This window comes from Streptomyces sp. NPDC007084 (assembly GCF_040703595.1).
In the GTDB taxonomy this organism is placed as follows: Bacteria; Actinomycetota; Actinomycetes; order Streptomycetales; family Streptomycetaceae; genus Streptomyces.
The window spans coordinates 1-50,471 of the sequence record NZ_JBEYFY010000047.1; the positions used below are offsets into that span (position 1 = coordinate 1).

44 protein-coding genes and 1 pseudogene are annotated in these 50,471 nt (G+C 73.5%); 30 read left to right on the forward strand and 15 right to left on the reverse strand.

The genetic code is table 11. The annotated features are described in order from the left end of the window. Positions 1 to 633 precede the first annotated feature (633 nt). Together AB0912_RS27680 and AB0912_RS27685 are read right to left on the reverse strand one after the other, a co-directional pair. Positions 634 to 2,145, reverse strand: a complete 1,512-nt coding sequence (locus tag AB0912_RS27680; RefSeq protein ID WP_366704511.1) for an MFS transporter — start codon at positions 2,143 to 2,145, stop codon at positions 634 to 636. A 473-nt stretch (positions 2,146 to 2,618) separates the two neighbouring features. Beyond that, entirely contained in the window at positions 2,619 to 2,792 is a 174-nt protein-coding gene (locus AB0912_RS27685; RefSeq protein WP_366704433.1) for a CsbD family protein, read from the reverse strand. Between the two features lie 216 nt (positions 2,793 to 3,008). Between AB0912_RS27685 and AB0912_RS27690 the strand changes: the two genes are divergently transcribed. After that, positions 3,009 to 3,572, forward strand: coding sequence for a DUF5709 domain-containing protein (locus AB0912_RS27690; protein WP_366704435.1), 564 nt, complete (start codon positions 3,009 to 3,011; stop codon positions 3,570 to 3,572). 535 nt (positions 3,573 to 4,107) lie between these two features. Then, entirely contained in the window at positions 4,108 to 5,265 is a 1,158-nt protein-coding gene (locus AB0912_RS27695) for a hypothetical protein (protein ID WP_366704437.1), read from the forward strand. Positions 5,266 to 5,437: 172 nt separating this feature from the next. On the opposite strand, the gene AB0912_RS27700 is transcribed toward AB0912_RS27695, so the two are convergent. The 5 genes from AB0912_RS27700 to AB0912_RS27720 form a co-directional block, all read right to left on the reverse strand. Next, positions 5,438 to 6,040 carry a GPP34 family phosphoprotein gene (locus AB0912_RS27700; protein ID WP_366704439.1) on the reverse strand — a complete coding sequence of 201 codons (603 nt, stop codon included), beginning with the start codon at positions 6,038 to 6,040 and terminating at the stop codon, positions 5,438 to 5,440. 305 nt (positions 6,041 to 6,345) lie between these two features. Then, on the reverse strand, positions 6,346 to 6,468 hold the full coding sequence (ykgO, locus tag AB0912_RS27705) for a type B 50S ribosomal protein L36 (protein ID WP_081220789.1): 123 nt from the start codon (positions 6,466 to 6,468) through the stop codon (positions 6,346 to 6,348). Positions 6,469 to 6,509: 41 nt separating this feature from the next. Beyond that, on the reverse strand, positions 6,510 to 6,770 hold the full coding sequence (locus AB0912_RS27710) for a type B 50S ribosomal protein L31 (protein ID WP_366704441.1): 261 nt from the start codon (positions 6,768 to 6,770) through the stop codon (positions 6,510 to 6,512). 118 nt (positions 6,771 to 6,888) lie between these two features. Beyond that, positions 6,889 to 7,053: a 50S ribosomal protein L33 gene (gene rpmG / locus AB0912_RS27715; RefSeq protein WP_366704443.1), complete on the reverse strand. Its 165-nt coding sequence runs from the start codon at positions 7,051 to 7,053 to the stop codon at positions 6,889 to 6,891. Between the two features lie 166 nt (positions 7,054 to 7,219). Next, positions 7,220 to 7,627, reverse strand: coding sequence for a DUF4232 domain-containing protein (locus AB0912_RS27720; protein ID WP_366704445.1), 408 nt, complete (start codon positions 7,625 to 7,627; stop codon positions 7,220 to 7,222). Here AB0912_RS27720 and AB0912_RS27725 point away from each other — a divergent pair. Both AB0912_RS27725 and AB0912_RS27730 read left to right on the forward strand, forming a co-directional pair. After that, complete coding sequence (locus tag AB0912_RS27725; RefSeq protein WP_366704447.1) at positions 7,626 to 8,150, forward strand: hypothetical protein; 525 nt, start codon at positions 7,626 to 7,628, stop codon at positions 8,148 to 8,150. The genes AB0912_RS27720 and AB0912_RS27725 overlap by 2 nt on opposite strands. Before the next feature lie 380 nt (positions 8,151 to 8,530). Next, on the forward strand, positions 8,531 to 10,888 hold the full coding sequence (locus tag AB0912_RS27730; protein WP_366704449.1) for a SpoIIE family protein phosphatase: 2,358 nt from the start codon (positions 8,531 to 8,533) through the stop codon (positions 10,886 to 10,888). Between the two features lie 389 nt (positions 10,889 to 11,277). Here AB0912_RS27730 and AB0912_RS27735 read toward each other — a convergent pair whose 3' ends face one another. From AB0912_RS27735 to AB0912_RS27745, 3 genes are all read right to left on the reverse strand, one after another. Next, a complete protein-coding gene (locus AB0912_RS27735; protein ID WP_366704451.1) occupies positions 11,278 to 11,730 on the reverse strand; it encodes an ATP-binding protein in 453 nt (150 codons plus the stop codon). A gap of 78 nt (positions 11,731 to 11,808) precedes the next feature. Continuing rightward, positions 11,809 to 13,062 carry an NAD(P)/FAD-dependent oxidoreductase gene (locus AB0912_RS27740; protein ID WP_366704453.1) on the reverse strand — a complete coding sequence of 418 codons (1,254 nt, stop codon included), beginning with the start codon at positions 13,060 to 13,062 and terminating at the stop codon, positions 11,809 to 11,811. Positions 13,063 to 13,563: 501 nt separating this feature from the next. Next, positions 13,564 to 13,911 carry a PRC-barrel domain containing protein gene (locus AB0912_RS27745; protein WP_366704455.1) on the reverse strand — a complete coding sequence of 116 codons (348 nt, stop codon included), beginning with the start codon at positions 13,909 to 13,911 and terminating at the stop codon, positions 13,564 to 13,566. Positions 13,912 to 14,253: 342 nt separating this feature from the next. On the opposite strand from AB0912_RS27745, the gene AB0912_RS27750 reads away from it, so the two are divergent. The 10 genes from AB0912_RS27750 (at position 14,254) to AB0912_RS27795 (ending at position 27,013) form a co-directional block, all read left to right on the forward strand. Further along, positions 14,254 to 14,622: a hypothetical protein gene (locus tag AB0912_RS27750; protein ID WP_366704457.1), complete on the forward strand. Its 369-nt coding sequence runs from the start codon at positions 14,254 to 14,256 to the stop codon at positions 14,620 to 14,622. A gap of 682 nt (positions 14,623 to 15,304) precedes the next feature. Beyond that, positions 15,305 to 15,856, forward strand: coding sequence for a hypothetical protein (locus tag AB0912_RS27755; protein WP_366704459.1), 552 nt, complete (start codon positions 15,305 to 15,307; stop codon positions 15,854 to 15,856). Positions 15,857 to 16,320: 464 nt separating this feature from the next. Continuing rightward, positions 16,321 to 18,453, forward strand: coding sequence for a hypothetical protein (locus AB0912_RS27760; RefSeq protein WP_366704461.1), 2,133 nt, complete (start codon positions 16,321 to 16,323; stop codon positions 18,451 to 18,453). Between the two features lie 85 nt (positions 18,454 to 18,538). Beyond that, a complete protein-coding gene (gene pelF, locus AB0912_RS27765) occupies positions 18,539 to 20,086 on the forward strand; it encodes a GT4 family glycosyltransferase PelF (RefSeq protein ID WP_366704463.1) in 1,548 nt (515 codons plus the stop codon). After that, on the forward strand, positions 20,083 to 21,453 hold the full coding sequence (locus AB0912_RS27770; RefSeq protein ID WP_366704465.1) for a hypothetical protein: 1,371 nt from the start codon (positions 20,083 to 20,085) through the stop codon (positions 21,451 to 21,453). The genes pelF and AB0912_RS27770 overlap by 4 nt, the downstream gene beginning before the upstream one ends. A 103-nt stretch (positions 21,454 to 21,556) precedes the next feature. Then, the gene (locus tag AB0912_RS27775) at positions 21,557 to 22,558 is read left to right on the forward strand and encodes a GDP-mannose 4,6-dehydratase (protein WP_366704467.1); all 1,002 of its coding nucleotides are present in this window, start codon (positions 21,557 to 21,559) and stop codon (positions 22,556 to 22,558) included. A gap of 31 nt (positions 22,559 to 22,589) precedes the next feature. Further along, positions 22,590 to 23,303: a sugar phosphate nucleotidyltransferase gene (locus AB0912_RS27780; RefSeq protein WP_366704469.1), complete on the forward strand. Its 714-nt coding sequence runs from the start codon at positions 22,590 to 22,592 to the stop codon at positions 23,301 to 23,303. 7 nt (positions 23,304 to 23,310) lie between these two features. Beyond that, positions 23,311 to 24,240 carry an NAD(P)-dependent oxidoreductase gene (locus AB0912_RS27785; RefSeq protein WP_366704471.1) on the forward strand — a complete coding sequence of 310 codons (930 nt, stop codon included), beginning with the start codon at positions 23,311 to 23,313 and terminating at the stop codon, positions 24,238 to 24,240. Next, the gene (locus AB0912_RS27790; RefSeq protein ID WP_366704473.1) at positions 24,237 to 24,899 is read left to right on the forward strand and encodes a spherulation-specific family 4 protein; all 663 of its coding nucleotides are present in this window, start codon (positions 24,237 to 24,239) and stop codon (positions 24,897 to 24,899) included. The genes AB0912_RS27785 and AB0912_RS27790 overlap by 4 nt, the downstream gene beginning before the upstream one ends. A 251-nt stretch (positions 24,900 to 25,150) precedes the next feature. Beyond that, on the forward strand, positions 25,151 to 27,013 hold the full coding sequence (locus tag AB0912_RS27795) for a M1 family aminopeptidase (protein WP_366704475.1): 1,863 nt from the start codon (positions 25,151 to 25,153) through the stop codon (positions 27,011 to 27,013). Positions 27,014 to 27,137: 124 nt separating this feature from the next. On the opposite strand, the gene AB0912_RS27800 is transcribed toward AB0912_RS27795, so the two are convergent. Continuing rightward, complete coding sequence (locus AB0912_RS27800; RefSeq protein WP_366704513.1) at positions 27,138 to 27,590, reverse strand: MarR family transcriptional regulator; 453 nt, start codon at positions 27,588 to 27,590, stop codon at positions 27,138 to 27,140. Positions 27,591 to 27,763: 173 nt separating this feature from the next. On the opposite strand from AB0912_RS27800, the gene AB0912_RS27805 reads away from it, so the two are divergent. Then, positions 27,764 to 28,726, forward strand: coding sequence for a zinc-binding alcohol dehydrogenase family protein (locus AB0912_RS27805; protein ID WP_366704477.1), 963 nt, complete (start codon positions 27,764 to 27,766; stop codon positions 28,724 to 28,726). A 190-nt stretch (positions 28,727 to 28,916) separates the two neighbouring features. Further along, positions 28,917 to 29,888, forward strand: a complete 972-nt coding sequence (locus tag AB0912_RS27810) for an alpha/beta hydrolase (protein ID WP_366704479.1) — start codon at positions 28,917 to 28,919, stop codon at positions 29,886 to 29,888. Between the two features lie 91 nt (positions 29,889 to 29,979). Here AB0912_RS27810 and AB0912_RS27815 read toward each other — a convergent pair whose 3' ends face one another. Continuing rightward, complete coding sequence (locus AB0912_RS27815) at positions 29,980 to 31,350, reverse strand: VWA domain-containing protein (protein WP_366704481.1); 1,371 nt, start codon at positions 31,348 to 31,350, stop codon at positions 29,980 to 29,982. After that, positions 31,347 to 32,204: a MoxR family ATPase gene (locus AB0912_RS27820; protein ID WP_366704515.1), complete on the reverse strand. Its 858-nt coding sequence runs from the start codon at positions 32,202 to 32,204 to the stop codon at positions 31,347 to 31,349. The genes AB0912_RS27815 and AB0912_RS27820 overlap by 4 nt, the downstream gene beginning before the upstream one ends. A gap of 274 nt (positions 32,205 to 32,478) precedes the next feature. On the opposite strand from AB0912_RS27820, the gene AB0912_RS27825 reads away from it, so the two are divergent. From AB0912_RS27825 to AB0912_RS27835, 3 genes are all read left to right on the forward strand, one after another. After that, positions 32,479 to 32,682 carry a hypothetical protein gene (locus AB0912_RS27825; protein ID WP_366704483.1) on the forward strand — a complete coding sequence of 68 codons (204 nt, stop codon included), beginning with the start codon at positions 32,479 to 32,481 and terminating at the stop codon, positions 32,680 to 32,682. A 556-nt stretch (positions 32,683 to 33,238) separates the two neighbouring features. Continuing rightward, entirely contained in the window at positions 33,239 to 34,258 is a 1,020-nt protein-coding gene (locus AB0912_RS27830) for an LLM class flavin-dependent oxidoreductase (protein WP_366704485.1), read from the forward strand. 64 nt (positions 34,259 to 34,322) lie between these two features. Next, a complete protein-coding gene (locus tag AB0912_RS27835; protein WP_366704487.1) occupies positions 34,323 to 35,825 on the forward strand; it encodes a metallophosphoesterase in 1,503 nt (500 codons plus the stop codon). A gap of 94 nt (positions 35,826 to 35,919) precedes the next feature. Here AB0912_RS27835 and sthA read toward each other — a convergent pair whose 3' ends face one another. Beyond that, entirely contained in the window at positions 35,920 to 37,323 is a 1,404-nt protein-coding gene (gene sthA / locus AB0912_RS27840) for a Si-specific NAD(P)(+) transhydrogenase (RefSeq protein ID WP_366704489.1), read from the reverse strand. A 175-nt stretch (positions 37,324 to 37,498) separates the two neighbouring features. Between sthA and AB0912_RS27845 the strand changes: the two genes are divergently transcribed. Continuing rightward, on the forward strand, positions 37,499 to 39,400 hold the full coding sequence (locus AB0912_RS27845; RefSeq protein ID WP_366704491.1) for an AMP-dependent synthetase/ligase: 1,902 nt from the start codon (positions 37,499 to 37,501) through the stop codon (positions 39,398 to 39,400). A 409-nt stretch (positions 39,401 to 39,809) separates the two neighbouring features. Here AB0912_RS27845 and AB0912_RS27850 read toward each other — a convergent pair whose 3' ends face one another. Next, positions 39,810 to 40,460 (reverse strand): DUF6629 family protein, encoded by a 651-nt coding sequence (locus AB0912_RS27850; RefSeq protein ID WP_366704493.1) that lies wholly within the window; start codon positions 40,458 to 40,460, stop codon positions 39,810 to 39,812. A gap of 241 nt (positions 40,461 to 40,701) precedes the next feature. On the opposite strand from AB0912_RS27850, the gene AB0912_RS27855 reads away from it, so the two are divergent. From AB0912_RS27855 to AB0912_RS27900, 10 genes and pseudogenes are all read left to right on the forward strand, one after another. Next, positions 40,702 to 40,917 (forward strand): DUF4177 domain-containing protein, encoded by a 216-nt coding sequence (locus AB0912_RS27855; protein ID WP_366704495.1) that lies wholly within the window; start codon positions 40,702 to 40,704, stop codon positions 40,915 to 40,917. A 213-nt stretch (positions 40,918 to 41,130) separates the two neighbouring features. After that, positions 41,131 to 41,934, forward strand: a complete 804-nt coding sequence (locus AB0912_RS27860; protein ID WP_366704497.1) for a VOC family protein — start codon at positions 41,131 to 41,133, stop codon at positions 41,932 to 41,934. 198 nt (positions 41,935 to 42,132) lie between these two features. Continuing rightward, positions 42,133 to 42,585 (forward strand): cyclic nucleotide-binding domain-containing protein, encoded by a 453-nt coding sequence (locus tag AB0912_RS27865; RefSeq protein ID WP_366704499.1) that lies wholly within the window; start codon positions 42,133 to 42,135, stop codon positions 42,583 to 42,585. Positions 42,586 to 42,762: 177 nt separating this feature from the next. Continuing rightward, complete coding sequence (locus AB0912_RS27870) at positions 42,763 to 43,578, forward strand: N-formylglutamate amidohydrolase (protein WP_366704501.1); 816 nt, start codon at positions 42,763 to 42,765, stop codon at positions 43,576 to 43,578. 179 nt (positions 43,579 to 43,757) lie between these two features. Beyond that, the gene (locus tag AB0912_RS27875; protein ID WP_366704503.1) at positions 43,758 to 45,059 is read left to right on the forward strand and encodes a DUF4032 domain-containing protein; all 1,302 of its coding nucleotides are present in this window, start codon (positions 43,758 to 43,760) and stop codon (positions 45,057 to 45,059) included. Between the two features lie 94 nt (positions 45,060 to 45,153). Then, positions 45,154 to 46,830, forward strand: coding sequence for an FAD-dependent oxidoreductase (locus AB0912_RS27880; protein ID WP_366704505.1), 1,677 nt, complete (start codon positions 45,154 to 45,156; stop codon positions 46,828 to 46,830). Continuing rightward, positions 46,827 to 48,269 carry an ATP-binding protein gene (locus AB0912_RS27885; RefSeq protein ID WP_366704507.1) on the forward strand — a complete coding sequence of 481 codons (1,443 nt, stop codon included), beginning with the start codon at positions 46,827 to 46,829 and terminating at the stop codon, positions 48,267 to 48,269. The genes AB0912_RS27880 and AB0912_RS27885 overlap by 4 nt, the downstream gene beginning before the upstream one ends. Beyond that, a complete protein-coding gene (locus tag AB0912_RS27890) occupies positions 48,266 to 48,616 on the forward strand; it encodes a UBP-type zinc finger domain-containing protein (protein ID WP_366704509.1) in 351 nt (116 codons plus the stop codon). Before AB0912_RS27885 ends, AB0912_RS27890 begins: the two co-directional genes overlap by 4 nt. Before the next feature lie 46 nt (positions 48,617 to 48,662). Further along, entirely contained in the window at positions 48,663 to 48,878 is a 216-nt protein-coding gene (locus AB0912_RS27895; RefSeq protein ID WP_081220749.1) for a hypothetical protein, read from the forward strand. Between the two features lie 487 nt (positions 48,879 to 49,365). Further along, positions 49,366 to 50,471: pseudogene (locus tag AB0912_RS27900) on the forward strand (hypothetical protein); the annotation flags it as partial.

Sequence of the window (50,471 nt, forward strand, 5' to 3'; positions counted from 1 at the left end):
CGGTGATCCGGCTGGCGCCGGGGGCCGGGTCGGCGGGGGCCGCGGTCGCGGCGGCCGGCTGGAGGGCGAGGGCCAGCAGCGAGCCGGCGGCGGTCAGGGCGAGGGCGGCGGCGCGTCTGCGCCGACGCGCGGAACCGGGGACGCGGTTCAAGGTGGTCTCCTTCTGCGGGGGTTGCCCTGGGCCACCGGGCCGACGGCAGGGGCCGGTCCGGGGCAGGGCGGGAAGGAGCGCCGCTCGACGTACCGCGCACGAGGACACGCGCGGTTCGGGCGGCGCGTGGAGCGTGAGGGTGCGGGCGACAGGTGTGGGGTGAGGAGCGTGGGGGCGACAGGCGTGGGGCGCTAGGTGTGGGGCGCTAGGTGTGGGGGCGTGAACGAAGCGTGAATGTTCGTCAGCAGAGTGACATCGGTCCCGTCTTGTTGTCATGGCGGCGACAACACAACGGCTTGAATTGACCATGGCCTGCTGGGCGTTCGTCACGAGCGGCGAAGCTTTTCGGACGCTGTGGTTCCGCTGTGCACCCGCCGGGCGGGGAGCCGCGGCGGGCTACTGGGGGCCCGTTGAGGGTCCGGTGTCAGGGGCGGCGGTAGGGCTCATCCCCTTGGGGCCGGCGTCAGGGGCCGGCCGGCCCCTCAGGGCTGGCTGGCGTGGGTGTGGCCGTGGGACCACTCGGGCGGGCAGGGCGGCTGGCCGTCGTCGGGGGCGCGGTCGCGCCGCCAGTCGTACACGGCGAGGGCGAGCGCGCCGAGGATGGCCACCGTGCCGGCTCCGACGGCCAGTGCCACGGCGGAGCGGTAGTCGCGGTGTTCCGTGCCGAGCACCAGGTAGAAGAGACCCGGCAGCGCGGCCGTGCCGACGGCGCCGCCCAGCCGCTGGGCCGTCTGGAGGGCGCCGCCCGCCGCCCCCGCCATGCGTACGGGGACGTCCCGCAGGGTCATCGTGACGTTGGGCGAAATGACACAGCCGCCGCCCAGCCCGCCGACGAACAGGGCCGGAGCCGCCCACCAGACCGCGCTGTCGGCGGGGCCGAAACGCAGGATCAGCACGGCGCCGCCGAGTCCGAGGGCGACCGCGGTGAGGCCGCAGACGGTCAGCAGCCGCCCGAACCGGTCCACCAGCCGTCCGGCGATCACCGCGGCGGCGGCCGAACCGAGGGCGAACGGCGTCACCGCGAGCCCCGAGCGCAGCGGCGAGAAGCCCTCGCCGTTCTGGAAGTACAGGGCGAACACCAGCCAGACCCCGCTGAACCCCACGAAGTACAGGGCCGCGATCGTCGCACCGGCGGCGTAGCCCCGTGTACTGGTCACCAGGCGGGGGTCCAGGAGAGGCCGGCCGCCGCGTGCCGCGAGGCGCCGCTCCCAGCGGGCGAAGGCCCAGAGCAGGAGCAGCCCGACGAGGAAGAGCCACCACAGCTTTCGTACGCCGCCGGACTCGGCCATCACCAGGGGCAGCATCACCGCGAGCACCCCGCAGCCGAGCAGCAGTACGCCCGGGAGGTCGAGCCGTTCGCGGCGCCCGGGGGCGACCTTGGGGAGCATGCGCACGCCCAGCAGGAAGGCGACGGCGCCGACGGGCACGTTCACGTAGAAGATCCAGCGCCAGCCGTCGGGTCCGTCGGCGAGTTTCAGGATGAGCCCGCCGACGACGGGGCCGACGGCGCTGGAGATGCCGACGGTGGCGCCGAAGAGACCGAAGGCGCGTCCGCGCTCGGCTCCCCGGAACATCTGCTGGATGAGGGCGGAGTTCTGCGGGGCGAGACAGCCCGCGGCGACCCCCTGGGCCAGCCGGGCCACGATGAGCAGGGTGATGGTGGGCGCGGCACCGGCCGCCGCGCTGCACAGGACGAAGGCGGCGAGCGCCAGCAGGAAGATGCGCCGTCTGCCGATCGCGTCGCCGAGGCGTCCCGCCGTCACCAGGACCAGGGCGAAGGTGAGGGCGTAGCCGGAGACCACCCACTGGATGGAGGGCGCGGAGGCGTGCAGGTCCCGCTGCATGGAGGGCAGCGCGACGGCGACGATCGTGACGTCCAGCAGGCTCATGAACCCGGCGGCCAGCGTCACCCACAGGGCGTGCCACCGCCGCGGATCGGCTCCCTCGGCCGCCCCCTTCGAACTGTCTCCTCGTCCGCCTGCCTGCGTGTGCAGTGCTCCCACGCCGGGGGCTCCTCTCCGCCGCTCCCCACCATCTTCGGCCCGCGCGGGCGCACGGCAACAGGAGCGGTGCGTAAGGCCGGTCCCCTGGCGGGGCCCGCTACCGGGGGTTGTCGTTCGTGAACGCAGACCGGTGGGGTCCGTTCCGGGGAACGGACCCCACCTGGGTTCGGCATGACGGGCATGACGGGCGCTTCGACGCGCGCACGGCTTCGGCCGCCTGTACTGGTCAGCGTCGGTCCGCACGTGTCAGTACGTGGCGGTGCCGGCCGGCCCTCGTCCGCGTCGGGGCGGTGCTGCTCGGCACTCGTCCGCGATGCGGTGGCGGGGGTCGCGTTCGTCCGCGCGCTGGGCGGTGCGGTACGGCACGTGTCCGCGCACCGGGGGCGGTGCGGTTCGGCACGTGTCCGCGCGCCGGGCGGTGCTGTGGGCGCTCGGCCGCGCGGGCGGTGCCGGTCGGCGCGCCGTCAGTGCTTGAAGGCGTCCTTCGCCTTCTCCTTCGCCTGACGCGCGTCGCCCTTCGCCTGCTCGGCGCGGCCCTCGGCGGTCATCCGCTCGTTGCCCACGGCGCGCCCGGCGGCTTCCTTGGCCTTGCCCTTGGCCTCTTCCATCTTGCCCTTGGCCTTCTGGTCACCAGCCACAACTGCTCACTTCCCCATCAGGATCGACATCAGTTGCCGGAGCATCGGGTGACCGCCCAGGCGCGGGTCAAACGTGATGGCCCCGGATCAGCGCTCACCGGGCGGTCACCCTCCGTACCGGCCGGCGGCTCCGGCGTGCCGGAACGGGTGGGCTGGGCGAGCCTGGGTACGCGGGGCGATGACACACTTCGAACCATCCCGGAGGTCGCTGACGACATGGGCAGCCAGAGCGAGGACGACGTCATGGGCGACGAGGTCTACCAGCCGGAAGGCCTCGACGATCGCGAGGACGAGGGCATCCTCGACGCGGAGGACACCCTGGAGGACCGGGGCGCCGACCCCTACGACGAGGGGTGGTCGCCGCCCGAGCGCCCCCTCGGTGTGAACCACCAGGGCACCACGGAACGTGAGCAGCGCGAAGGGGAGACCCTGGACGAGCGGCTCGCCGAGGAGCGCCGGGACCCCGCCCTGGAGGAGCCGGACGCCGACGACGACGGTGTGGGCGATCTGGAGGGCGGGGACGGCGAGCCGCTGGACGACGAGGCGGGCTCGGACCGGGCCGGTCGCCTGGTGGCGTACGAGGACGACGCCCTGGAGGACGCCGAGAACGACATGCTCGCCGAGGACGTCGGCATCGACGGCGCCGCGGCCTCCGCGGAGGAGGCCGCCGTCCATCTCGTCCCGGACGACGTGCCGGAAGTGCCCGAGGAGGACGACCTGCGCCAGGCGCGGGAGGACGAGGTCCGGCGGCTGCGCTCCGAGACGGACACCGCTCCCTGAGCCGGCCCGGCCCGGCTTCCCTACGGCGTGAGGGCGCCGATCCCCTTCACGGGATCGGCGCCCTCACGTCGTACACGACGCCGTACAGGTACGGCGTCGGTCCTCATACACCTACGAGGGTCAGTCCTCGCCCCGCACTATGTTCCCCTCGGGAGCGGACCGGTCCTGGCGGGCCGTTTGGTCGGTGGTCGCAGGAACACAGGTCCGCGGACCACTCCCCCGACGGCGCGCCTCGGCCCACTCCGTCTCGGTCCGAATGATGGTCCTGCTGCTGGTGTCCGCGGTCACGACGCTTCATCTTCCTTCTGTGTCCGGCCCGTTCGGGACCTGCTTCCCTGCGGCACTGGGCTCTCTCCCCTACCGGGTCCCCGCGGTCGGCACCGGGAAACCCCGCCGCGCGCCGCCCATGATGACGAAACGCCCATAATCGCGCGAGGGCGGAGGTCCGTGATCTCCGAGGGGGCCACGTCTCCGGATCATGGCGCGAGGTGACCATACTGGGAGGGCACACCACACCCCACCAGCGAAGTGACTCATGTCGAAGTCCTCCACAGACCGTCCCACCGCGCCGGACACCGTCTGGCTGGCCGCCGGGCGCCACACCGGCCCCGCACCGCAGAACGCCGTCCGGGAGCACCTGCGGGAACTGAAGAACAGCGAACGGATCCAGGGCTTCCTGGAGACGGGGAACACCTCGGCACCCGACGGTCATGTCTTCGAGGCCCGCTGGTTCGTCGCCGACGGCGTCACGGTACGGGCGCGACTCGTCACCGACGGGCGGGAGGAGGTGGACGGCGACCGTCGGTGGACGCTGGCGGCGGAGGCGGAAGCGCCCTGGGACCTGGCGTGGCCCTCCCCCGCCGACGTGTTCTGGACGGCGGGTGGCGAACTCGACTGGGAGCGGGACGCGGCGACCGGACTGCGGCTGCGGGACATCAATCCGCTGCCCAAGGACGACGCCGTCCTGCGCCGGCTGATCAAGGACAGCGGACGGCAGAGCTGGAGCGTCCACGTCGTCGTCCACGAGGCCATGACGCCCGACAGCGACGGCCGGCTCCCCCTGGTCCGGCTGCTGCCGCCGGGGCTGCGGCACCGCGTGGTGGAGCACCGGGCCACGCCGGAGCAGTACCACGCGGTCAACTGGGCCCTCGGCGACCTCGACGTGTCCGTGCCGCGCGGCGGAGCCGTCATCCTCCCCGGCGCCCCGGCCCGGCTGGGCTACGACCAGGAGGAGTTCAGCGTACGGAGCGTCTTCCTCGACGGGTCCGAGCCGACCGAACTCCTGGACAAGATCCTGCGCTTCGCCGCCCTGCCCTGGCCGCTGCCGGACGACGCCGCCGCCGCGTTCACCGCGCTGCGCGAGGAGTGGCGGCTGCTGACGCTGGAGGAGGAACTGGCCAAGGCACGCGCGCAGGTCGCCTCCTACGCCGAGGCCCTCGACGCGATGACCAAGTCCCGCGACCTGTACCGGGAGGCCACCGAACTGGCCCACGCGGCGCTCGCCGAGATGGAGGAGTTCCGGGCCGCGGCGTCCGCCGTGCGGGCCGCGTCCGAGGGCCAGGAGAAGAACCCGCTGACGAAGACCCTGCAACGGGTCTCCGACACCCTGCGCGCCCGGCGGGCGCCCCGGGTGGAGGCACAACTCCAGGAGGCACGGGACAGCGTCCGTCGAGCGCGCGAGTCCTCCGGCTGAGCGGCCGGCCGTCTCGGGCGGAGGGGGCCGCCCGTCCCCGGCGGAGCCGGTTGCCCGTCCCCGGCGGAGCCTGTCGAGCCCGGCGCCCGGCCGCCCGCCCCCGTCGAGACGGCCGGCCGGCCCGGTCCTCAGGAGCGGCTCGTCCCGGTTCAGACGGCCAGCCCTGTCGTCGTCAGCCGCGCCAGATGTTGGCGAACGCCGCCTTCTCGATGGACCGGCGCTGGCGGACCGCCTCCAGTTCCATCACGGCGTCGTGCACGGCGACCAGGACGGTCGTGACTCCCTCGTCGGCCACGGCCGGCGTGTCCTCGGTCTGCTCGGCGGGGAGCCCGACGACCGCCGCGAGGGCGAGGAGTACGGGTTCGTCCGCCGCCCAGCGGTGCAGCGCGCGGGTGCGGGCCGGCGAGTCCGTCAGCTCCATGCGCTCGCCCTTGAACGACAGGCGGCCCCGCTTCTGCCGTACGAGCTGACCCGACCGTTCGAGGTCGCTCTGATAGGCCGCGGCCAGGTCGCGGCCCCTGCGCCAGAGCCAGTCCTCGACCCTCTCGTACGGCGCCCGCCGGTCGAGTTTCGTCGCCGCCTCGTCCAGCAGGCGGTCGTCCGTCGCCGAGTCCAGCCTCGGCACCATGCGGTCGCCGTCCAGGGTGAGGGCCTCGGTGGCGACGAGATCGATCACCTCCGCGCCCGCGAGGGCGAGCGAGAGGTCGCCCTGTCCCACCGGGCGGTCCGGCTCCCTGTCCATCGTGACGATGAACAGGTCCTTGGCCGTGGTCACGAACGGCTCCCTTCGGAGTTCTGCGACCGGCGCGACCCTCACGCGTCGGTTCGGTCCACCGGCGCACCGCCGTCCGCGGGCGATCCGGTCAGCCGCGGGAGAAGGCACGTCACATGCGTGATCGTAACTCCAGGCGGGCGCGGGCATCCGTGCGCCGCGGGTCCCGGCGGGCAGGTCGTGGAAGCGCGGTGGCCGCGCACGTACCCGGACCGGACGCCCCCCGCCGGCCCACCCCCCGGACACGCGTGCGGCCCGGCCCACGCGGGTGCGCGAGCCGGGCCGGACGGGTTCTTCCGCCTCCCGCGTCAGCCCTGGCGGGCCTTCAGGCGCGGGTTCTTCTTGTTCACGACGAAGACCACGCCGCGCCTGCGCACCACCTGGGCGCCGGGCTTGGACTTCAGCGAACGGAGCGAATTGCGTACCTTCATGGGCGTGCTCTCCTCCTGCCGGGCACGGCGTGTTCCGGGGCTCAGCTCCGGTGCGCCGCGGCGCGGCCGTAGCGGCGCTCGAAGCGCTCCACCCGGCCGGCGGTGTCCAGGACCCGTGAGGTCCCGGTGTAGAACGGGTGACTCGCCGACGAGATCTCGACGTCGACGACGGGGTAGACGGCGCCGTCCTCCCACTCGACCGTCTTGTCCGAGCGGGCGGTCGACCGCGTCAGGAACGCTACGTCGGCGGCACGGTCCCGGAAGACGACCGGACGGGACACGGGATGAATGTCGGTCCTCATGGGGTTCCCTCCTCGATTGCGGCGACTACGACGGCGGAGGCGTCGGCCACACCCGCCGGGCGCGACCGTCGGGCGCGGCCGGCGGGGGTCGGCCGGCCGGGGGTCGGCCGGCGTGGGATCAGCGCTCCTCGCGGAACGCGACGTGCCTGCCCGCCTGCGGGTCGTACTTGCGCAGCACGAGCCGGTCGGGGTCGTTGCCGCGGTTCTTGCGCGTCACGTATGTCGCGCCGGTTCCGGCCGTCGACTTCAGCGTGACGACGGGGCGCGCGGTACTGCGTGCCATGAGGCCTCCTTCGCCCACCATGCACGGGCCTTGACTCGCGCATGCCAATCAGTTACGTGAGCTGTAACAGCCCACCCCGCGTCCGCATTCCCGGGCGGCCCAGCCAAGAGACTTCGGCGCGAGGAGAGACCCCGGCCGGGGGGAGACCCCGGCACGAGGAGGGTGTTCAGGAGGGCTTCGTCGCCGTGACGGCGGTGGCGGTGACCGTGTTGTCGCACTCGGCCACCACTCCGTCGTCCAGCGCCACCTGGTGCGCGCCCGCGCCGGGCAGCCCCACCACGAGGGTCGGGAAGGAGGCCGGCTCGGCACCGGAGGCGCAGTAACCGTCGCCCTCCCCCTGGACCTGTACGAACGTCAGCTTGACCCAGGCCTTCCCGCCGGGTGCGAGGGCCACCTTCGCCGCGGTGCCCGTCGGGGTCACGGTGAGGGGGCGGTTCTTGTCCGGGGAGCCGTTGGCCGCGCCCGCCACGGTCGGATGACCCTGGAGCGAGCACGAGGCGGCGGAGGTGTTGGTGAACTCCACGACGGCCGCGCCGGTACCCGTGCCCTGCGGCCGGACGTCGGCCTGCCGCATGGAGGTCTTCAGCGACTCGCCCGCGCAGGCCGGGACCGCCGGAGCGGAGGACCCGTCTCCCGAGCCCGGCTCACCGGAGGAGGGCTTCGCCGACGGGCCGCCCGACGAGCCCGTACCTCCCGACGAGCCCGTACCTCCCGACGAGCCCGTACCTCCCGACGAGCCCGTACCTCCCGACGAGCCCGTACCTCCCGAGGAGTCAGTGCCGCCCGACGAGCCCGTGCCCGTACCGCCGGACGGCGCGCTCGGTGTGGCCGCGCCCGAGGAGGCGGCCGGCGGCGCGGAGGACGACGCCGGAGGGGAGTCGGCTCCTTCGTCGTCCGGCTGGCAGGCGGTCATGAGAAGTGCGGCGGCGGACACGCCCGCCATCGCCACGGCGGCCCTGCGGGCACCCGTTCCGTACCGCGTCCCGTTGCGCATGCTGTCCCCCGATGAGTCGGTCCCCTTGCCGGCGCTTCCCCGGCACTCGTCGCTACAGAGCGCGCACGGGCCGCCGGAGGTTCGCGCCCGGACGGGCCTGTGACGTGACGGTGACGGGCCGGATACGGGCCCCACCCCCACCGGTCCAGTCCGGTCCACTCCGGTCCGACCCGATCCATGTCGATCCCATGCGGACTCGTTCGATCGCCTCCGGCGGTTCAGGCCGTTCCGGCTGCTCCGGCCGGCGCCGCACCCGGGCCCTCTTCGCGTCCCGGCACCCCGGCGTCGCGGGGCGCGTCGGCCGCGGGCGCGTCGGCCGCCGACGCGCCCCGCCCAGGACGAGGTCCTACATTGGAGGAATCGTTGCTCGCCCGACCGAAGAGCACACGCTTCGCGACATGACCTCCTCCGGTGAGAATCAGCCGCCGAATCCCTCCCGTCACACGGAGGCGCGCAGCCGGACCCACAGCAGAGGTGATTCCGGTGACTGGTGAGGCCCCGCTGATGGTCGTGGACGGCGCCGGCGTCGTCGTCCGCTGGAGCCCCCGGGCGCGGGAACTGTGGCGGCTGCCGGATTCCGCCGCCCTGGGGCGGACGGCTCTGCACCTGCTCACGCGCGCCGGCGACGACCCCGCGGGCCCGGCGGAGCCGGGCAGCGGTCCGTCCGGCATCGAGGACCACGAGGGCAACCCCGTCGACCTGCGCGTCCGGCCGGTCCCGCTCCCCGGCGGCGGGACGGCCTGGGGCGTCTTCGAGGCGACGGGCGACACTTCCGTGACCGGACCTCAGGACGAGGCGGCCGACACCAGGAACGCCGTGCTCGACGCACTGCGGGCGAACACCCGGGACGCGTACTTCGTCGTCGACGCGGAGCTGCGGGTCCTCAGCCTCAACGACCCGGCCGTCACGCTCTGCGCCGCCACGGAGGACGAGGCGCGCGGCCGGCCGGTCGGCGAGGTGTGCCGGCCCTCCCGGCCGCTGGAGTTCGACAGCATCCTGCGGGACGTCGTCACCGCCGGCACGCCGGTCACCGACTACGTGGTACGCCTCGACCCCGCGAGCGGTTCCGGCCCGGAACGGTTCGTGCGGATCTCCGCCTTCCCGCTCAGGGAGGGGCGGGGCGCGGTGCTCTCACTGGTCGAGGTCACCGAGCACATGCGCACCGAGCGGCGGATCGAGGCGCTCGCCTCGGTGCGGGAGCGGGTCGGGCGCAGTCTCGACGTGGTGACGACCTGCGAGGAACTGGTGGACGCGCTGGTGCCCGGCTTCGCCGACATCGCGGTGGTCGAGGTGGTCGACGCCGTGGTGCGGGGCGAGGACCCTCCGCTCAGTCCGCTCGGGCGCGAGGTCCCCCTGCGGCGGGCCGCGTTCCGCAACGCCGTGTCCGACCGGGCGGCGCAGGCGCATCCGCTGGGTGACGTCCGCGCCCTGCCGACGCCGACCCCGTACTCGCAGGCGCTGACCGATCTCAAGCCGCGCGCCGTCACCCTCGACGAGGACACCCCGTGGCTGGCCGCCGATCCGCAGCGGGCCCGGGCCATCCGTGACTCGGGCGCCCGTACGCTGCTCACCGCCCCGCTCGCCGTGCGCGGTTCCGTGCTCGGGCTGCTGAGCCTGTACCGGGTGCGGGGGAGCGACGCCTTCGACGCGAACGACGTGGCCCTCACGCACGAGCTGGCCACGCACACCGCGCTCAGTCTCGACAACGCGCGCCGCTACACCCACGAGCACACCATCGCGGCGGCCCTGCAACGCCATCTGCTGCCCCCTGACCCGCCCTCGCAGACGGCCATGGAGTTCGCGCAGTTGCATCTGCCTGCCGACGCGGGCGCGGGGACCTGGTTCGACGCCTTCAGCCTCCCGGGGGCGCGGACCGCGCTGACCGTCGGCGAGGTCCGCGGGACCGGTATCGACGCCGCGACGACCATGGGCCAGCTCCGCACCGTCGTCCGCTCGCTCGCCGCGCTCGACCTGGAGCCCGACGAACTGCTCGCCCGGCTGAACGACACCGTCGTACGCCTCGCCTACGAGCGGCAGGCGCTGCCCACCGGCGACCCGCTGCACCAGGAGCCGCTCAGCGCGAGCTGTGTCTACGTGGTGCACGATCCCCTGCACGGGGTGTGCGCGATGGCCTCCGCCGGGCATCCCGCGCCGGTGGTCGCGCACCCCAGCGGAGTGATCGACGTGCCGGAACTCCCGGCGGGCCCGCTGCTGGGCAGCCGCCACGGGCCGCCCTTCGCCACGGCGTCCGTGCCGATGCGGGACGGCAGTGTGCTCGCCCTGTGGACGACGTCCTTCCCGGCCTCCGAGAGCAGGGGCCGGCGCCCGTCGAGGCTGCTGCGCGAGGCGCTGTCCCGGCTGGACCGCCCGCTGGCCGAGCTGCGCGACGACATCCTCTACCGGCTGCGCGGCACGCCCGGGACGCACGATGTGCTGCTCCTGCTCGCCCGTACCCGGGAGTTCCCCGCCGACCAGGTCGCCACCTGGCCGCTGGACCCGGTGCCGGCGGCGGCGGGCACGGCACGGCAGCACGCGCGGCACCGGCTCCGGACGTGGCAGGTGAGCGAGGAGACCGCCTTCGCGACCGAGCTGATCGTCAGCGAGCTGGTGACCAACGCCGTGCGCTACGGGTCTCCGCCGATCCGGCTGCGGCTCATCAAGGACTCCACGCTCACCTGCGAGGTGAGCGACGGCGGCGGCGCCGCACCCCGGATCCGGCACGCCCGCACGGTGGACGAGGGCGGGCGCGGACTGTTCATCTGCCAGGAGATGAGCCACAACTGGGGCATCCGCTACTCGGCGGAGGGCAAGACGATCTGGACGGAGCAACCGCTCCCCTAGAGCACCTGCGGGTTCCGTACCGAGGACGGCCGGTTCCGGCTCGACCACGGAGGGCTCGGGCAGGGCGAGCGGCCCGCCGCCCATCCCCGACAGGAGCTGATGAGCGCCCAGTTGGCGCGCGCTGTGGAGCGCGGCGGACGGATCCGCTCCGGCGCCGAGGCCATTGCGGTGCCCGACGCCGACCAGCGACCAGCGACCAGCGACCAGCGATCAGCGATCAGCGACAGCGGCACGGCACGCCCCCGCCGTTCGCTGTCGGGAGATCCCGCGCCACCGCGCCCGTGTCATGTCCGGCGCGGCCGATCCGCTCGTCGCCGAACGCGTCCCGGCCGCCGCGCCGCGGGCACTCGCGGCTGGTCTCAGCCGACCGAGGGGTGTCACCGAGTCGATTACCCGGTGGCCCGCGCCGGGACGCCCGCGTGGGCCGCCGCGCAGTCGACGTCGGCCCAGACCGTGTGTCCCTCGGTGGTCGGGACGTCTCCCCAGCTCTCGGCGAGGGTGTCCACGATCAGCAGTCCCCGGCCGCCGTCGGCCAGGGAGAACGACGGATGCCGCCAGGTCGCGCGGACGCGACCGGCGTCGATGCCGGTGCCACCGTCGGTGACCTCGATGTGCAGGTACCGGCTGTCGTCCGTACCAGTCTCCGTGAAGACCACCCGCACGGGCGGACGGCCGTGCCCCAGAGCGTTGGCGAGCAGCTCGCCCGTGACGAGGAGGATGTCCTCGCGGGCGGAGCGCTCCAGCCCCCATTCGGTCAGCTTGCGGCGCAGGTCTCCGCGCCGGTCGCACAGCACGGCGGATCCCGCGGCGGAGACCACGCCTTGCATATACGTGTGTTCCATGACGTTTCACCTCTTTTCCCTCACAGGTGATCCGTAGCCATGGGCGTTTCGGATGGGGCGGGGCTCGCGGAGTCCTCGTCAGCGTCCGGCGAGGTCCCGGGCGATCTCGCGGGCCGCGCGCGCCCCCGAGGCGAGGGCGCCCTGCACGGAGCCCGTGGTCCGGTGGTCGCCGCACACATACCGGCCCGCGGACAGCCGGGCGGTCCGGGTGAGCGGCTGGGGCGGGGGCATCGCGGGCAGCGCGTCGGGGACCGTCCGGACGGTGAGCGGGTCCCAGTCGGCGGTGTCGGTGCCGTACACCTCGGCGAGCGTGTCGCGCAGCCAGGTCTCCCGGCCCTCCTGGTCGGGGCCGAGGACCGAGGTGGCGATCAGCGACATGCCGGGTGGCGCGTAACCGGGGACCACCTCGCTGAGGACGCAGGTGTTGAGGAAGCGCCGCCGGGTGTCCGTGATCAGGGTCCCCTCGGCCAGGGGCGTGCGGGTCGCGGCGTGGTAGTACGTCGTCACCTCGCGGTAGGGCGGGAGGTCCAGGCCGGGCAGCAGCCGCGCCGCGGGGCCCGGGCCGGTCGCCACCACCACGGCACGGGCGGCGAGTTCGGCCCCGGAGTCCAGCTCCACTCCGTCGTCGGTGAGGCGTGTGACCGGCGTGTCGAGGCGCAGGGTGTCCGGGGGCAGCGCGTCGGCCAGCAGCCGGGGCACCGCCCCGATGCCGGTACCGGGCAGGCAGAGCGTACCGCGGAGCATGCTGCGCCAGACGAGGTGGAACACCTTGCCGGAGGTCTCCAGTTGGTCCTCCAGGAAGACACCGGAGAGGAAGGGCCGGAAGAACCGCTCCACGAAGGCCTCGGAGAACCCGGCGGCGGCCAGCGCGGTGCGCGTGGTGCGGTCCTCACCGCGTTTGAGGGTGCGCGCCGGGGCGAGCATGTCCCGGCCGGACAGGGCGGCCAGCGCGATCAGGTCACGGGTTCCCGCGAGCCGGCCCGGCCGCAGGTCGCCCAGGTGACGAGGGCCGCGGGTCGGGTCGCTGAAGCGCAGCGGCCCCTCGGGCGTGTGCACCAGGATGCCGGGGGTGAAGGGCCGTAGCCGCAGGTCGCGCAGCGGAAGCCGGCGCCGGACCTGCGGGTAGGAGGTGTTGAAGACCTGGAAGCCCCGGTCGATGACGAAACCGTCGTGCGGATCGGAGCGCATCCGGCCGCCCGCCCCGTCCGACGCCTCCAGCACGCGGACGTCGAGGCCGTTCCCGGCGAGGTCGCGGGCGCACGCCAGACCGGCGAGCCCGCCGCCGACGACCAGGACATCGGGCACACCGCGCTTCGCGGTCATGGGCATCATCCTCCGAGGACTCCGAGCAGCCGGTCGGTGCGTACGCCCGGTGGGCGCGGTGTGGTCCGGGGCGCGGTCCGGCACCGTGCGGCGGCGGACGCGCCCTCCTCCACCGATCTTCCCGTCGGGTCCGCCGGGCGGATGCGGGGCCACGCCGAGGGCGGCCGGATCGGTCGGGAGGGAGGGAGGGAGGGAGGGGCGGTAGCCGGCGGTGGCGGTCCGGGCGGAGGAGGGGTTCCACGCGGCGCCGGTCCGGGTCCGGGGCGGGCGATCAGCCCCAAGCGGCACCGGTCCGGTCCGGTCCGGGACAGCGCGGGCCATACCAAGCGATGCCGGTCCGGGACCGGGGATCAACCCCAAGCGACGCCGTCCCGGACGGAGAAGGCGTGCCGGTCCAGGGCGGCAGTCGTCCGGCACGAGCGGACGCCCGGAACGAGCGGAGGCCCCGGACCAGCGGGGAAGGCGCCGGTGCCGCCCTTTCCCGGGGCGGCACCGGCGGTCGCGTTCGGGTCAGTGGCCCGACCCGTAGTGGCCGCCGAGCTGGTCGCGGTAGTGCGGATCGCCGAGGTGCTTCTCCTTGTCGAACTCCGGAGCGGCCTTGATCTCGTCCTTGGTCCGCGCGACCTGGATGGTCCGGTCCTCGTGACTGATCGACGTGATCGTCCCGGCCGGCAGCAGGACCTCCTTGCCGAAGATCCAGACACCGGTGTCCACGACGATGTACTGAGAACCGACCTCGTCGGAGTGCTTGTCGACCTTGCCGATGTGCCCGTCCGTGGCCTCCACCTTGTAGCCGGTGAGGTCCGCGTCGGGCGTGTGACCGGCGGTCGGGCCGTAGCCCCAAAGGTTCTCGTTCACGAAGACTTCCTCCCACTTCTGTGCGGTACGCGCCACTTCCGCGCGGTACGCGCCACTCCTGTGCGGTACGCGCCGCGGTCCCGCGCGATGCGCACCCGGTGACCGGAGCCCGGTCACCGCTGCTCGGCGGGCTGCCCCGCCGGGGAGGACCGGGTGTCCCGTTCCCGGCCGCTGACACCCGCTTCCCGGCGATTCGTCCATGGCGCGACGCGAGGTCGCCAGGCCGGGCCGCCACGTCGGCGCAGGGACCGAGCCGGGCAGTTCCCCGCGGCCACGCGTGTCGCCGGGTTTAGCGGGCACAGGGATGCCGCTGACCCCTGCGCCACCTGGAGGAGAGTTGTCATGCATCTGGCATACGGGCACGGTGGTGCGTTCGACGGACAGGCCTGGCTGTGGGCCCTGGGGGCGCTCGTCCTCTACTGCCTGATCAGCTACGGGCTGCAGTACCGCACCCGGGCCCGGCGCGGCTCACGCAGTCCCGGCCGGGACGCCCTGCGCGATCTCAAGGACCGCGAGGAGCCGCAGTCCCCCGGCCAGCACGTCCTCAGCCGCGTGATCATGCTGGGCGGCGCCGTCCTGGTCGGACTGGTCGCCCTGCTGACGTCCGGCGGGCTGCGCGTCGCCGCCGTGACGGTGACCGCCGTGGTGGCGGTGACGGCCTGGGCGTACTACGACCACCGGGCGGAGTCCCGCTCACTGGAACGGGGCTGACGAGGCGGGCCGCCGCTCAGGCGGTGGCCCGCGTTCGGCGCGCTCGGCAGGCATCGACGCCAAGACAGTCGCCGCCAGGGGCCGAAAGACCGGACCGGAACAGCAAACCGAAACAGCGCGCCGGACGGGCCGCCCGCGGGGAACGATTGCGGCCCCGCCTCGCGCGTCCAGGGGGGGGTGGGACGACACGGGCGGGGCCGAGCGCTCGGGGCTGCCGGGGGGAGGCATCCGCGAGCTGAGACTTCTAGTGCCCGTCCCCCACCGCTTCATGCACCCGGATTCCGAAGTGATTTCGAATTGCTCACCGGAAAGGGTGAGGCTCCTCCCGGAAGGATCACCGCCAGAAGCGCGAACGGGTCCGAATCGCGACGGTCCGGCCGATTCCGTCCCCGCGCCGGAACCCACAGCAGGCCCCGCACGAGGGGCACGGCACACGGTCTCCGCCAATACGGCCGGCCCGCTGGTACCGCCGCCCGGCGCCGACCACCCGGCACGTCGGCCTCACGAACGCCGTGTCCCCACAAGGGGAACCAAAGGGGAACCAGGGGAGCCCGCCGAAGCGGCCGCTCGTCACCGGCCCTCCACGCCTTCCCCAGCGCACATGCACTTCCGGCCGCTGGTGACGCTCCGTGTCCCCGCTGGGGCAGACGGTGCGCGCGGGGCCTGCCTAGCCTCCGGGGCCATGCGATCAACACAGCCGGGACACCCCCGCCTCGCCTCCGCCCGCACCCTCGCTCTCACTCTCGCTCTCGCTCTGCTCCTCGCCCTCTTCGGTCTGGCACCCGCCGCGAGCGCGGCCGACCAAGCGCCGGCCGACCTGACGTTCGCCGGCGACAGTTCCACGGTCACACCCGGGGGCACCGTGAAGCTCTCGATGACGATCACCAACCACCGGACGTACGACATCTGGTTCGTCTACCAGACGATCGAGCCGACCTGGCTGACCACCCAGCGCCCCGATCTGAAGTACGCCTTCACCGGCTGCGACCTGGCCACGGCCACCGGCAGCGTGCCGTGTCCGGGGACCGGGCCCACCGACCTCGGGCCCAACTACGGGTCCACCGTCCCGCCCGGACAGAGCCGCACCGTCACGCTGACGCTCCAGGTCGCGGCCGACTCCGGCTGCAACGGGAACATCGGCTTCTACTCGTACTACTACGCCGAGTTCAGCGACGGCGCGAGCACGAGCGGCGGGCCGGTGTACACGCCGGAGACCCGTGTGCTCTGCTCCTGAACCCTCGCCCGGCCGGGGCGGCCGGTCCGCGCGCACCGCGTGGGCCGGCCGCCCCTCGGCGGCGATCGGTACCGCTGAGCGGTTTCCGGTGACCTAAAACCGATCACCCACCCTGATGAGCCTCATGGTCTGAACCACTGGCGCCACGCTCGGCCGGACGGCGGCGCTCCGGATCCGCCACTCCTCAGGGCCCGCCCGGCACAGACGGCTCCCCCGCCCTCGGCGGCGAGCCCGTCACCGCCGCCAAGGCACCTTCAACTCGCCTTCTCGCGGCGCCTGTTGGATACCTGCTCTTTTCCGTCATGTTTCGCGGCAGGCGCACGAAAGCTACACAGAGACCTCACTATGTGACGCGACGAGAGCGTTGACGACCGACGTCTGAGGGGGGCGGTGGCGTCACGCCGGGGGGTGGTCCGCTCCATGGGAGCCGCACTCACCCCTGCTCGGGGAGGGGACTTCACCGCATGAAGCGGACCATTCGCACGACCGCGCTCACGGTCGGCGCGCTCATCGCCTCGCTCGGTTTACCGGCCGGCACGGCGCACGCCGATCCGGTCGCACCGCGCATCGACCTGCGAGTACTGGTCGTGAGCGACGGAGGGCCCGCGACCGACGCCATCGCCGCCGAACTGGACACCGCCGGGACGCCGTACACCGAGGTCGACCTGACGCGGTCCGGCCGGCCGGTGATCGACGCCGGATTCCTCGCGGACACGGTCGACGGCACACCGCGCGCCAGGTACCAGGCGGTCGTCCTGCCCAACGACAACCCGTTCGAGGCGGGCTCCGCCGAGATGGCGGCCGTCGCGGCCTACGAGCAGACGTACGCGATCCCGCAGGTCGACGCCTACACCTACGCGCGCCCCGAGGCCGGGCTGCGGTACCCGGCCGAGGGCGGCTACGCGGGCAGCCTCGACGGAGTGCGGGCGCAGGTCACGGCCGCGGGCAGGGCGGGGCCCTTCGGCTATCTGGACGGTTCCGTGCCGTTCGAGGACAACTCCCCGACCGTGGGCGAGAGTTACGCCTATTTGGCGGCCCCCGCGGCGGGCGCCGACTTCACCGCGTATGTCGACGCGCCGATCCCGGGCGGGTCCTCGCGCGGGTCCCTCGTGGGCGAGTACCGGCACGACGGACGCCGCGAGCTGGTCGTCACCTTCGTCTACAACCAGCACCAGCAGCAGTTCCGGCTGCTGGCGCGCGGCATCGTGGAGTGGCTGACCCAGGGCGTGCGGCTGGGCGCCTCGCGCAACTACTTCGCCGTGCACGTCGACGACGTCTTCGCCGCCGACGACCGCTGGGACACGACCCTCGACTGCACTCCGGGCGACATCGACTGCCCGCAGGGCGAGGGGGTCGCCCACCCCATCCGGATGACCCCGGCGGACGTCGACCACGCCGTCGACTGGCAGAACCGGCAGGGCCTGACCCTCGACCTCGCCTACAACGGCGCGGGCAGCGTCGACCAGCACGAGGGCGAAGGCGGCGCCGACCCGCTCGGGGACAGGCTCATCGCCGAACGCGACCGGTTCCGCTGGATCAACCACACCTATACGCACGCGTTCCTCGGCTGCGAACAGGACGTCAGCGTGCTCCCCTGGAAGTGCGCCACCGGCGCCGACGGCAGCACCCGGTGGGTCTCGCGCACCGCCATCTCCGACGAGATCGCGACCAACCGCGCCTGGGGTCAGGCGGCCGGACTGCCACTGGACAGCGAGGAGTTGATCACCGGCGAGCACTCCGGTCTGAAGCTCTCGCCGCAGCAGCCCGTCGACAACCCCAACCTGGCTCCCGCGCTCGCCGACAACGGCGTGACCTGGCTCGGCTCCGACAACTCCCGTGAGCCCGGGCAGCGTCAGGTCGGCCCCGCCACCACCGTCCCCCGCTACCCGATGAACGTCTTCTACAACGCGGGCAAGGCGGCCGAGCAGGTCGACGAGTACAACTGGATCTACACCAGCCGCGCCCAGGGCGGCAGCGGCATCTGCGAGGAGCACCCGGACACCTCCACCTGCCTGCCGGCGCCGCTGGACACCGCGACGGGCTACGCGGACTACATCGTGCCGCTGGAGACCCGCATCGACCTCGGTCACGTGCTCTCCAACGACCCGAAGCCGCACTTCATCCACCAGTCGAACCTCGCCGAGGAGCGCATCGCCTACCCGGTGCTCGACGGAGTCCTCGACGGCTACCGGGAGCTGTTCGCGGACGACACCCCGGTGGTGAACCTGCGGATGAAGGACATCGGCGTCGAGCTGCGCCGCCGCGCCGCGTGGAAGGCGGCCCTCGACTCCGGTCAGGTCACCGCCTACCGGGTCGGCGACACGGTCACCGTGCAGGCTCCGGACGGCGTGGCGATCACCGCCACCATGCCCGCCGGCACCACCGCCGGCCCGACGGGCTTCGGCACCGCGTACGCGGGGTCGGTCTCGGGGTGGACGGCGTCCGCCGGCACACCCGTCACGCTCGGCCTGCCGCCGGGCACGCCCGCCCTCTCCGCCGCCGGCCACCCGAAGCGGCAGCCCGCGACCAGCGGCACGCCCCGCACCCGCGTTCCGGCGGGCGTCACCGGCCAGGTCCCCTTCGTCCCGGACAACTGAGCGACGCACCGACCGAAGGTCCCGGCCGCACCCGCGCGGCCGGGACGGGCACGAACACCCCACACCTCGGCCGTGGAGCACATCGATGCACGTTTCCCGCGGCGCGCGTGATCCCAACGCGACGCGCGTCACCCTGCTCACCGAAGGCACCTACCCGCACAGTCACGGCGGCGTCAGCGTCTGGTGCGACCAGCTCGTCGGCGGAATGCCCGACGTGGATTTCGACGTCATCGCGGTGACCGGCACCGGCCGCGAGCCGGTCGTGTGGGACATCCCCGCGCACGTCGGCCACGTCGTGACCGCCCCCATGTGGGGGCCCGCGCCCGAGGGCAGGCCGCCCCGCGGCCGCCGCCGCAACCAACTCGCCGCCGCCTACGAGCAGTTCGTCACCGCGCTGCTCGACCCGTGCGCGGAGGAACGGTTCCCCGCCGCGCTGTACGCGCTGGCGCGGGCCGCGGCCGACGGGATGCTGAGTCCCTTCCTCCGCGGCGACCAGGCGATCCGCGTGCTGACCGGGGTGTGGAACCGGCCGGGCCTCGCCGTCCGGGAGGCCCGGCCGACCCTGCACGACGCGCTGACCGCGACCGCCCTGCTGGAGCACGCGCTGCGCCCGCTGACCGTACCGCTCCCCGAGCGCGGGGTGGCCCACGCGGTCAGCGGCGGCATCGCCGCGCTGCCGGGCCTCGCCGCCCTCGAACGGCACGGCGTGCCCCTGCTGTTGACCGAGCACGGCGTCTATCTGCGCGAGCGCTATCTCGGCTACCGCACCGGCCCGTACCGCTGGCCGGTGAAGGCCGTCGTCCTCGGCTTCTTCCGGCTGCTCGCGGAGGAGACGTACCGGCGCGCCGCCCTGATCACCCCCGGCAACCGGTACAACCGGCTGTGGGAGGAGCAGGGCGGTGCCGCCCCCGCGGCGATCCGCACGGTCTACAACGGTGTGGACCCGGCGGCGTTCCCGCCCGCCGGACCGGAGCCCGAGCGGCCGACGCTGTCCTGGGCCGGCCGGGTCGACCCGATCAAGGACCTGGAGACGCTGATCCGGGCGTTCGCCCTCGTCCGTGAGCGACTCCCGGACGCGCGGCTGCGGTTGTTCGGCGGCACGCCCCGGGGTGGCGAGGCCTACCGCGAGCGGTGCGAGGCGCTGGCGGCGGAGCTGGGACACGGCGCGGCCGTCACCTTCGAGGGCCGGGTCGAGGACATCAAGGACGCGTACGCGGCGGGCAACGTCGTGATGCTCTCCAGCATCAGCGAGGGCTTCCCGTTCACCCTGATCGAGGCCATGTCGTGCGGGCGGGCGACCGTCTCCACGGATGTGGGCGGGGTGCGCGAGGCCGTCGGCGACAGCGGTCTCGTCGTACCGCCGCGCGACCCGGCCGCCATGGCAGCCGCCGCCCTGGAACTGCTCGGAGATCCCGGGCGCCGGCGTTCGATGGGCGAGGCGGCCCGGCTGCGGGTGATCGAGCAGTTCACGCTGCGGCAGACCGTGGACACCTTCCGGTCCGTCTACCGGGAACTGTCCGCGCCCGGCCCGGCCGGCCGGTACGTCCCGGAGGTCACCGAGCCGGCCGCCGCCCCGCTCGCCGCCGCGGACGCCGGGGTGGCGGCGCCGAGACCGAGGAGCCTGGCCGGATGAGCGGACCGATGGCCCTCGAACCCGGCGGCGCGCGGGACACCCTGTCCTTACGGGTCGGCGCCGGGCCCTCCGCCCCGCGCGGGCCGGCGCACGGCACCCGCCGGGACGCGGTCGACCGGCTCGCGGCCGAACTCGCCGACGGCATCGGACCGGCCGTGCACCCCTACGAGGTGGCCGCGTTGCTGGAGTCGGAGGGGCTGACCGGCGAGGTCATCCAGGAGCGGTACGGGCACCCGAACCTGTTCTCGCTCGCCGCCGCCCTGTACGAGCGGGTGCCGCGCACGTTCCCGGAGCCCGCGCGGCCCGCCGACCCGTGGCGCCCCGACCATGTGCGCTGCGCGCTGCGCGGGGCGCTGTTCGCCCTGCCGGGGCTGGCCTATCTGCTCACCGGACGGCTGTGGCACGCGGGCCGGGACCTGGACGTCCTGGTGGTGGCGGGCCTGGTCTCCTGGGCCTGGGGCCAGGCGCTCGGCCACCGGGCCCACCTGCGGATGGCCACCGGCCGGCGCGAGGCGGGCCGCACCCTGCTCAAGGGGGCGCCGCTCGGCGCGCTCGCCGCGACCGGGGCCGGCTCGCTGGTCGCCGGGTCCGGCACGGCGGTCGCGGTGGCGGCGGCGCAGTCCGGGTTTCTCGCGGCGGCCGGTGTGCTGCTGGTGCTGGGCGGGGAGCGGCTGCTGCTGGCCGCGCTCTCCCCGCTCGTCGCCGGTGCCGCCGTCCTGCCCTGGTGGGAGCCGGGAGACGCGCTGCGGCTGGCGCTGCCGCTGCTGTCCCTGCTCGGCGCGGTCGCCGCGGCGGGCTGGGCGCTGCGGACCGTCCTGGGCGGAGCCCCTTCCCCTGGGAGTGCCCGTCCCGCTCTCCTGCGCTCCCTGCCGTACGGCCTGTTCGGGCTGTCCGCCGGGGTCCTGGTGCTGCTGGAGGGGAGGCAGCACCCGTACGCCGTGGTCGTGCTGACGGTCAGCATGGGACCGGCGGAGTGGCTGCTGTACCGGTATCGCGGGATGTCGGTGGCGGCGCTGCGGGCGACCGCCACGCCGGGCGGGTTCCTGCTGCGCACGGCGGGCATCCTCGGACTCTGCCTGCTGCTGTACGTCCTGCCGCTGCTGCCCGCCGCACTGCTCACCGGGGCGCGGCCGGCGCCGCTCATGCTGCTCGCGGCCACCCTGTGGACCGCGCTGCTGCTCCAGGCCTTCGGGGTGGCCTGGCCGCCGGCCGCGGTCTGTCTCGCGACGGCCGCGTGTGCCGCCTGGCTCGGCGCGCTGCGTTCCCCGCCGGCCGCGCTGCCGCTCTCCCTTCTCTGCGGCGCCGCCGCCCTGTGTCTGGCGGCCTGTGCCGTACGGCTGCTGGGGCGGCCCGCGCCACACGCCTGACCACCTCCCGCCCGGCGCCCCGACCCCGGCGTCCCGGGCCCGCCGCCCGCGCACCGGGCACACCGACCCATCGCACGAGCAACCGACCGGAAGGACCCACGAGTTGACCTCCGCACCGCTCGCCGCCGTCACCGGAGCCGAGGGTTTCATCGGCTCCCACCTCACCGAGGCGCTGGTCGCCTCGGGGCACCGGGTGAGGGCGATGGCCCAGTACAACTCCTTCTCCTCGTACGGCTGGCTGGAGACCCTGAGCCCCGACGTCCTGGAGCACGTCGAGATCGTCCTCGGCGACGTCCGCGACCCGGGCTCGGTCCGGGGGCTCGCCGAGGGCGCGGACTGCGTCTACCACCTGGCCGCGCTGATCGCGATCCCGTACTCCTACCAGGCGCCGCACAGTTACGTGGACACCAACGTGACCGGCACCCTCAACGTGCTGGAGGCGGTCCGCGCCCTCGGCACGCCCCGGCTGGTGCACACCTCCACCAGCGAGACCTACGGCACCGCCCGGACCGTGCCGATCACCGAGGACCACCCCATCAACACGCAGTCCCCGTACGCCGCTTCGAAGGCGGGCGGGGACCGGCTCGCGGACAGCTACCACGCGAGTTTCGGCACCCCGGTGGTCACCCTGCGGCCGTTCAACACCTTCGGACCGCGGCAGTCGATGCGCGCGGTCATCCCGACCGTGATCGGCCAGGTGGCCGCGGGCGAACGCACCATCACCCTCGGCGACCTGCGCCCCACCCGGGACTTCACGTTCGTGCGGGACACCGCGCAGGCCTTCCTCGCGGTGGGCACCGCGCCCGCCGAGCGCGTCGTGGGCCGCACCTTCAACGCCGGTACGGGCGGCGAGATCTCGGTCGGTGACCTGGTCGCGCTGATCGGCAAGGTGATGGACACCGCCCTCGACGTCCGCGAGGACGCCCGGCGCATCCGGCCGGCCAACTCGGAGGTGATGCGGCTGGTCGCGGACGCGAGCCGGCTCACCGAGGCGACCGGCTGGAGCCCCGCCCACCAGCTCGACCAAGGGCTCGCCCACACCGTGGAGTTCTTCCGCGATCCGGCGAACCTCGCCCGCTACAAGACCGGCATCTACAACATCTGACCCGTCCGGCACGACACGAAGGAGGAGCCCCGTGCACGCAGTGATTCTCGCGGGAGGCAAGGGCGTTCGGCTGCGGCCCTACACGACAGCGCTGCCCAAGCCGCTCGTGCCCATCGGAGACCAGCACGCGATCCTGGAGATCGTGCTGCGCCAGCTCGCCACGGCCGGGTTCACCGGCTGCACCATCGCGATAGGCCATCTCGGCGAGATCATCCGCGCCTACGTCGGTGACGGCTCCCAGTGGGGCCTGGCCGTCGACTACGCCACGGAGGAGTCCCCGCTCGGCACCATGGGCCCGCTGCTCACCATGCGCGAGCGGCTGCCCGAGTCGTTCCTCGTGATGAACGGCGACGTGCTCACCGACCTCGACTTCGCCGACGTCCTCGTCCGGCACCGGGGTTCGGGGGCGCCGCTGACCATCGCCACGTACGCGCGCAAGGTGCACATCGACTTCGGTGTGCTGACCACCGCCGACAGCAAGGTGGTGGCGTTCACGGAGAAGCCGAGCATGGACTACCGCGTCTCGATGGGCGTGTACGGTCTGTCCCGGTCCACGCTCGACGGCTACACCCCGGGGCTGCCGCTGGGCTTCGACGAGCTGGTCCTCGACCTGCTGCGGAGCCGGAACGAGCCGCACGCCTACGAGTTCGACGGGTACTGGCTCGACATCGGCCGCCCGGACGACTACGACCGGGCGAACGCCGAGTTCACCACCCGCAAGTCGATGCTGCTCAAGGGAGCCTGACCGCCGTATGCGCATTCTCGTCCTGGGCCCCACCGGCTATCTGGGCGGCCATGTCGCCGGACACCTGCGCGCCCTGCCGGGCGTGCGGGTGTTCGGCGCCGGCCGTTCGCCCGGCGCGGAGTTCCGCGTCGACCTCGCCACCGACGGCCACGAGCGGCTGGCGACGGCGCTGGCCGAGGCGGCACCCGACGCCGTGATCAACTGTGCCGGATCGACCGGCGGTGACCCCGTGACCCTCGCGGAGGTCAACTCCCGTGGTCCCGCCGTGCTCTGCGCGGCGCTGCGCGAGGCGGTGCCGTCCGCCCGGCTCGTCCATCTGGGGTCGGCCGCCGAGTACGGCCCCGGTGCGCGCGGGAGCGCCGTCACGGAGTCGGCGCCGACCCGTCCCGTCGGCCCCTATGGGGCCACCAAGCTCGCCGGTACGGTCACCGTCGCCACGTCCGGGCTCGACGCGGTCGTGCTGCGGGTGGGCAACCCGGTGGGGCCCGGCGCGCCTTCGGCCGGACTGCCCGGCCGGATCGCGGGGCTGCTGCGGGCGGCCGGCGCGGACCGGGACGCGGTGATCCGCCTGGGTGACCTGTCGGCGTACCGCGACTTCGTGGACGTACGCGATGTGGCGCGGGCGGCGGTGGCCGCCGCGAAGGCGCCCGGGCCGCTGCCCCGGATCCTCAACATCGGTGCGGGCAGGGCCGTTCCGGTGCGCGAGGTGGTGGACGGGCTGGCCCGGGCGGCCGGGTTCCGGGGGCGGATCGAGGAGAGCGGCGGCGGCTCCGAGCGGTCGGGCGCGGTGTCCTGGCAGTGCTCCGACATCACCGCCGCCGGTGAATCCCTGGGCTGGCGGCCGACGTTGACCCTCGACGACTCGCTGACCGCGCTGTGGGAGGCCGTGTCGACGGCCGCCGCGGCCGGGCAGTTCGAAGGCGAACCGGTGCGATGAGCCTGCTGATCCCGCTGTATGTGCATCCGAGCGAGGACCCGGGCGCCTGGCACCGGCTGATCACCCGCGCCGGCCGGACGTACGGTGTCGTCGTCAATCCGGCCGACGGGCCCGGCGCGGTCCCCGATCCGGCGTTCACGGCCGCGACCGGCGCGCTGCGGGCGGCGGGTGCCCGGCTGCTCGGCTATGTCGACACCGACTACGGGGCGCGCGATCCGGACGAGGTGGCGGACGAGGTCCTGCGGCACCGCGACTGGTACGGCGCCGAGGGCTGTTTCCTGGACCGGGTGGCGGCCACGCCCGAGGCGCTGCCCGTCTTCAAGCGGCTGGTGCGGAGCGTGCGCGGGCTGGGCGCCGCTCCGGTGGTGCTGAATCCGGGGGTGCATCCCGCGCCGGGATACGCGCGCCTCGCGGATCTGCTCGTCACGTTCGAGGGCCACTGGTCCACGTACGTCTCGGCGTTCACCCGGCCGGAGTGGACGGCACGGTATCCGTCCGAGCGGTTCTGCCATCTCGTCTACGGCGTGCCCGAGGCGCTGGTCCCGCTCGCCGTGCGCACCGCCCGCGACCGGGGAGCTGCGGTCGCGGGCCCGGTCACGGGCGAACTCCCCAATCCCTGGGCCCGGTTGACTCCGGCGCTGAGCGAGCCGGAGTCCTGAACTCCGGGCGGGCCCGTGCCGCCGCGCGTTTCACCGAACCGCCTCCTTTCCCTCCCTTTGATGGCATGTCTTGGTCAAATCTGCCACGCTTCCGGGAGCCCGCCGTCCTGACCCCAGGCCGACGGGACGGACATCTCACCAAGCGATCGCGCGCACCCGCGCGCGGCCCGCGGCCGTCCACCCGACGCACCCCAGTCGTCGCGGGCGGCCACCGAGCAGGCCGGAATCCGGCCGCCTCAAAGGAGTTTCGTGTGAGACCAACCCCCCGCAAGGCCATCGCGGCACGCGTCCTCGCCGTCGCCGCCCTGGCCGCCGCCTTCCTCCCCAGTACGCCCGTGGCGGCCGCCCCGCACACGGCACCGGCGGCGGCAGCCGCCTGCACCCCGGCCCAGGTGGTCGCCAACGGCGGCTTCGAGAGCGGCACTTCACCCTGGACGCAGTCCTCGTCCAGCGTGATCACCAGCCGCTCCGGGCAGACCGCGCACGGCGGCGGCAGCTTCGCCTGGCTCGACGGCACCGGCGGCACCCGCACCGACACGCTCTCGCAGAGCGTGACGATCCCGGCCGGGTGCAGCAGCGCCAGCCTGACCTTCTGGCTGCACATCGACACGGCCGAGACCACCTCGTCCACCGCGTACGACAAGCTCACCGCCAAGATCGGCAGCACCACGCTGGCCACGTACTCCAACCTCAACAAGGCCTCCGGGTACGCCCAGAAGTCGTTCGACGTGTCGGCGTTCGCCGGGCAGACGGTGACCGTCGCCTTCACCGGCACCGAGGACTCCAGTCTCCAGACCAGCTTCGTCCTGGACGACATCGCCCTTAACACCTCGGGTGACACGGCTCCGCCGGCCGACGGAACCCGCACCCCGGCGGCCCCCGCGTACACGGTCAGCCTGAGCAGCAACACCGCCGGCACCGTCTGGACCGGTCACGAGAGCGCGACCTTCACCAACGCCTCCGCCACCGCGCTCGGCGAGGTGTACCTGAGGCTGTGGGACAACTACCACGGCACGTGCTCGGCGCCGCCGATCACCGTCAGCAACGTCACCGGGGGCACCGCGGGCGCCCTGTCGGTCGCCTGCACCGCCCTCAAGATCACGCTGGCCTCGCCGCTGGCCCAGGGGCAGAGCACCACGATCGGCTTCGACCTGGGGATCACCGTGCCGAGCGGCGCCGACCGCTTCGGCTACGACGGCGCGTTCAGCTTCATCGGCAACGCGCTGCCGGTGCTCGCGGTGAAGGACGCGGCGGGCTGGCACCTGGACCCGTACACCAACAACGGCGAGTCCTTCTACTCGCTGGCCGCCGACTTCAAGGTCACCCTGGACCACCCGACGAGCCTGCTCGTCCCGGCCACCGGCACCTCGGTCGACACCCCCGGCTCCAGCGGCCGTACCGTCACCACGGCGACCGCGTCCAAGGTGCGCGACTTCGCCTGGGCGGCGGGCCCGTTCAGCAAGATCTCCGGCACCTCCCCGGCCGGCACGACCGTGAACGTCTACTCCGTGTCGGGCATCAGCTCCGCCAACGCCCAGTCGATGCTGACCACGGCCAAGTCCGCCGTGGACGCCCATGCCGCGCGCTTCGGGGCCTACCCGTACGGCGAGCTGGACGCGGTGATCGACAACAACTTCTGGTTCGGCGGCATGGAGTACCCCGGGTTCGTCCTCGACCTGGTGAGCACCACGGCGCTGACGCACGAGATCGCCCACCAGTGGTTCTACGGGATCGTCGGCGACGACGAGTACAACAACCCCTGGCTGGACGAGTCGTTCACGGACTACGCGACCGACCTCGCGCAGAACAAGACCGGGGCGAACTGCTGGAACAGCGTGTCCTGGGCCTCATCGGCGGAGAAGATCACCAACTCGATGGCGTACTGGGACGCGCACTCCTCCCGCTACTCCACCGTCGTCTACGGCTACGGCAAGTGCGCCCTGCACGACCTGCGGCGCGTACTCGGTGACACCGCCATGGCCAAGCTCCTGAAGGACTACGCCACATCGCACTGGTACGGCGTGTCGACCACTGCCGAGTTCAAGGCGGCGGCGCAGGCCGCCACGACCACGGATCTGACGTCCTTCTGGACGACTCACCGCATCGAGGGCTGACCAGAGGATCGGTGCCCTGCTTCACGCCGGTCCGTCGCGGTGCCGCCTCCGGGCGTCGCCGGGGCGGGCCGGCGTTCGTCTCAACCCGCCCTGACATTCGTCTCAACTAGCCCCGGCGTTCGCCTCAACCCGCCCCGGCGACCGGGGTGTTGCCCAGGATCTTCCCGGCCAGGGCGGTGAGCCGGGCGCGCTCGGCGGCGGTGAGCGACGCCGTGAGAGCGGCGACCTCGCGGTCCATCTCGGCGGTGCAGCGGGCCGTGAGTTCCCGGCCCGCCTCCGTCAGTCCGACCAGGACGGCGCGGCCGTCGTCGGGTGACGGGGTCCGCCGGACCAGACCGCGCTTCTCCGCGCGGGAGACCAGTCCGGTCATCGAGGACTTGTCCAGGCCGAGGCTCCGGGCGAGTTCGAGCATGCCGGGCCGGCGGTCGCGCAGGATGCCGAGCAGCCGGACCTGGATCAGCGAGAGGTCGTGCTCGGCTGCCATGCGCGCGAGCACGCCCTGCACCAGGAACGACAACTGGACCAGGGCGTCCACGGCGTCCCGCCGCTCCTCGGTCTCCGCGCGCCCCTCGGCCATCCGGCCCTCCTCGGTCCCGTCGAACGTCATCCCGCTCCCGCCGGCCGCTCCCGGCGGGCCGGTGCCCCGGACCACCCGACTTGGTACGCGACCCAAACTACCTTGACGTGGTACGCGCCACAAACTACTGTCGAAGTAGTACGTGACACAAACCAACTGGCGAAAGGCCTCCCATGCGCGCCGCAGTCGTCCACTCGTTCGACACCCCGCCCCGCTTCGACGTCGTCGGCACCCCCGAGCCCCACGGGGAGCACGAGGTGCTGGTCGACGTCCTCGCGGCCGGGCTCCACCCCCGCGTCCGCTCCGCCGCCGACGGCTCCCACTACACCTCCGACGGTGTCCTGCCCCTCGTCCCGGGCGTGGACGGCGTCGGCCGTACGGCGGAGGGGGAGCTGCTCTACTTCGTCGCCGCGGACGGCGCGCCCGGCACCATGGCCGAGCGGGCCGTCGTCGACCGCCGCCGCTCCATCACCCTGCCGGACGGCACCGACCCGGTCGCCGTGGCCGCCGCGATGAACCCCGCCATGTCGTCCTGGGTCGCCCTGCGCCGCCGCGTCGCCCTCCAGCCGGGCGCCGGCGTGCTGGTGCTGGGCGCGACCGGCAACGCCGGACAGCTCGCCGTCCAGATCGCCCGGCACCTCGGCGCGGGCCGGGTCGTCGCCGCCGGACGCGACGGCGAGCGGCTCGGCCTGGTGTCCCGCCTCGGCGCGGACGAGACGGTCTCCCTGGTGGGCGAGCCCAAGGAGGTCGCCGACCGGCTCGCCGCCGGCGCCGCCGACGTGGACGTCGTCATCGACTACCTGTGGGGACCGGCCGCCGAACAGGCCATGCCCGCCCTCCTGACCGCCCGCGCGGAGCGCGGCAGGACGCTGAGCTGGATCCAGATCGGCTCCATGGCCGGCGCGGAGATCAGTCTGCCGTCCTTCCTGCTGCGCGCCGCCGACCTGCGGATCATGGGCAGCGGCCAGGGCTCGGTCACCACCGCCGGGATCGTCGCCGAACTCCCCTCGCTCGCCGCGGAGATCGCGTCCGGCAGCTTCGCCGTCGACCCGCTCGTCCTGCCCCTCTCCGAGGTCGAGCGCGCCTGGAGCACCCCGACCGCCCCCGGGCAGCGCATCGTGCTGGCGCCGCGCTGACGGCCACCGACGCCCTCGCCGCGCGGGGAGGACACCGGGGGGCGCTCAGAGGACACCGGGGCGCGCATGGGCGGCGGGGCGCATGGGCGGCGGCTTCGGGGGCAGGTTCCGCCACGCGGCGGCTCCCGGTCCGGGGGCGGGGCGCCGATCATGGTCGAACGAGCCGCCGGGCTCGGCGCGAGGAGACGTCATGCTGCTGGTACCGCCCCCCTTCGACCCCGAACTGGCCGCCGCTCTCGCCGCGGTCGGCCCGTCGACGCCGTCCGGGCTGAGCCTGGAGGACGTCGCCGCCCTGCGCGCCGGTCCCGAGCCGGCGGTTTCCGCGTACGACCTCACGCAGGACGGCGCCTTCGTGACCACGGACCGGACGGCGCCGGGGCCCGAAGGCGCTCCCGACGTCTCGCTGTTCGTGATCACCCCCGCCGAGCCGCCGCGGGACGGGCCGCGTCCCGTGATCTACCACGTCCACGGCGGCGGCATGATCCTCGGCAACAACCGGGCGGGGGTGGAGATCGTCCTGGAGTGGGCGAAGGAGCTGGACGCTGTCGTGGTGTCCGTGGAGTACCGGCTCGCGCCCGAGCATCCGTACCCGGCGGGCGTGGAGGACGTCTACGCCGGGCTGCTGTGGACGGCCGGGCACGCGGCGGAGTTCGGCGGGGACCCGGAGCGGATCGTCGTCGCGGGCGCCAGCGCGGGCGGCGGCCTGACCGCGGCCCTCGCCCTGCTCACCCGGGACCGCGGGGGCCCGCGGCCGGTCGGCCAGGTGCTGATGTACCCGATGCTCGACGACCGCAACGACACCCCGTCCGCGCACCAGATGGCGGGCGTCGGCGCCTGGGACCGTACCGCCAACGAGACCGCCTGGACCGCCGTGCTGGGCGACGCGCGCGGCGGACCCGACGTCCCCGCCTACGCGGCGCCCGCCCGCGCCACCGACCTCTCCGGGCTGCCCCCCGCCTTCCTCGACGTCGGGTCGGCGGAGACCTTCCGGGACGAGGTGGTCGACTACGCGTCCCGGATCTGGCAGGCCGGCGGGGTCGCCGAACTGCACGTGTGGCCCGGCGGCTTCCACGGCTTCGACTCCTTCGCCCCGCACACCGCGCTCTCCCGCACCGCACGGGCCGCCCGCGTCACCTGGCTGCGCAGACTCCTCGCCCCCTGAGCGCCGGTTGCCGGACACCGGCCCCCCGAGCACCGCTCCGCTGTACGCGCGGCGGTTCGGTCCGGACGCGCGGCGGAAGGGCCCGGGCGGGTCAGACGGGCAGGAGACGGCCGATCAGCGCGCTGAGCTGCCGGGCGTTGCGGCACTCGTGCATCTCCACGAGTTCGGCGTAGAGCGGGGCCACGGAGTCGCCCGTGCCCCACTGCGAACGCGCCTCGGGGTTCAGCCAGTAGACGCGGCGGGCCTGGCGGGTGAGCCGCCGGACGGCGGGCAGGTTCGGGTCGCTGTTGTTGGTCCGGGCGTCGCCGAGCACGAAGACGGTGGTCCGGGGACCGACCGCGCCCGGGTAGCGCTCGACGAACTCGCCGAACGGAACCCCGTAGTCGCTGCTGCCGTGCCAGCCGGTGAGCGTGGCCTCGGCGCCGATACGGGCGCTCAGTCCGTCCGGGTCGGCGGCGCCGCGCACGAGGAGCCCGGTGACCTCGTCGATCCGGTTGACGAAGGCGAACACCCGCACCTTGCTGAACTGGTCGTGCAGCGCTTGGACCAGCAGCATCGTGAAGTCGGAGAACCCCGAGACCGAGCCCGACACATCGCACAGCAGCACCAGTTCGGGCCGCACGGGACGGCGTCCGCGCAGCACGGGACGCATCGGTACCCCGCCCGTCGACAGCGAGCCGCGCAGGGTCCGCCGCAGGTCGATGGTGCCGCGCCGGGCCCGGCGGCGGCGGGCGGCGAGCCGGGTGGCGAGTTTGCGCGCGAGCGGCTGGACGACCCGGCGCAGTTCGGCGAGCCGGTCCCGGCCCGCGAACAGGAAGTCGACACGGTCGGCGGTGGTGGCCACCGCCCGCCGGGCGATCTCGTCCCGGTCGCGCCGCTCGGCGACCCGGCGCCGCGCCTCCGTCGCCACGAGCCGGCGGAACGCCTCGACGCGCCCCCTGATCTCGTCCTCCAGCAGCCGGTCGGTGAACCCCGGCGCGCCGCCCCGCGCCCGGACCGTGTCGCGCACCCGGGCCATCAGCGTCTGCGGGCGGAGCCGGTCGAGTGTCTGGTACGACGACCAGCCGTCCGTGGCCGTCGAACCGCCGTAACCGCCGAAGCCGTCGACGGCCTCCGCCGCGAGGCGTGCCATGAGCGCCCGGTCGTCGGCGGCCAGCGCGGCGGCGAGCCGGTCGCGCAGGTCGTCCCGGTCGGCGGGACCGGTGCCGTCGGGCGCCCCGACGACCCGGGGGAAGTACACGTCGAAGACGGGGTCGAACACCGTCCGCTGGCCCGGGTTGTGCAGCAGCGTGGCCGCGAGGCCCTCGCGCAGCAGGCCGCGGTCGCCGAGGCCGAGCGCCTCGACCGCCCGCGCGGCGTCCACGGTCTCGCCGGTGCCGATCCGCACGCCGTGCGAGCGCAGCGCGCCGACCAGTCCGGTCAGCCGTTCCGCGACCCCGGAGGCCGGATCGGCGGCGTTCACACCGCGCCCAGGTCGAGCTTGGCCGACGCCTTCAGTACGTCCTCCTGGTGCTTGAGAAGCACGCCGAGGCTGTCGCGTACGACGTCCTCGTCCAGGGTGTCGGCGCCGAGCGCGAGCAGCGTGCGGGCCCAGTCGATGGTCTCGGCCACGGACGGGACCTTGCGCAGGTCCATCTCCCGCAGCGCGCCCACGACCCGGACCACCGATTCCGTCAGCGCCTGGTCGAGGCCCGGCACCTTGAGGCGGACGATACGGCGCTCCAACTCCTCGTCGGGGAAGCCGATGTGGAGGAACAGGCAGCGGCGGCGCAGCGCCTCGGACAGTTCGCGGCTCGCGTTCGAGGTGAGCACCACAAAGGGGCGGCTGGTCGCGGTGATCGTGCCCAGTTCCGGGACGGTGACCTGGAAGTCGCTGAGGACTTCGAGGAGCAGGCCCTCGACCTCGACGTCGGCCTTGTCCGTCTCGTCGATCAGCAGGACCTTGGGGTCGTCGCCGCGGATGGCGGTCAGCAGGGGGCGCGGGAGCAGGAACTCCTCGCTGAAGACGTCCGTCCGTGTCTCGTCCCAGCTCTCGTCCCGCCCGGCGCTGATGCGCAGCAACTGCTTGGCGTGGTTCCACTCGTACAGCGCCCGGGACTCGTCCACTCCCTCGTAGCACTGGAGGCGCACCAGCCGGGCCCCGGCCACCTCGGCGACGGCCTTGGCGAGTTCCGTCTTGCCGACCCCGGCGGGGCCCTCCACGAGGAGCGGCTTGCCGAGGCGGTCGGCGAGGAAGACGGTCGTGGCGACGGCGGGCGAGGCGAGATAGCCGGTCTCGGCCAGGCGTGCGGAGACGTCGTCGACGGATGTGAACAGCAACGGTGCCTCCAGCGCGCGGACTCGCTCGGATGCACTATCTAAGCGCTTGTTCAGGCTTCCTGTCACGTGTCTTTTCCGTGTGCCGGCACCCATGGCTCCCGTGTGCGCGGGCTCTTCGCCCGGGGCCGGACGGCGGTGACGATTCGAGCAGGGTCGAAAGGTGTGGCGTCCCGGTGGGCCCGTGTGCCATCAAGGAGCCAGGGCCGCGGCGGCTCGACCCGAGGCGAACGGCGCCGAGGGGCGCCGGACCCGTCGTACGGGGAGATTCGGTATGCGTGTGCGCAAGCGTGGGATCGCCGCGGTGTTCGTCGCCGTGGCCGCCCTCACCGCCGTCGGTCCGCGGGCCGTCGCGGTGCCGATGCCCTGGGAGACGAGCCGGGTCCCGGCCGTCGCCCCGCACGGGGACCGGCCCGCGGCGGGCGTCAACGGGGCGGGCGGTGTGGCGCCGTTGTGCGGTAACCCTTGCTACCAGTAGGGGGTTGCCCGTGCTACCAGTAGGGGGCTGCCCGTGTACCAGTAGGGGGTTGCCCGTAGCGGCGTGAAGCCCCCGCTGCGGATCGCGGCCCGAAGTCCCGTCGCCGGGAGCGGCCCGAACCTCGACCGCCGGGAGCGGCGCGGGCCTCGGCCGCCGGGAGCAGCGCGTACTTCGGCCGCCGGGAGCGGCGCGTGTCGAGCCGCCCGCGATCACCCCGCCTCCGTCCGTCCGGCGGAGGCGGGACAGGCCGGCGCAGCGGTCTGGCCCGTCACCACGGGGGGAGTGACGGGCCAGACCCTGCGTCCACGGTCCCACGCCCGACGCGTCCCGCGCAGTCCCTTCGGCAAGTCCCCTACGGCGGGTCCCTACGGCAAGTCCGCCACGGGAGGCCGCGGCGTCCGTCCCGCGACTCCGTGAGCCGCCCGGCGTCCGTCCCGCGACTCCGTGAGCTGCCCGGCCCCGCACCGGCCCTGCTCGCGGCCCCCGGTGATCGCCTGCGACAATCGGCGTCAGCGCTGATGTCCGGCAGACCGTGCCGCGAACGTTGGAGGAGCCCGTGCCCCTGCCCTCACGTCCCCTGCGGAAGCTGGGCTTCCTGACCATCGGGCTGTTCGACGGGGACGATCCCGGCCGGGGCCACGAGTCGACGCTGGAGATCATCGAACTGGGCGAGCGGCTCGGCTTCGACAGCGCCTGGCTGCGCCACCGTCACCTCCAGTACGGCATCTCCTCGCCGGTCGCCGTCCTTGCGGCGGCCTCGCAGCGCACCCGCCGCATCGAGCTGGGGACGGCGGTCACGCCGGTGGGCTGGGAGAACCCGATGCGGCTGGCCGAGGACCTGGCGACCGTCGACATCCTGTCCGGGGGCCGCCTCAACCCGGGCGTCAGCGTCGGCCCGCCCATGCACTACGAGCAGGTGAAGGACGCGCTGTACCCGGACACGGCCGACGCCGAGGACTTCGGGTACGGGCGGGTGGAACGGCTGCTCGACTTCGTGCGGGGCAAGCCGGCCACCGACTTCAGCGGGGTGGAGGGCTTCGAGGTGTTCTCCGACCGGGTGCAGCCGCACTCCCCCGGCCTGGGGCGGCGCATGTGGTACGGCGGGGGCAGTCTGCGGTCCGCGCGGTGGGCGGGCGAGCACGGGATGAACTTCCTGACCAGCAGCGTGGTGAAGGCGGAGGAGTCCGAGGACTTCGCCGAGGTGCAGCTCTCGCATGTGCGCGCCTTCCGCTCCGCGCACCCGGACGGCGAGCGGGCCCGGGTCTCGCAGGGCCTGGTCGTGATCCCCACGGACAGCGCGACCCCGGCGCAGCGGGCGACGTACGAGGAGTACGCCCGCAAGCGGCTGCCGCGCACGGCGACGCCGCAGGGACCGGCCCGCATGATGTTCGCGCCGGACCTGGTCGGGACGTCCGACGAGATCGCCGAACGGCTCTACGCGCAGGCCGCGTTCCAGGAGATCGACGAGGTCGCGTTCGCGCTGCCGTTCACCTTCGCCCACGAGGACTACGTGCAGATCCTCACCGACATCGCCACCCGGCTGGGCCCCGCGCTCGGCTGGCAGCCCGCAGCCTGAGCAGGGAGCGGACCGATCCGACCCCTGCTCCGGTGCGCGGCAGAGCGGTTGTTACCGTGCACCGGTGGCTCACTCTTCACGCGACACCGCGGCAGGCGCCGGCTGGGGGGACTCCCGACTCGGCACGTACAAAGGGCTGATGCCCGCGCGGGTGGAGAAGCTGTCCTGGCTGGACCCGAGGACGCTGTGGCCCGCCCGGAACGGCGTTCTCGCCTCGTGGTTCGGGGACCCCACGGGCCGGACCCGGAGCCGCTGGGTCGAACAGGCGGTGGCCGCGGGAGCGCCCGCCGACGCCGTGGTGCGCCGCACGGACTCCGACCACTTCTCGTTCATGGTCATCGGGGACACCGGGGAGGGCGACGACCCCCAATACGCCGTCGTGCCGGGCTTCCTGAAGGTGAGTCAGGGCACCGACTTCGCGGTGCTCGCCAGTGACGTGATCTACCCGGTGGGCAGCGCCGACGACTACGGCACGAAGTTCTTCCGCCCCTACCGGGACTACCCGGCGCCCATCTACGCGATACCGGGCAACCACGACTGGTACGAGGGCCTTCAGGGCTTCATGCGGGTGTTCTGCGGGGTGCCGCCGCTCGCACCCGAGCCGCGGCCCCGCCCGCTGACCCGCGCCTGGTTCCGCTCCCTGCTCTGGCACGCGCCCGGCCCGACGGACGAGCAACGTCTCGCCGAGGCACGGGAGTTGCGCTCCGCGCCGTCCCAACAGGCCGTCCAGCCGGGCCCGTACTGGGCCATCGACGCCGGCCCGGTGCGGATCATCGGCATCGACACGGGCCTGCTCGGCACCATCGACGCCGAACAGGGGCGCTGGCTGCGCGAGGTGTCGCGGGGCGACCGGCCCAAGATCCTGGTGACCGGGTCCCCGCTGTACGTGGACGGGGAGCACCACCCGTGCGCCATCGAGGGCGGCGGCACGGTGGACGCCGTCGTGCGCGACCCGGCGCACCACTACGTCGCGGCGATCGGCGGCGACATCCACAACTACCAGCGGTATCCGGTACGGGTCGACGGCGGGCGCACGATCCAGTACGTCGTCGCCGGTGGCGGCGGCGCGTTCATGCACGCCACGCACACCGTCCCGCCGGTCTCCGTCGCCGGTGTCACCGAGGAGGAGTTCCGCTGCTATCCGCTGCGCGGCGACTCGCTGGCCTTCTACAGCCGGCTGTACGGCCGCCGGCTGCGGATGCGCCGCTTCTTCACGCTGACGGAGGCCGAGGCGACGGCGGTGATCGCGGAGCGGCTCGGCATTCCGCCCACCCGTACGCAGAAGGAGCCCGCCCGCGTAACCCGGCGCGTCCGGCTGGTCGCCGGTCTCCTCGGCGCCGGCCGCCGCACCGACCGGGGTTCGCATGTCCGGCTGCCGGTGCGCAAGACGTACACGCAACTTTTCTCGCCGGGCTCGGCGACGTACAGTCCGCCGTTCTTCAAGTGCTTCCTGCGGCTGGACGTCACCCCGTCCTCGGTGCGTCTGCGCTGCCACTCGGCGACCGGCGGCCTCGACCAGGAGATCGATCCGCCGGTCGAGGACGAGGTGACGATCCCGCTGGTCTGACGCCCGGCCGTCCGGCCCGGCACTCCTCCGAGCCTCCCGGACCGCTCGGTCGTGGCCGCCATCGGCCCCGGCCGCGAACGGCAGTGACGGAGCGTCAGTCCCGGAGCCGGTCGATCTGGCGGATCTTGTTGGTGGCGTCGAGTGCGGCGACCTTGTAGGACTCGGCGAGCGTGGGGTAGTTGAAGACCGCGTCGACCAGATAGTCGACCGTGCCGCCGCAGCCCATCACGGACTGGCCGATGTGGATGAGTTCGGTCGCGCCGGTGCCGAAGCAGTGGACGCCGAGCAGCTTGCGGTCGTCGGGCGAGACCAGCAGCTTCAGCATGCCGTGCGAGTCCCCGATGATCTGCCCGCGGGCCAGCTCCCGGTACCGGGACACGCCCACCTCGAAGGGCACGCGGTCCTCGGTGAGCTGGTCCTCGGTGCGGCCGATGAAGCTGATCTCCGGAATGGTGTAGATGCCGATCGGCTGGAGGTCGTGCATCCGGTTCACCGGCTCACCGCAGGCGTGGTAGGCCGCCGTCCGGCCCTGCTCCATCGAGGTCGCCGCGAGCGCCGGGAAGCCGATGACGTCCCCGACGGCGTAGATGTGCGGGACCTCGGTGCGGTAGGACTCGTCGACGGTGATCCGGCCGCGCCGGTCGGCCGACAAACCCGCCTTGTCCAGGGCGAGTTCGTCGGTGAGTCCCTGCCGGCCCGCCGAGTACATCACGGCGTCTGCGGGGATCTTCTTGCCGCTCTCCAGGACGGTGAGGGTGCCCCGCGCGTGCAGTTCGACGGCGGCGACGGTCTCCCCGAACCGGAAGGTGACGGCGAGATCCCGCAGGTGGTACTTGAGCGACTCGATCACCTCGACATCGCAGAAGTCGAGCATCCCGGAGCGCTTCTCGACCACCGTGACCTTGGAGCCGAGGGCGGCGAACATGCTCGCGTACTCCATGCCGATCACCCCGGCGCCGACGATGACCATGGAGCGCGGCACCTGCTCCAGGTTCAGCACGTTGTCCGAGTCCATGATCGTCCGGCCGTCGAACTCGACGGAGTCGGGCCGCGCCGGACGCGTACCGGTGGCGATGACGATGTGGTCGGCGCTCAACAGCCTTTCGTTGCCGTTCACTTCGACCAGGGCGACGGTGTGGTCGTCCACGAAGCGGCCGGTGCCGGCGAACAGGGCCACGTGGTTGCGGGAGAGCTGGCTGCGGATGACGTCGACCTCGCGGCTGACCACGTGCTGGGTGCGCGCGGTGAGGTCGGCGACGGTGATGTCCTCCTTCAGCCGGTAGCTCTGGCCGTACAGATCCCGCTGGCCGATGCCGCTGAGGTAGAGGACCGCCTCGCGCAGGGTCTTGGAGGGGATGGTTCCGGTGTGGATGGAGACCCCGCCGACCATGTCGGGGCGGTCGATGACGGCGACCCGACGGCCGAGCTTGGCCGCCGCGATGGCAGCCTTCTGGCCGCCCGGGCCGGATCCGATGACAAGCATGTCGAAGTCGGGCACCTCCGGAGTCTGTCAGCCCCGGGCCCTTCCTCGAAAGGGCGAACGGCCAACAGTTCAAGGGAACATGGCTGCCGGAACGGGGCCCGGCCGTCGCCCGGGTGGGCTAGATTCGGGAGCCCTCGACATCGGCGCCTCCGGGGGTGAGGTCCTGTCGGGGAGAACTCCGGAGCGGCGAATGCACCAGTCCCACCTTTCTCCAGCGCCGGCCGCACCCGTGCCGGGGGGACTCGCCGACAGCCTCTACGCCGCGGCGCGCGACACCCCGGATCTTCCGCAGGTCGCCCGGCGGGCCGAGGACGGCCGGACCGGCTGGACGCGGGTGACGGCGGCCGAGCTGTGGGACGAAGTCGTCGCCGTGGCACGGGGGTTCGTCCGTTCCGGCATCCGGCCCGGGGACCGGGTGGCCATCATGTCCCGCACCCGCTACGAGTGGACGGTCCTCGCCTACGCCCTGTGGTCGGTGGGCGCCGAGATCGTGCCGGTCTACCCGACGTCGTCGCACGACCAGGTCGCCTGGATCCTCCAGGACGCGCACTGCGTCGGCGTGGTGGTCGAGGACGAGGCGGGGGTGATGACGGTCGGCTCCGCGTGCGCGGCGCTGCCCTTCCTGCGTCACGTCTGGCAGGTGGACGCCGGGGCGCTCCGCCAACTGGCCGAGCGCGGACGGGCTATACCGCCGACGGCCGTCGACTCGCTGCGCAGGATCGTGCTGCCCGACTCCACCGCGGTGATCGCCTACACCTCCGGCACGACCGGACCGCCCAAGGGCTGCGCTCTCACCCACCGCGGTCTCGCGAGCCCCTGCGACACCGCGCTCGAAGGGTGGCGGCACACCGCGGCGCCGCCCGGGGAGCAGCCGGCCGTCCTCGCCTTCCTGCCGTTCTCGCACGCGTACGGCCTGATGGTCCAGGGGATCTGTCTGCGCGGCGGCATCCTCATGGGGCACGAGCCCGAACTGCGGGAGGAGGCGCTGTCCGAGGCGATGCTGTCCTTCCGGCCGACCTATCTGTACGCCGTCCCGTTCGTCTTCGAGAAGATCTACAAGAACTTCCTCCGGGCGTCCGGGCGGGCCGGTCGCGGAGCCCTGTTCGAGCGGGCGGCGCGCACGGCGCGGGACTTCGCGCTGGCCGAGGAACGCCTGCGGCTGGGCACCGGCCCCGGCCCCGGCCTCGATCTGAAGCTCCAGCACTCGCTCTACGAGCGGACGGTCTACCGGCGGCTGCGCGGCACCCTCGGCGGCCGGGTGTGCGGCGCGGCGTCGGGCGGCTCCCCGCTCAACCGTGAACTCGCCCTGTTCTTCGCGGGTATCGGGATCCTCGTGCACGACGGATACGGGCTCACCGAGACCGGCGGCGGGATCACCGCCCAGCCGGTGGGACGCGAGAAGTTCGGCACGGTCGGGCGCGCGCACCCGGGCACCCGGATCCGGGTGGACGACGACGGCGAGATCCTCGTCTCGGGGCCCTCCGTGTTCCAGGGCTACGTGGGCGATCCCGAGGCGACGCGGGCCGCCTTCCGCGACGGCTGGCTGGCGACCGGGGACGTCGGCCGGATCGACGCCGAGGGCTATGTGACGATCACCGGCCGCAAGAAGGACATCATCATCACCAGCGGCGGCAAGAGCGTGGCCCCGGCCGCCCTGGAGGAGAGGCTGCGGGCCCATCCGCTCATCCACCAGGCGGCCGTCGTGGGCGACAACCGCCCCTGTGTGGGCGCCCTCATCACGCTGGACCCCGAGTTCGTGACGCACTGGCGCGCGTCCCGGGCCGGCCGGGAGACCACGGCCCGGGACGCGCGGGAGGAGAACGAACTGCGGGAGGAGGTCAGACGCGCGGTCGCCGCGGCCAACACCTCGGTCTCCCGCTCCGAGTCGATCCGGGTCTTCCGTGTCCTGCCCGAGCCGTTCGACCTGGCCAACGGGCTGCTGACGCCTTCGCTGAAACTGCGCCGGGACGCGATCGCCGAGCGGTACGCGGCCGAGATCGAGGCGATGTATCAGACGTCGTCGCGGATTCCACGGGAGTTCGCGCTCACCGAGCCGTCGGTCTGGGAGGAGTCGGACGACGTCTTCCGGTGAAAGGGCCGGGCCGCGCTGCGACCCGGGGTGTAGGTGCCTCCCAGGAGGGACTTCAGTGGCGTGACCCGGCTCCTGGTCGCCGGCTGCTGGGCGCTGTTCATGCGTCCACTGTGCGCCGGGGCGGCCGGCCCGACCAGGCCCCTCCTGAACGGAGGACCACCGGTCCTGGTACCGACTCCACCACCGTGACCGGGAATAGCCCGGCGCACCGTGACCGCGAACAGCCCGACGCGCGTCCGGCGGCCCCGGCCCACCACGGGGGCGGCACGGCCGGCCGGCCGGTCCCAGCGTGTCACATCCCGCGCGAGCGGGGCGGGTTGAGCAGCGGAGGCCCGCGTGCTGCGGGAGCGGGGACGGCCTGCGGGCGCGAGAGCGGGCAGCCCGCACACCCCCGGTACGAAGGGCGGGGTCAGCCCGCTCCCCCGGTGCGGACCGGCGTGCGCCGGTCGGCGGGTTTCCGGGAGACGATCCAGCCGAGCAGGGCGAGCGAGCCGACCGCCGCGAACGCGCACCACGTGGAGACGAACTCCAGCTCCCACAGGGCCCAGCAGATCACCGCTCCCCCTCCCATGAGCACGCCGATCAGCACCAGGCCGCGGTCGCCGGACAGCAGCAGCGCACCGACCGTGGCGAACAGATAGCCCGCGATGGCGAGTTCGGGCTGGGCGAGGTGGACGGAGTACCCGACGGTGTGGCCGCGGATCTCGGCCGTGACGGGGTGGGCGACGAGAGCGTAGGCGAGGGCCGCGGCGGTGGCGGCACCGGACGCCAGCGGGAGCAGCAGACGGCGGCGGGCCCGGAGCGGTGCCGCGCACAGCACTCCGGCCGGCACGTACAGGGCGAGCAGGGGCAGCGCGATCACCGCCCAGGCGACGGTGGCCGGTCCCGTACCGCCGCCCGCGTCCCAGACCCGGGACTCGACGATCTGGTGGGCGCCGAGCAGCACCGGCAGCGCGGCGAGCGGAAGGTCCGCCCGGCGGCGCACACGGCTCACACAGACCGCCCCGACGGCGGCGATCCCCGCACCGGCCACCAGATCCGCCGTCGCACTCCAGCACATCGCCGCCACCCCTGGGTCCGCCGCCGCATGATCCCGCCGTGCGCCCACGCTAACCCGGCACCCGCCCAACCGGCCGCCTCCGTGCGGGCACCCGCGCCGGGACCGGGCCTCCCGACACCGGGAACGGCCCGTTGTCCCTGGTCGTGACGCGTGTGGTCCGATTCGTCCCTGTGCCGGGGCCGCGATCGGTGGTTGGCTGGGCCTGATCATGCCGTCCGACACGCAGGAGAGCCCCGCAGCCATGAGCAACGCCCACACGTACGAGTACAAGGTCGTCACGTTCCGTGAGTCGCTGATCGGCGACGCGCTGGACAGCGGCAAGCTGGAGAAGGTCCTGAACAAGCACGCCGAGGACGGCTGGGCGCTCAAGGCGATCACCTCCGCCGACGTCAAGGGCCGCATAGGTCCCGGCGCCGTCGAGGGCCTGCTGCTGACCCTGGAGCGGCCGCGCGGCTGACGCCCGCGTCGTGCGCGGAGCGCCGAGCCGGGAGATGCTGGAGCCGATGGGACAGCGGATCCGCAGGTGCTTCTGACGCCGTCGGAGGCCTTCCGGCACGGAGGGCCTCCGACGGCTGGGCCGGGGTCCGGACTCGGCAGGACCGGGTCCGGGGCACGGTCGGGGCGGCACCCCCCGCGACCGCTGCCGGCCAGACGTCAGGACGGTCACTCGATGCAGAGCGATGGAACACTCACCCCCGATGTGGTCACCAGCGGTTCCGTGTCCGGAGCGCCGTGCTGGGTCAGCCTGACCACCCGTGACCTGAAAGAAGCCCAGGACTTCTACACGGCGGTCCTCGGCTGGTCCTGGTCCGCGGGCACCAGGATGGGGGACGGCTACCGGATCGCCCGGGCGGGCGGCATCCCGGTCGCCGGTGTCTCGGAGGTCGACTTCGTGGCGCGGACGGCGGTCGCGTGGATCCCGTACTTCGCCGTGGCCTCGGCGGACGAGACCGTGTCCCGCAGCCAGGAGCGCGGCGGCACCACGGCGGTGGGCCCGATCTCGCTGCCCCCGGGCCGGGCCGCCCTGCTGGCGGACCGGGACGGCGCGGTCTTCGGCATCTGGGAGGGCCGGCTCGTGGCCGGCTGGGAGCGCTGGCGGGACGCGGCGCCCTCGTACGTGCGCCTGCACACCCGGGACGCCTTCGACGCGGCCATCTTCTACGGGGAGGTCCTGCGCTGGGCGTCGGCCGCCCCCGGCGGCTGCGAGGTGCACTACGAGGGCAACGAGGTCGTCCTGCGCAGCGGCGACGACGTGGTGGCCCGGATCTACTCCGGGGCGGTCGAGTCGGCCCCCGATCCCACCGTCCGGCCACACTGGCAGGTGCACTTCGCGGTGGACGACGTCGAGGCCTGCGTCCGCGCGGCCCGCGCCCACGGGGGTACCGCCCACCAACAGGGGATCGGCTCCACGGAGGCGATCCTGACCGACCCGGACGGGGCCCACTTCACGGTGACCTCCCGGGACGCCGGATGACCCGCCCGGACACCGTGGTCCGCTGACCCGCGACGGCCGGCCCGCCGAGCGGCGGGCCGGCCGTCTGCCGGGAATCCATCCCCGCCACGACGAGACGGATTACTCCGTTCGGGCTCCAATGGAGGGTGACGGGATACCACCGGAACGACAGGTGCCGCCGCCCCCCGCGGTCTCGCGGCGGCCCGATGGAGGTCCGCGATGCCCACTGCTCTCCGGCTCCTGCCCGCCCTCTCCCCCGAGCACCGCGAACGGCTCATGGGGGTGGCCCACGAGGTCTCCTTCCCCGCCGACGGGCCGATCTTCGAGGCCGGCGGCACGGCCGACCGCTTCTGGGTGGTCCGCTCCGGGACGGTGTCCCTGTACCAGCGGGTCATCGCCGACCGGCGCATCACCGTGGCCCAGCTCGGCCCGGGCGACCTGCTGGGCTGGTCCTGGCTGTTCCGTCCGCACACCTGGGACTTCGGCGCGGAGGCCTTCAGTCCGGTCCGCGCCTACGAGTTCGACGCCACCGAGGTGCGGGCCCTGTTCGACCAGGACGCGACGCTGGAGCTGTCGCTGACCCGGACGATCGGCGCCATCCTGGCCCACCGCCTGGAGACCACCCGGGCGGCCCTCATCGAGCACTACGCGCGCCACGGGGGCACCAGCTAGCCGGACTTCCGGCGGGGCGGCACCGGACGGCAGCGCGCGCCGCGGTCCGGCGGCACCGGACCGCAGTGCCCGCCCGGGTCCCGGCGGCACCGGACGGCAGCGCCCGCCCGGGTCCCGGCGGCAGCGCCCGCCCGGCCTCCCCGCGACGGACCGGCCGGGCTGGGATAGGAATTCCGTATGGACGACACTCTCGACTCCGCGGCCCGTCCCGACTCCTTCGAGCTGCTGCCCGGCGCGGTCCACTCGCCCGTGATCCTGCACGTCCCGCACTCCTCCCGGCATATCCCGGGGCCGGTCCGCGCCGGGATACTCCTTGGCGACGAGGCGCTGGAGAACGAACTCGACCACATCACCGACGCGCACACCGAGGAGCTGGCCCAGGCCGTGGCGGAGGGGGCCGGGCTCACGCCGTGGCGGTTCGTCAACCGGCTCTCCCGGCTCGTGATCGACCCCGAACGCTTCCCGGACGACCGGGAGGAGATGCTCGCGGCCGGCATGGGCGCCGTCTACACCCGCACCACCCACCGGGCGCCGCTGCGGCCCGCCGACACCGATCCGCGACCGCTGCTCGACCGCTACTTCCACCCCTACGCGCAGGCGATGACCGACGCCGTCTCGGACCGGCTCGCCGCCACCGGGCGGGCCGTCGTCATCGACATCCACTCCTATCCGACCGCCCGGCTCCCCTACGAGCTGCACGGCGACGGCCCCCGTCCGGCGGTCTGCCTGGGGACCGACTCCTTCCACACCCCGCCCGAACTGGTCGCGCTCGCGGAGAAGGCCTTCGCGGGCCTCGGCGGCGTGGGCGTCGACAGCCCCTTCTCCGGGGCGTACGTGCCACTGCGCCACCACGAGCGGGAACCGGCGGTCACGACACTGATGGTGGAGATCCGCCGGGACACGTACATGAGCGAGCCGGGCGGCCGGCTGCTCCCCGGCTTCGCCCGGCTGGTCGCCGCGCTGACCACGCTCGTGGACACGGCGGGCGGGTAGCCGGGTAGCCGACGGCGCGGGCGCGTGGCCGACTGCGCGGGGCCCGACAGCGGGGGCGAGGGCTGGTGGGGCCGAGGGCTCGGCCGGCCGCCGGGGGCCGGATGTCTTCCGCCCCGGCGATCATTCGTAGATGCTGGAGCCGCAAAAGAGTTCGACCATGAAGTGAGGGCGGCCCAGTCATGGCTCTGCAGATCAGCGCCACCAACCCGGAGCACCCCGCGCTCCTGCTCGCCCTGCCGTGGCAGCTCCCCCTGGAGGAGTGGCCCGAACACCATCTGGTGCCGCTGCCGCGCGGCATCTCCCGGCACGTGGTGCGCTACGCGCGGGCCGGCGACGAGGTGGTGGCGGTCAAGGAACTCGCCGAGCGGCCCGCCCTGCGCGAGTACGGACTGCTCCTCGGACTGGACCGGTTGGGAATCCCCGCGGTGGACCCGCTCGCCGTGGTCACCGGGCGCACCGACGCGGCCGGTGAGCCGCTGGAGTCGGTGCTGATCACCCGGCACCTGGGCGGCTCGCTGCCGTACCGGTCGATGTTCGAGACGACCATGCGGCCCGCCACCATGCACCGGCTGATGGACGCGCTGGCCGTGCTGCTGGTGCGGCTGCACCTGGCCGGGTTCGCCTGGGGCGACTGCTCGCTGTCCAACACGCTCTTCCGGCGCGACGCGGGCGCGTACGCCGCCTATCTCGTGGACGCCGAGACCGGCGAGCTGCATCCGCGGCTCAGCACCGGGCAGCGCGACTACGACCTCGATCTGGCCCGGGTGAACATCAGCGGCGAACTCCTCGACCTGGAGGCGGCCGGCGCGCTGCACCCCTCGGTGGACCCGATCGAGTTCGGCCGGGAGATCTGCGCGCGCTACCGGGGCCTGTGGGAGGAGCTGACCCGTACCTCGGTCTATCCGGCGGGCAAGTACCACTACATCGACCGCCGGATCCGCCGGCTGAACGATCTGGGCTTCGACGTGGCCGAGATGCAGATCGCCCACTCCCCGGCCGGCGACACGGTGACCTTCGTGCCCAAGGTGGTCGACGCCGGGCACCACCAGCGCCAGCTTCTGCGGCTGACCGGCCTCGACACCGAGGAGAACCAGGCGCGGCGGCTGCTGAACGACCTGGAGAGCTGGATGGCCACCCAGGACGACTACGCGCCCGCGGGCCCCGGTCACCGTCCGGGCCCCGGCGCCCCGGGGGCCGCGCGGCCGGAGGTGCTCGCCCACCGCTGGGTCCGGGACGTGTTCCGGCCGACGGTGCGGGCGGTGCCGCCCGAGCTGCGCGGCTCGATGGACCCGGCCGAGCTGTACCACGAGATCCTCGAACACCGCTGGTTCCTGTCCGAGCGCGCCCAGCACGACATCGGCCTGGACACGGCCGTCGAGGACTACGTCGGCACCATCCTCCCGAAGGCCGGGGAACCGCTGCCGTCCGCGGACCGGGACCCCGAGGAGCCGCCCGCGTACCCGGTTCCTGAGCAAAGGTGACCGATCGTACATACGATTGGGGCTGTGTCCGCCGGGTCTGCCTCGCGGGGCCGGCCGGGCGGAGACGCAACTGTCCTCTCGGGGTGGGAGACCCATGACCCAGGCCGCCAGTCCAGCGCGGACCGTCATTCTGACCGTCGATGACGATCCCGGGGTGTCGCGCGCCGTCGCCCGTGACCTCAGGCGGCGCTACGGCGAGTCCCACCGCATCGTCCGCGCCGAGTCCGGGGACGCCGCCCTGGACGCGCTGCGCGAGCTGAAGCTCCGGGGCGACCAGGTGGCGGTGATCCTCGCCGACTACCGGATGCCGCAGATGGACGGCATCGAGTTCCTCGAACAGGCCATCGACGTCTTTCCGGGCGCCCGCCGGGTGCTGCTGACCGCGTACGCGGACACGAACGCGGCGATCGACGCGATCAACGTGATCGATCTCGACCACTACCTGCTCAAGCCCTGGGACCCGCCGGAGGAGAAGCTCTACCCGGTGGTGGACGACCTCCTGGACGCCTGGCGGGTCAGCGACTACAAGCCGGTGGGCGCCTGCAAGGTCGTCGGACACCGCTGGTCGGCCCGGTCCTCGGGCGTACGGGAGTTCCTGGCCCGCAACCAGGTGCCCTACCGCTGGTACTCGTCCGACACCCCGGAGGGCGAGCGGCTGCTGAAGGCCGCCGGGCAGGACGGGCAGCGCCTTCCCCTGGTGATCACGCCCACCGGCACACCGCTGGTCGAGCCGGACGACCAGGACATCGCCGCGCACGTGGGGCTCGCCACCACGCCGACCTCCGAGTTCTACGACCTGGTCGTGATCGGCGGCGGGCCGGCCGGGCTCGGTTCCGCCGTCTACGGGGCGTCCGAGGGGCTGCGCACCGTGCTGGTGGAGCGGTCCGCGACCGGCGGTCAGGCCGGGCAGAGTTCCCGGATCGAGAACTATCTCGGCTTCCCCGACGGCGTCTCCGGCGCGCAGCTCACCGACCGGGCCCGCCGGCAGGCCGCCAAGTTCGGCGCCGAGATCCTCACCGCGCGCGAGGTGACCGGCCTCGAGGTGACCGGCGCGTCGCGGACCATCCGCTTCTCCGACGGCTCCTCGATCTCCGCGCACGCCGTGATCCTCGCGACCGGCGTGTCCTACCGGCAGCTCGACGCGCCCGGTCTGGCGGATCTCACGGGCTGCGGTGTGTTCTACGGCTCGGCGCTGACCGAGGCCGCCGCCTGCCAGGGCCACGACGTGTACATCGTCGGCGGGGCGAACTCGGCGGGACAGGCCGCGATGTACCTGGCGCGCGGCGCGAAGTCGGTGACCATCCTGGTGCGCGGCTCCTCGCTGGCCGCGTCGATGTCGCACTACCTGATCGAGCAGATCGACAACGCGCCCAACATCACGGTCCGGCCCGGCACGGTGGTCGAGTCCGCGCACGGCAGCGACCACCTGGAGCAGCTCACCCTGCGCGACGTGGACAGCGGCCACACCGAACTGGTCGACGCGCAGTGGCTGTTCGTGTTCATCGGCGCGGCGCCGCTCACCGGCTGGCTGGACGGCACGGTGCTGCGGGACGACCGCGGCTTCATCATGGCCGGCCCGGACATGACGCCCGACGGGCAGCCGCCGCGCGGCTGGGAGCTGGACCGGCCGCCGTACCACCTGGAGACCAGCGTGCCCGGCGTGTTCGTGGCCGGTGACGCCCGCGCCGAGTCGGCGAAGCGGGTCGCGTCCGCGGTCGGAGAGGGAGCCATGGCCGTCATGCTCGTCCACCGTTATCTGGAGCAGTCGTGAGCGGCCGGCCGATGCCGTGCGACGTCACGGAACTGAGCACGCTCTTCCTGTTCGAGAAGCTCGACGCGGACCAGCTCGACCGGCTGTGCCGGGAGGGCCGCGTCGAGCTGTTCGACCCCGGGCCGGTGTACTCGGAGGGCGACCCGGCCACCTGTTTCTACGTGCTCCTCGAAGGCACCGTGGTGATGTCGCGGCGGGTCGGCGCGGACGACGTGGAGATCAACCGGACCTCGCAGCGCGGGGTGTACGCGGGTGCCATGCAGGCGTATCTGAGCGCGCCCAACGAGTCGCTGTACAAGGGGTCTTTGCGGGTCACCGAGCCGTCCCGGTTCTTCGTGCTGCCCGCCGACACCTTCGCGGCGATCCTGCGGGACTGGTTCCCGATGGCCGTCCACCTGCTGGAGGGCATGTTCTTCGGCAGCCAGAACACCCAGCGCACCATCGGACAGCGGGAGCGGCTGCTCGCGCTCGGCTCGCTGTCGGCGGGGCTCACGCACGAGCTGAACAACCCGGCCGCCGCGGCCGTGCGGGCCACCTCGGCGCTGCGCGACCGGGTGGCGCACATGCGGCAGAAGCTCGGCGTCATCGCGTCGGGGCCCTACGCGCGCGACACGCTGGAGACGCTGGTCGAGATCCAGGAGCGCACCGCCGAGCAGGTCGCCAAGGCGACCCCGCTGACCCCGCTGGAGGCGTCCGACCGCGAGGACGCGCTCGCGGACTGGCTGGACGACCATGACATCGCGGGCGGCTGGCAGTTGGCGCCGACGTTCGTGCAGGCCGGCCTCGACACGGACTGGCTGGACCAGGTCGCGGCGGCCGTCGACGGGCCGACCCTCGAAGGCGCGGTCCGCTGGCTGAACTACACGGTCGAGACCGAGCTGCTGATGAACGAGATCGAGGACTCGACGAGCCGTATCTCGCACCTGGTGAACGCGGCCAAGCAGTACTCGCAGATGGACCGGGCCCCCTACCAGGTGGCCGACGTGCACGAACTCCTCGACAGCACCCTGCTGATGCTCACGGGCAAGATGGGCCCCGGCATCAAGGTCGTCAAGGAGTACGACCGCACGCTGCCCCGGATCCCCGCCTACCCGGGCGAGTTGAACCAGGTGTGGACGAACCTCATCGACAACGCCGTCTCCGCGATGGACGGCGAGGGCACGCTCACCGTGCGCACGGCGCCCGACGGCGACAACGTGCTCGTGGAGTTCCACGACACCGGGGCCGGGGTACCGGACGAGATCCGCGACCGCATCTTCGACCCGTTCTTCACCACCAAGCCGGTGGGCGAGGGCACCGGCCTCGGCCTGGACATCTCCTGGCGGATCGTCGTCAACAAGCACCACGGCAGCCTGGCGGTGCACTCCGTGCCCGGCGACACCCGCTTCCAGGTGCGCCTTCCCCTGACCGTTCCGGACACCCCCGAGGAGCCGTCATGACCACCCCCAACGGAATCGACCCCTCCGTCCCGCCGAGCGGCACGGGCTGCGCCGAGTGCGACGCCGCCGGAGGATGGTGGTTCCATCTGCGGCGCTGTGCCCAGTGCGGTCACGTCGGCTGTTGCGACGACTCCCCGTCCAAGCACGCCACCGCGCACGCCCGGAGCACCGGGCACCCGGTCATCCAGAGCTTCGAACCCGGCGAGAACTGGTTCTGGGACTACGACACCTCCGAGCTGTACGACACGGGTCCCGAGCTGGCTCCGCCGGCCAGCCACCCCCTGGACCAGCCGACCCCCGGCCCGGCGGGACGGGTCCCGGCGAACTGGGCCGAGACCCTGCGCTGAGCGGCCCCGGGATGCGTGTCCGGGCGCGGAGGACCATCCTGGAGATATGTCCGGACGGGCTCCTTTGGTCGTACATCCGGCCCTGAACACCAGCGGCCGTCAGGTGACGGCGCGCGGCGAGAGCCTGGGCGTGGCGTTCTCCGACGAGGATCTGCTGGAGTTCCTCGGCCGCGCGGGACTGCCGGACGCCGAGGACCTGCTGGACGACCCCGCCTGGGTGAAGTGGCGGGGCGGCCAGGCGCACTTCTACGGAGCGGGATAGCCAGGTCCACGCCTGTGCGCGGGTCGGGCCGCGTGTCGCCTTCCACCGGCATGACACGCGGGCCCCGCTCTCGACGCCGGTCGGCAGGACCTCGGTGAGGGGCGGCGCCCGCCCCCGCGCCCTCTTCCGGACCGCCCTCGCCCGGCCCCCGCCCTGTTCCCGACCACCTTCGCCCGGTCCCGGCCCTGTTCCGGACCGCCCCCGCCCGGTTCCGGCGGCCCCCGCCTGGTTCCGGACCGCCCTCGCCCCGTTCCGGACCACCCCGCCGCGCCGGTGACCTTCGCGAACTCCTTCGGCGGCGGGCCGGGCCCGCGGGGGATCGTCCGGCTCAGGCGGCCTGAACTGTTCGTACGTGCGGGCGAGTTCGGCGAAGCCACGAAAAAAGGGCATCCCGGCACCGCCGGCGTTGAACACTCTTCGTCACCTCTCGCGTACTTCCGGGAAAGGGGAGCCGGTCGAGCAGCGAGGGATGGCGATGGTGGTCACGGTGCACGACTCAGCGGGCGGACCGGTCGCGGGGCGCTATCTGCTGCTCGGCCTCGTCCTGCGCGAGGAGGGCCGGAGCTGCTGGCTCGGCCGGGACGCCGCGCTCGACCGGCCGGTCCTGGTGACCCGCTCGCGCCTGGCGGCCCCGGTGCGGGAGGAATCTCCGGCGCACGCGGGCGAGTCGGCACGCGATCTACGCGGGGAGACCCGGGAAGGCGTCGCCGACCGGGTGCTGCGGACGGCCGGACTCCTCGGCGCCGCCTGCCCCGGCCGGGTGCCCGCGGTCCTCGACGTGATCGAGGAGCCCGGCACGGTGTGGACCGTCACGGAGCGGCCCCCCGGCGCCCCGCTGACCGACCTCCTCGCGGGCGGCCCGGCCGGGCACGTCCGGGCGGCCCGGGTCGGACTGGGCGTCCTCGATGTCCTCACCGCCGCCCACGGCTCGGGGGTGACACACGGGGAACTGGGGCCGGGGCAGGTGTGGGCGGACGAGTCCGGCGCGGTCACGGTGACCGGCTTCGGCCTCCCGGAGTCCGGCGACGCGCCCCGCGTCACCGCCCCGGCGTACGCCTCCCCCGAGCAGGCCCGCGGCGAGGGCGGCGGCGCGGCGGCCGATCTGTGGGCGCTCGGCGCGATGATGTACGCGCTGGTCGAGGGGCGGCCCCCGGTCCGGGACCGGGGGCGCCTGGACGCCACGCTCCGGGCGGTTGACCGGCTGCCGATCAGGGCTCCGCTGCGCGCCGGACCCCTCGGACCTGCCGTGCGGGGCCTGCTGCGCTGGGACCCCGTGGAGCGCGTACCGGAGTCCGTGGTGCGGGAGGCGCTGACGCGCATCCTCCGGCAGGACCTCGAAGAGCCGGAGTCTCCCGGCCCCTCCGACCCGCCCACCGTGCCCCTCGGCTCCCGAGCCCAAGACTTCCCCGAGCGGGAGCGGGAGCGGGAGTGGAACCGGGAGCGGGAGGCCGGAGTCCGGGGACGTACGGGGGCGGCGCGGTCCGCGGGCCGGCCGCTGGTGCTGGGCGGGGTGCTCGCCGTCACGGTCGCCGTCCTCGGGGTGTTCGCCGCGACGGGCGGGCTGCCCGGTGTGGGCGCGGCCGGCGCCTCCGG

What these genes read in the sequence shown, in the direction of transcription:
- AB0912_RS27690 (WP_366704435.1), top strand. Translation starts at nt 3,009, where the DNA reads ATGGGCAGCCAGAGCGAGGACGACGTCATGGGCGACGAGGTCTACCAG.
- AB0912_RS27695 (WP_366704437.1), top strand. Translation starts at nt 4,108, where the DNA reads ATGTCGAAGTCCTCCACAGACCGTCCCACCGCGCCGGACACCGTCTGG.
- ykgO (WP_081220789.1), bottom strand. Translation starts at nt 6,468, where the DNA reads ATGAAGGTACGCAATTCGCTCCGTTCGCTGAAGTCCAAGCCCGGCGCC.
- AB0912_RS27710 (WP_366704441.1), bottom strand. Translation starts at nt 6,770, where the DNA reads ATGAGGACCGACATTCATCCCGTGTCCCGTCCGGTCGTCTTCCGGGAC.
- rpmG (WP_366704443.1), bottom strand. Translation starts at nt 7,053, where the DNA reads ATGGCACGCAGTACCGCGCGCCCCGTCGTCACGCTGAAGTCGACGGCC.
- AB0912_RS27725 (WP_366704447.1), top strand. Translation starts at nt 7,626, where the DNA reads ATGGAGGTCTTCAGCGACTCGCCCGCGCAGGCCGGGACCGCCGGAGCG.
- AB0912_RS27720 (WP_366704445.1), bottom strand. Translation starts at nt 7,627, where the DNA reads ATGCGGCAGGCCGACGTCCGGCCGCAGGGCACGGGTACCGGCGCGGCC.
- AB0912_RS27735 (WP_366704451.1), bottom strand. Translation starts at nt 11,730, where the DNA reads ATGGAACACACGTATATGCAAGGCGTGGTCTCCGCCGCGGGATCCGCC.
- AB0912_RS27740 (WP_366704453.1), bottom strand. Translation starts at nt 13,062, where the DNA reads ATGATGCCCATGACCGCGAAGCGCGGTGTGCCCGATGTCCTGGTCGTC.
- AB0912_RS27750 (WP_366704457.1), top strand. Translation starts at nt 14,254, where the DNA reads ATGCATCTGGCATACGGGCACGGTGGTGCGTTCGACGGACAGGCCTGG.
- AB0912_RS27755 (WP_366704459.1), top strand. Translation starts at nt 15,305, where the DNA reads ATGCGATCAACACAGCCGGGACACCCCCGCCTCGCCTCCGCCCGCACC.
- AB0912_RS27760 (WP_366704461.1), top strand. Translation starts at nt 16,321, where the DNA reads ATGAAGCGGACCATTCGCACGACCGCGCTCACGGTCGGCGCGCTCATC.
- pelF (WP_366704463.1), top strand. Translation starts at nt 18,539, where the DNA reads ATGCACGTTTCCCGCGGCGCGCGTGATCCCAACGCGACGCGCGTCACC.
- AB0912_RS27770 (WP_366704465.1), top strand. Translation starts at nt 20,083, where the DNA reads ATGAGCGGACCGATGGCCCTCGAACCCGGCGGCGCGCGGGACACCCTG.
- AB0912_RS27785 (WP_366704471.1), top strand. Translation starts at nt 23,311, where the DNA reads ATGCGCATTCTCGTCCTGGGCCCCACCGGCTATCTGGGCGGCCATGTC.
- AB0912_RS27790 (WP_366704473.1), top strand. Translation starts at nt 24,237, where the DNA reads ATGAGCCTGCTGATCCCGCTGTATGTGCATCCGAGCGAGGACCCGGGC.
- AB0912_RS27800 (WP_366704513.1), bottom strand. Translation starts at nt 27,590, where the DNA reads ATGGCCGAGGGGCGCGCGGAGACCGAGGAGCGGCGGGACGCCGTGGAC.
- AB0912_RS27805 (WP_366704477.1), top strand. Translation starts at nt 27,764, where the DNA reads ATGCGCGCCGCAGTCGTCCACTCGTTCGACACCCCGCCCCGCTTCGAC.
- AB0912_RS27810 (WP_366704479.1), top strand. Translation starts at nt 28,917, where the DNA reads ATGCTGCTGGTACCGCCCCCCTTCGACCCCGAACTGGCCGCCGCTCTC.
- AB0912_RS27825 (WP_366704483.1), top strand. Translation starts at nt 32,479, where the DNA reads ATGCGTGTGCGCAAGCGTGGGATCGCCGCGGTGTTCGTCGCCGTGGCC.
- AB0912_RS27845 (WP_366704491.1), top strand. Translation starts at nt 37,499, where the DNA reads ATGCACCAGTCCCACCTTTCTCCAGCGCCGGCCGCACCCGTGCCGGGG.
- AB0912_RS27850 (WP_366704493.1), bottom strand. Translation starts at nt 40,460, where the DNA reads ATGTGCTGGAGTGCGACGGCGGATCTGGTGGCCGGTGCGGGGATCGCC.
- AB0912_RS27855 (WP_366704495.1), top strand. Translation starts at nt 40,702, where the DNA reads ATGAGCAACGCCCACACGTACGAGTACAAGGTCGTCACGTTCCGTGAG.
- AB0912_RS27860 (WP_366704497.1), top strand. Translation starts at nt 41,131, where the DNA reads ATGCAGAGCGATGGAACACTCACCCCCGATGTGGTCACCAGCGGTTCC.
- AB0912_RS27865 (WP_366704499.1), top strand. Translation starts at nt 42,133, where the DNA reads ATGCCCACTGCTCTCCGGCTCCTGCCCGCCCTCTCCCCCGAGCACCGC.
- AB0912_RS27870 (WP_366704501.1), top strand. Translation starts at nt 42,763, where the DNA reads ATGGACGACACTCTCGACTCCGCGGCCCGTCCCGACTCCTTCGAGCTG.
- AB0912_RS27875 (WP_366704503.1), top strand. Translation starts at nt 43,758, where the DNA reads ATGGCTCTGCAGATCAGCGCCACCAACCCGGAGCACCCCGCGCTCCTG.
- AB0912_RS27880 (WP_366704505.1), top strand. Translation starts at nt 45,154, where the DNA reads ATGACCCAGGCCGCCAGTCCAGCGCGGACCGTCATTCTGACCGTCGAT.
- AB0912_RS27890 (WP_366704509.1), top strand. Translation starts at nt 48,266, where the DNA reads ATGACCACCCCCAACGGAATCGACCCCTCCGTCCCGCCGAGCGGCACG.
- AB0912_RS27895 (WP_081220749.1), top strand. Translation starts at nt 48,663, where the DNA reads ATGTCCGGACGGGCTCCTTTGGTCGTACATCCGGCCCTGAACACCAGC.